Here is a 57,671-nt window from a genome sequence, read left to right as displayed (position 1 = left end):
CACCGATCTGCCGCCGCAGCAGGCGCAGGACGTCGTCCTCGCCGAGCGGACCGAGATCGAGCACGACCCCGTCGCGCGTTTCGACGCCCCGGCGCAGCTGGGTCATCTCCGGGCGCTCCGGCACCGGACGCGTCGCGGCGACCAGCAGCAACGGCAGCTGCCGGGCGGCCGCGGACAACCGGTGCCACACCAGGACACTCGGCTCGTCCGCCCACTGCAGGTCGTCGACCACGAGCAAGAGCGGCGATTCGGCGCACAGTTCGTCGACGAGCGCCAGCAGCCGGTCCACCGAGTCCAGCACCGGGTCGCCGACGCGCCGCACCGGCTCCTCGCTGTTCAGCGCGACGCGAGCCCGGCGCGGATCCGGTGAATGCGGGTCGATCGCCAGGCATTCGTGCATGACCTGCAACGGGAACCGCATGCTCAGCTCGTCCGCGGCGACCCAGGCGACCTGCAGGCCCCCGGCGTCGCCGAACGCGTGCGCCAGCAGCTCCGACTTCCCGATCCCGGCTTCGCCCTCGATCCACACCGCCCGGCCGCGGCCCGCGCGGACCCCGTCGAGCAGCTGGTGCAGCTTGCCGACCTCGGTTTCCCTGCCGAGCAACGGATCCCGCGGCGCACGCACGACCGACGCCGGCACCGCTGGCCGTCGAAGATCCAGCGCCGGGTCCTCGGCGAGCACGCGCTGGTGCAGTTCGCGCAGTCCTGGCCCGGGCTCCACGCCCAGCTCGGCGCGGATCGTGGCCCGGGCGTCGCGGAACACGTCGAGCGCGTCGGAATGCCGGCCGCTGCGGTAGAGCGCGAGCATCAGCGAGGCCCGCAGCGATTCGCGCAGCGGGTATTCGGCGGTCAGTGCGGTCAGCTCGGCGATGATCTCCTGGTGGCCGCCCATTTCCAGCTTGCTGCGGGCAGCCCGGTCCAGCGTGTCCAGCCGCAGCTCGGCCAGATATGCGCGGTGCCGCTCGGCGAAATTGCCGGGAACCCCGGACAGCGCTTCGCCGTGCCAGAGCTTGAGCGCGGCGCTGAATTCGGCCACCGCCCGGTTGTGCGCGCCGGCCTCGGCCTCGCGTTTGCCGTTCTCCCGGTGCTGCTCGAACTTCGCCGCGTCCAGCGCTTCCGGCGCGAGGTCGAGCGTGTAGCCCGCCGGGCCGGACCCGAGCACGGTCGACGCGGACCACCGGGTGCGTTCCGGCTCCAGAGCGCGGCGGAGCCCGGAAATGTAGGTGTGCACGCTGCCTTCGACACTGGCCGGCGGCGAATCGCCCCAGACGCCCGCGATCAGCTCGGCGCGGGGCACCGGCCGTCCGGCGGCGACCGCGAGCATGGCGAAGACCGCCCGCTGCCGCGCGGGTCCGAGCGAGATTTCGGTCGTCCCGCGCCAGGCGCGCAACGGGCCGAGCGCCGTCACCCGCACATCCCCTGGCATGCCGTTCCATTCGCCGTGTTGACCGAGTCTACCGATCGATCATGGACGCGAGTCCACCCCGGTTCACTCTCCTGCCGCACGCGCGCGGACCGGACTGGCCCGCCGGATGCCGTACGGCTGCATCCGCGTCTCGGCCCGCCGGACGTCCCACGCCGCGCCGACCGAGGTGTAGCTGGTGAGCGCCGCGAGGAAAGCCATGCGCGCCTCGTCCAGGCGGCGGTACTCGGCGAGCAGGATCGCGGCGTCCTCGCTGGCCCGAGCGTGCTTCAGCATCCGCCCGGCGGTCTCGTAGTGCGTGGCGGCGCCGAGGATCGCGTCCGGATCGGCGGTGACGAGGCCCCGGCAGTGCGCGGTCGCCGCGGTGTGCGACGGGGGAGTGTCGTAGCCGCTGGTGTCGCCCATCAGCCGCAGCGCCCGGAACGCGTGCGACTGATCGCCGAGTTGCATGGCGAGCCGGGCGAGGTCGGGCAGCCATTGCTGGCGGGCCGCGGGCGGATAGTTCTGTTCCAGCAACGGGAGAAGCGCGGCGAGCGCGGCCTCCGGGTCGCCTTGCAGCTCGGCGAGCTGGGCGCGCGCGGCGAGCAGGTAGTCGCCGCCGTTCGGTTCGAGACCGTGCGGGAACTGGTGCCGGGCCGCGGCGTCGAGATGGGCGCGAGCCTCGTCCGGCTCGTCCCGGTGACTCGCGATCAGCGCGCCGACCCCGTGCACCAGCAACGCTGATCCGGGGCTGCGCAACACATACGACGCGGTTTCCGCGCCGCCGCGGATCACCGTGTCGAGTTCGGCGAGCGCTTCGGCCCAACGGCCGCGCCAGTAGTAGTGCACCGCGCCGGCCAGGTGCATTTCGCCGGGCACCGCCCGGATCGCGGCCAGCCGGCGCGCGGTGCTCAGGTCGGCGTCGTTGTCGAGCCCGTCCAGCACGCCCAGTTCGGACAGATCCGGTGCGGCCGCTCGATGGTCGACCGCGAACCGTTCGATGGTCGAGCGCAGGGTCTCGTGCCGTCCGCGCCACATCTCCGGCACCTTCGGATCGGCCAGCGTGCGGCGGACTTCCGCGGACGCTTCGGCGAATTCGCCGCGGCGGTAATAGATGTAGGCGAGGATCCAGCGCATTTCCGCGGCCTGCCTGCTGTCCTTGGTGCGTGCGACGACCGACCGCGCCTCCGCTTCCGGCTCCCGGCCGAGCCAGAACAGCAGCCGGGCGAGCGTGGCGGTGAGCGGTTCGCGGGCCTCGGCGGGCAGCACGGCCTGCTTGACGACCTGTTTGAGCAGGTCCACCGCGGTCCGCGGCGACTGCGCGGCGACCGTCCCGATGTGCTCGACCAGCCAGTTCGCGACCCACGGGTCCACCTGCGCGGGCGCGGCGGCCAGCTGCTCGGCGACGCGTTCCGCACCCGCGCCCGCTCCGTCGAGCGCCTCGGCCAGCTGCCGGTGCAACGCGACGCGCATCGCGGCCGGGGTCTTTTCGTACAACACGCGGCGCAGCAACGGATGCCGGAACGAGAGCAGATCGCCGGACTCGACCAGTACCCCCGCGGTGAGCGCCTCCTCGACCGCGGCGACGAGCGCGGTCGGCGCGCGTTCGGTGACGATCGCGATGTCGCCGAGCGAGAATTCCTTGCCCAGCAAGGCCGCCCAGCGCAACAGGTCTCGCGCGGAGCTGGAGAGGAAGATCAGGTACAGCGTGATCCGCGAGCCGAGCGGCGACGGGATCGAGCGGCACGAGGTACCGTCGACGATCGCGTGCGCGCCGTCCAGCAGGATCATCGAATTGGCGAGCAGCGTTTCGACGATTTCCGTGGCGTAGCGCGGATTTCCGGCGGCGTGCCCGAGCAGCACCGAGAACATCCGGTTCGGCGGCGCCCCGGTGAGGTCGGCGGCGATCTTCCGGATCTCGTTCTCCGGCATGGGTTCCAGCCGCAGCAGCGAGGTCGCGCCGGACGCCAGCTCCGCGGCCAGCGCTTCGAGCTCGGCCGAGCTGGGGAGCGGACGGCTCGCTCCGACGAGCAGCAACGGCAGCCGCCGGGTCTCGCGGGCGAGGTGCTGCCACACCTGCAGCGTGGTTTCGTCGGCCCACTGCAGATCGTCGACCACGAGCGCGAGCGGCCCGTCCGCGCAGAGCTGCCGGACCAGTCCGAGAATGCCCTCGACCGGGTCCTGGTCCGGGTTCTCGGCGAGCGCCACCGCCAGTTCCGCGCGGCGCAGATCCGAGGCGCGCGGGTGCACGCCGAGCGCGTCCAGCAGCGGACGCAAGGCAAAACCCTGGTCGAGCGAGTCGGCGGCGGCGAACAGTGCGGGATAACCGCTTTCGTGTGCCAGCGCGACGGTTTCGGCCAGCAGCGCCGTCCGGCCGATTCCCGGTTCGCCCTTGACCCACACCGAACGGCCGAGGCCACCGCCGAGACCGGCGATGGCCTCGTTGAGCACTCGCAGCTCTTCTTTCCGCCCGACAAACGTCGCCGGGCGCGGCGGCAGCACCGGCAACGGGAAACGGGGGACTTTCGTGGCCGGCGCGGGGGTGACCGCCTCATCGGCGGAAAGCAGCTTCTCGTAAAGCTCCCGCAGCGCGGGCCCAGGCTCGGTTCCGGACGCTTCGATCAGCCGCTCGCGCAGTTCGGTGTAGACGGTGAGCGCCTCTTGGCGTCGGCCCGCCTGGTCGAGTGCTCGCATGAGCAGACCGTGCAGCGGCTCGCGGAACGGGTGTTCCGCGGCGAGTTCGCCGAGCTGCGTGACGAGCCCGGCCGAGTCGCCCGAGTCCATCGCCAGCTCGGCCCGGCGTTCGACGGTGGCCAGCCGGAGTTCCTCCAGCCGGACCCGCTGCGCGGTCGCGTAATGTCCGGACAGGCATTGCAGCGGCGTGCCGTCCCATTCCGCGAGAGCCTCGTCGAGCACGCTCCGCGCCTCGGCCCGGCGTCCCTCGGCGAGCAGCTGGTTGCCGAGGTCGCGCAGGGCGCTGAAGCGGTGGACGTCGATCTGCTCCGGTTCGACGCAGAGCGAGTAGCCGGATCCGGTGGAGGCGATCAGCCGCGATTCGGCCCCCTTGCGGCGGCCGGGTTCGAGGACGCGGCGCAGCCCGGAGATGTAGGTGTAGATGCTCCCTTGCGCACTGGCCGGTGGCGCGTCGCCCCACACTGCGTCGATGAGCGCTTCGCGGGAGACGGTGCGGTTCGGGGAGAGGGCGAGCACCGCGAAGACTGTGCGCCGATGAGCGGACCCGAGGTCGAGCTGCCGGTCGCCGAGCCAGGCTCGCACCGGTCCGAGCAGCTGGATTTCCGGCGCCGGGACGCCGCCGGATGCCGACATCGGTCTCCCTTCACGCGCTGACGGATCGTCACACGCCGGATGCCTCTGGTGAGCTTACGCCGAAAAGGTGACGTGGAGGGACTGCCCCAGGTTGCTTCCGCCGGTCTTGTCCAGCGAATTGTCCGGTGGACATCGTCGGGCGGGAGGACCGGCGGTGAACGCTGGGCAAACCGGCGGGGCGCTCCGGCAGGCACACCTGCCGCGACAAAGGGGCATCGGGCCCGCGCTCCGGTTTCCGGACGGGAATCCCTGCGGCAGCCTCGATCGCGGACCCGCGCGCCCGATCGCGGCTACGACGTGCGGACGGTGAGGAGGAGGCGTGGACCCGGTTCCGGCCCCGGCGGGCCTGCCAGAGCAGGCCGAGAGGTTCGCGGCGGCGATCGACGCCGCGAACGCCTGTCTCGGCACGGTGAACAGCGAAATGGCGGCGCTGCAGGCGTCGTGGCGCGGCGAGGCCGCGGTGCGGTTCGGCCAGGCGATGAACGATTGGGAGCAGCAGTTCGATCGCATCCTCGGAAGTCTGGCAGACCTCGTCGACGTCGCGCGCGGGGCGGCCGCGCCCGTCGCCGCAAACTGCTCAGATGAGCGCGTGCGGGGCGCCGACCGACCATGAGCGGAGACCCCGGCTTCGAGCAGGCCGCCGAGGTGCTGTCCCGGATCCGCCGGACGACCGGCGACCTCGGCGCGGTGCTCGCCGAACTGGAGTCCGCGGTGGAACCCGAGCTGGCCGGCTGGCCCGCCGCGGCGCGGGCCCGCTATCGCGAGGCCAAACGGGAGTGGGCCACCGCGCTGGACCGGATGCCCGAATGCCTCGACCGGGCCGCGCAAGCGGTCCGCGAGATCGCTGCCGAAGACCCGAAAAGAGCCCGCTGAACAGCGAAAACCTCGGTTTTCTTCACTGGCCTTCACGAGCGCGCCAGAAAACGTGAAGTCTCGCCCGACACACTGCCTCCAGGCAATGCGGAAAGGGGCAGTCGTGAAGCTCGTCAAGGTCGCAGTGCTCGCCTCGGACCCGATCACCCGGGCCGGAGCGGCGAGCCTGCTCGGTTCGCGCCCGGAGATCGCCCTGCTCGGCCAGGACGCGGCGAGCCAGGCGGACGTGGTCCTCGTGATGGAGGAGCACGTGACCGAGCGGGTGCTCTCGCAGGTGCGGGACCTCGGCAGGCAGTCCGAGCAGCTGACCGGACCGCATCTGGTGATCGTCGTCGACCATTTCCGCGAGAGTGACCTGATGACGGCCGTCGAATGCGGCGTCGTCGCGATCCTGCCGCGCCGCGAAACCGGCGGCGGCGAGCTGATCTCGGCCGTGCTGGCCGCCGGGGACGGCACGGCGACGCTGCCGCCGCGGCTGCAGGGCGCGCTGCTCGCGCAGGTGCAGCGGATGCGCCGCGACGTGCTCGAGCCGAACGGCCTCACGCTGTCCGGGCTGGCGTCGCGCGAATGCGACGTGCTGCGGCTGGTCGCCGAGGGCTACGGCACCGAAGAGATCGCGACGAAGCTCTGTTATTCGGAGCGGACGGTCAAGAACGTGCTGTACGGCCTGATGACCCGGTGCGGTCTGAACAACCGGGCGCACGCCGTGGCGTATGCCTTGCGCGCCGGCGCGATCTAATGTTCTGACCATGGCGCAGACGGCGGTAGAGATCGCTCGCGGAGTGCGGGCAGGAGAGCTGGACCCGGTCCAGGTGACCGAGGAAGCCCTCGCCCGGATAGCGGCGGCGGACGGCGTCGTCGGGGCTTTCCGCCGCGTGCGCGCCGCCGAGGCGCGGGCCGAAGCCGCCGAAGTCGCGGCCCGCCCGGATCTGGCTTCGCTGCCGCTGGCGGGTGTCCCCGTCGCCGTCAAAGACGTCACCGAGGTCGCCGGCGAGTACCAGGGCTGGGGCTCGGAAGCCGGCCCTCGCACCCTGGCCGATGCCGACGGTCTGATCGCCGCCCGCCTGCGCGCGGCCGGCGCGGTGATCGTCGGCCTGACCCGCGTGCCGGAGCTGTGCATTTTCCCGACCAGCGACGATCCGGACGGCATCGCCCGCAACCCGCGCAACCCGTCCTTCACCGCGGGCGGTTCCTCCGGCGGAAGCGCAGCCGCGGTAGCCGCGGGCCTGGTCCCGATCGCGCACGGCACCGACGGCTTGGGTTCGATCCGCCTGCCCGCCGGAATGTGCGGGATCGTCGGCCTGAAACCCGGCCGGGACGTGGTCCGCGAAGAAACCCCGGGCTGGTTCGGTCTCTCCACCCACGGCCCGCTGGCCACCACGGTCGCCGACGCCGCCCTCCTGATGTCCGTTCTGGCCGACCGCCCGGAATGGGCGACGCTGGCCCCGTCGGGCCCGCAACGCGTCGCGACCTCTACCCAGGTCCCCTTCACCCGGGCCCCGCTGCCGCGCCCGCTTCGCGCCGCCGTCGACCAAGCCGGAGCTCTCCTGGGCTCAGCTGGCCACTCGGTCGCTTCCGCGACGCCCGCCTACCCACTCCGTGCTCTCGGCGGCCTGCTCGCCCGCTGGTTCGCCGGTCCGGCCGAGCAGATCGAGGGGTCCTTCGATCTGTCCCGTCTCCAGCCGCGCACGCGATTCCACGTCCGCCTGGGCCGCTTGACGGCGCGCCTGGTCAACGACCGAGCCCGCGACGAATGGCAGGCGATCGCGGCGCGGTTCTTCGAGTCGCACGACGTGCTGGTGACCCCGACCTTGGCGACGCTGCCGTTGAAAGCCCGCCGCTGGCACCGGGAATCCTGGCTGGCGAACGCGGTCCCGTCGGTGCGGGTGGCCGCGTTCACCGGCCCGTGGAACCTCGCCGGATACCCGGCGCTGTCGGTTCCCGTGGCCCGCCATCCCGTCCACGACCTGGCGATCTGCGTGCAACTGGTGACGCGCCCCGGCGGGGAACCGGTGCTGCTGGGATTGGCGGGCGAGCTGGAATCGGCGAACCCCTGGCCGCGGACGGTCTAGGACTCGCCTGCCTCAACGCCGTGAAGGGCTCCTTGCGGGAATCAGTTTCCCGCAAGGAGCCCTTCACGGACTTCGTTCCAGAACCGCGGTGAGCCGCTTGGGTCAGCTGCTCGGCTTGCCCGCCGTCTGCGGCTGGGACTTCGCGCCGTTCCCGGTCGAACCGTTCTTCGCGCCGTTTCCGGTCGAGCTTTCCGCCGATCCGCCCTTCGCCGACGAACCGTTCCCGGTCGGCGCCTTGGCCGCGGAACCGTTTTCAGACTTCGGCTTAGGCGACGGTGACGGCGCGGCCTTGGTCTCGACCGGCGCGGGCGAGGGGTCCGGCTTGGCCGGGTCGTCGCCGCCGACGAGCTTCGAGGCGGACGGCAGCACCGATTCCGACGGCAGCGCCGTCAACAGACTTTCGCTCCGGCCGAGGACCTCGTCCGCCAGCGCGAGGTTCTTGCGCGCCTGTTCGCGGATCTCGGCGAGCCGCTCGACCTTCCGCGTCGCCGCGGTGGTGCGCTGAGCCGCCTGCGTGGTCGCCTCGTCGAGACGGCGCTTGGCCTCCGCCGTCGCCTCCTCGACGCGGCGGGTCGCCTCCGCGGTGGCTTCCGCGATCCGGCGCTCGGCCTGGTTTTTGCTGGCCGTGCGCTGGTCGGCGATCATCTTCTCGTGCGCGGTGCGCTCGGCGGTGATCTTCGCGTCGAAATCGCGCTCGATCTTGCGGCGCTTGCGCTCGGCTTCGTTGTCGAGGAGCTCCCGGCGCTGCGCCGCCTCGACCGTCAGCCGCTGCACTTCGGCGCGGGTTTCCTTCAGCGCGGCCTCGTGCTCCGAGTGCAGCGCGTCGGCCTGCTTGTCCAGCTCCTCGACCAAGCGGCGGTACCGCTCGCGCAGCTTCGTGGACGCCTCGGTCGACGACGCCCAGTGCTTCTCGGCCGCCACCTCCGCGCGCTTGGTGATCTCCTCGGCCCGCGCCTGCGCCAGCATGACGGTGCGCTGCATCCGCTCGTCCAGGTCCTCGAGCCGCTCCGGCGGCTTCATCAGTTCCTCTACGCGGGCCTTCAGCTTCGCCGTCTCTCCGCGCGCCGCTTCGAGTTCCCGCGACAGCGTGGCGACCTGAGTCGCCGCCGCGTCGCGGTCGGTGATCAGCCGGTGCAGCTGGGCCTCGAGGTGGTCGAGGTACTGCCGCACCTCGGTGCGGTCGAAGCCGCGCCAGGCTTCGGTGTACTCGCGCCGCAGCGGGAGGAGGCCGTTGTCTCGCTCGGGAACCATGTCCACGACCGTACCCGCGCACCTGGCGTGCGTGCCGCCAGGAGTGGTGAATCACCGCCCCGGGTCGAATCTTGGCGATGATCTCGCCTGAACGGCCTCACCCCCGCGCGAAGCCGTCACTACCAGTGGAACCCGCGCGAAAGCCGGGCCAGCGCCATCGCCGCGCGGGACAGGTGTTTCTCGCCCCGCCCGATCTTCAGTTTCCCGCTGCCGCCCGCCGCCGCGGAGTCCGGGAAGATCCGGAAACCCTGGTAGGCGATCGCGTCGGTCAGCCCGGGCGCGAGCGTGTAGGTCAGCCCGATCGCCTGGCCGGCCGGGGTGCCGATGTGCTTCGGCCGCCGGACCAGCGCTTTCAGCACCATGTCCGCCGCCTGCTCCGGCGATTTCGTCGGGAACGCGTCGTAGATCTTCGTCGGCCGGATCATCGGCGTGCGCACGAGCGGCATGTGGATGGTGGTGAAGGTGATCCCGTCGCCGTGCGTTTCGGTCGCCGCGATCCGGGAGAAGTAGTCCAGCGCGGCCTTCGACGCGGCATAGGCGGAAAACCGCGGCGCGATTCCCTGCACGCCGATCGAGGAAACGTTCACGATGTGCCCGAATTTCCGCTCCGACATGTGCGGGAGGACCGCCAGGATCAGCCGCACCGCGCCGAAGTAGTTGATGGCCATCGCGCGCTCGTAGTCGTGCATCCGGTCGTACGACAGCTTGATCGACCGCCGGATCGACCGGCCGGCGTTGTTCACGAGCATGTCGATCCGGCCGTGTTCGGCGAGCATCGCGTCCACGGCCTTGTGCACCGAATCCTCGTCGGTGAGGTCCGCCGGGTACACCGACGCGGTGCCGCCCGCCGCGATGATCTCGTCGCGCACTTCTTCCAGTTCGTGCTGCCGCCGCGCGACCAGAAGCGGCACCCCGCCCGCAGCGGCGACCTTCAGCGCGGTGGCCCGTCCGATGCCCGACGACGCGCCGGTGATGATCACCCGGCGGCCGTCCAGTTCGCCGCGCGGACCGTGCTTGCGCGCGCGGAACGGGTCGAGGTGTTCGCGCCAGTAGCGCCACAGGGTCGGCGCGTATTCCTCGAGCCGGGGCACCTCGACGCCGCTGCCGGCCAGCGCCTTCCGGGTTTCCGCGGACGCGAACACCGACGGGAACGCCATCGTTTCCAGCAGCACCGGCGGAATGCCGAGCCGCTCCAGCACCGCGTCGCGGGCGATGGTGAATCCGGGAATGTGCTCGCTGAGCTTGACCAGCCCGACGATTCCCTTCGACACCTTGTCGCCGAGCTGCACGGTGATCGTCGGCGCCCCGGCGGCGCGGGCGAACGCGTTGTAGACCGACACCACCGGCTGCGGCTCGGGGTTCACGAGGTGGAAGGCACGGCCGTCGAGGCCCGGCGTGGTGACCAGTTCCAGCAGGGCCTTCGCGACGTAGTCGACCGGAACCACGTTGGTGTCGCCCAGATCCGGGCCCGCGGTCGGGAGGTCGGGCAGCCCGGCGAGCCTGCTGATCGCCGGGAAGAGGTAGTACGGGCCGTCGACCTTGTCCATCTCGCCGGTCTGCGAATCGCCGACGACGACCGCGGGCCGGTACACCCGCCACGGCACCTCGTGCTGCTCCCGGACGAGCTTCTCCGCCTCGAATTTGGTGCGGTGGTACGGCGTGATGAGCCGCTGGCCCACGTCGAACATGTCCTCGGTGAACAGTCCTCCGTGGTCGCCCGCGACGGCGACCGACGAGACGTGGTGCAGACAACCGGCGTTCAGGTCCGCGGCGAGGTCGAGGACGTTCTGCGTACCCTCCACATTGGCCCGGATGCTGGTTTCGTCGTCGGCGGTGAGGTCGTACAGCGCGGCGAGGTGGATGACGTGGTCGACGCCGCGCAGTGCCTCCCGGTCCGCTTCGGACACTCCCATCAGCGGTTCGCCGAGGTCGCCGGTCACCAGCGTCACGCGGTCCGGATGCGGCCATCCGTCGACGAGCACGGACAGCTTCTCCCGCGACGACGCGCGCACCACGAGCGCGACCCGTTCCACGTCCGGCCGGGTGAGCAGCTGCCGGGTGACCTGGCGTCCGATCAACCCGGTCGCGCCCGTCACCAAGAACTTCGCCATCTCCATCACCCTCCGCCGTGCCGCCGCCTGGACCCATGGGCATTCTGCTGCATGGACGCCGCCCTGACCACAACGCGGCAGGGTGATGTTACTCGCAAGTAACTTAGCGTCGGCAAGGATTTTCGCAGGTGACGGCGGATTTCCGCGCGCGACGGGCCCGGCGGATACTGCGCGAATGGACCCCTCGCGCGGTCTCCGCGGGGCATGAGGGGACCCCTCACGCCGGGTCCGCGATCACCACGCGGTTCTCCTCGTACCCGTCGCTCCCGCCGATCCACCGTCCGCCGCAGGTCACCAGGACCACCCGATGCGGCCCGGCCTGCCCGAAGAGGTCGTCGGCGCGGCTCGGCAGATCGTCCTTGTGCACGGTGACCAGCTGCGAAATCCGGTACCGGCTCGTCTTGCCCGCGCGGTCCACGATCGTCACCACGCCGCCGATGCGTTCGCTCCACAGCTCCGAAAACGGGCCGGTCGCGCCGCGCCAGTTCACGTGGCCGGCGAACACGCTCGCGCCGCTGACCGCGTCCAGATCCGCGCCCCACCAGGCCGCCTGGCCGATGTCCGACGGCACCGGAAGCGTGTTGCCGGGTCCGAGGTCCTGGCGCACCATCGCCGCGGTCCCGCCGCCGGGCAGCCGGATCGTGCCCGGCGCCTGCGGTCCCGGTTGCGGAGCTTCCCGGTGCTCCGCGGGCGCGGCGGGCGGTGCGGCCGCCGAACTGCCGGGCGGCGGCGCCGAACTGCTCGACGGCGGAGGCGGCGCGGGAGCCAGCTGCTGCGGGGAAGCGGCCGGAACGGCGGCGGTGGCCGGGGACGCGCTCCCGGCCACCACCGTCGTCGGCGGCGAACTGATCACGACCGTCGCGAGTTCCACTGCCAGCACGCTCGCCGCGCCGAGCACGAACCCGCCGATCAGCCGTCCTTTTCCGCTCATTGCCCTTGCTGCTTTCGATTACCGCCGGGCCGACCGCCGAGCGGCGAACCCGACCAGCGCCGACCCGACGAGCACCAGCGCCGCGAGACCCGCGATGCCGGAGGTGGAGAAGCTCGTCTCGACAGTGCCCTTCGCCATCGTCACCGGCAGGTCGCCGGCGGGAATCGCGTGCGGCACTTCGTTCGGCGTGTTGGCCACAGTCAGCGCAAGTGTGCCGCCCGGCGTCAACGAGCCGCACGCGGCGGGCGGGTTGTTCGGGTCGAACGCGTTGGTGTAGCCCGGCGGCGCGTTCACCTCGACCACGCAGACCTCCTGCGGGGCCAGCAGGTTCTCGACGGTCGCGGTCCCGTTGTCGCCACTGGTGGTGACCACCGCGGGCTGTCCGTCGGGTCCGGTGAGCGGCTTGCCGTTCTGACTGGTGGCCGCGGTCTTGCGGTCCTTGCCGGTGACCCGCAGCGTCGCGCCGCCGATGCCCTTGCCGGTCTTGGCGTCGGTCTTGGTGACCTGCACCTTGCCCGGCTTCGCCACGGCCACGACGCCCTGTGCGGTCAGCTGCTTTTCCCCGCCGGTGCCGACGACGCTCTGGATCCCGTCCTTGGTGTTGACCGGGTTCTGCACGGTCGGCTTGTCCGCGGGCGCCGACAACGACGCGACGAGCTTCGGCTGGTCACCGGTAGGCGTGACCTTCACCGAGACCGTGCCGTTCGCATCGGTCTTCAGTGTCGTGTCTTTCTGCGCTGCCTGGGGCGCGGAATTGCCGGACGAGGAATCCGCCGTCTTCTCCACGTCCGACGGCTTGTCTGCCGTGCCAACGGTCCCGTCAGTGGCGGTCAACTTCACCGGGACGTCCGGGATGCCTTTGCCCTGGGAGTTCTTCACCGCGACTGTCCAGGTCGCGGACTGGCCGACGTGCTGGTCGCCCTTCGGCGCGGTGACCGACGCGGTCCACGGACCGCGGTTCGCCTCCGCCTCGGTCTTCATCTTGGCCACGTCGTTCTTGGCGTCCGGGGTAAGGGCGTTGAAGTATTTCTGCTCGGGATAGGCGGCCTTGTCCGGGGGCGTGCCGAAGTCCGTGTCGCCCGGCGTTCGCGACTTGGCCGTCCACGAGTGCAACAGGTGAGCCAGCGCCGCGGCCTCGTCGTTGTCGGCGGTGTTGCCGTAGCGCAGCAACAGATACGAGATGTTGCCCGCGACGTCGGGCTGCAGCTTTTCGCCCCACTTCGTCAGCAGTTCGTCGCCCGGCTGGTACGCCTCGTCGCTGCCCGGTGCCTTCAGATGGAACCGGACGCAGAACACGTTCTTGCCGCCGACCTTGTACGAGCCGAGCCAGTCTTCGTAATTGGTGCCGCCCTCGTTGTGGACGATCGTCAGGCCAGGGCCCTTCACCGGGTCCGCGGCGGCCGAGGCAACCCCCGGCGTGGTTACGGAGAGTGCGCCGAGCAGTGCGGTCGCGACCAGCCCGGTGGCCGCGCGCCAGCGAGCGCGCGGGCGTGAGATCCACCCCATGGTGTGTTGGCTCCTTCGACGTGCCTGCCGACGCCTCAGCGGCGTCCTCGCAGTTCACCTGATCGAACAACTCCCCGACACGCGTTCGGTCACTTCCCGGACACGCGATGTGAAGGTTCGCGGGTCACCATGGGGGTTGTCTAGAGACCATCGGGTGACCTGCGGTGAACGGTCGTGACCTTCATCGCCTACGGTGGCCGTAACGGGGGTCGCCCCACCCGTGCGGGTGATGAGTAAAATCGGCTTTACCCGAACGGGAACCAGCGAGCCGTCGCGGTCGTTGAACCCGATGCAAGGTGCCAGAAAGTCCAGGAGGACAGGTGCGTTCCAGCAGCAATCCGGCGTTCCGCAATCTCCCGCGCGGCGGGGCCGCGACCGGGCAGTACGGGCCGAACGTCGGCTTCGACCAGCCCTACGGCCAGCCGCCGGGCCAAGGCGGCGTCCCGGGTTACGGCCCTGGGCAGATGGGTACCGCCTCCGCCGACCGTCCGATGACGGTCGACGACGTCGTCATCAAGACCGGCATGTCGCTCGGCGTCGCGCTCGTCATCGGCGTGCTCACGGCGATCTGGGCGCAGACCCAGCTCGTGCGCGATGCGCTCGGCAGGCTCACGCCGACCGGTCCGCTCCTCGGCGCGCTGCTCGGCGGGCTCGTGGTGGGCCTCGTCGTGTCGCTGGTGATCATCTTCAAGCAGAAGCCGAGCGGCCCGCTCACGCTCGTCTACTCCGGCGCCGAGGGCCTGTTCCTCGGTGCGATCAGCGGCCTGCTCGAGGTGTTCCTGCCGGGCATCGCCCTGCAGGCGCTCATCGGCACCGCCGGCGTGTTCGTCGCGATGCTGGTCGTCTACAAGACCGGCGCGGTGAAGGTCACGCCGAAGCTCACCAAGTGGATCGTCGGCGCGGTCGCCGGCGCGGCGATCCTGATGCTGGTCAACCTGATCACCGCGGTGTTCTTCGGGTTCAACCCGCTGCGCGACGGGGGCCCGCTCGCCATCGTCTTCAGCCTGGTGGTCATCGGCATCGCCGCGTTCAGCTTCCTGCTCGACTTCGACCAGGCCGACAAGATGATCCGCGCCGGCATGCCGTCGAAGTGGGCCTGGTACGCCGCGTTCGGTCTGATGACCACGCTGGTGTGGCTGTACCTGGAGATCCTGCGCCTGCTGTCTTACCTGCGCGACTAGCCGTCGTACAGGTTTCCCGGGAAGGGGCGCTCCGCGTTACGCGGAGCGCCTTTTCTGTTTTTCTGCCGAGAACCTCTGCGAGCGCCCTCGGCCGTCGTGTTGGATATGCCCGGTCGGAATCTTTCTTTCGGGTTTGCGAGGTACCACGTGAGCGTCCCCCCGCACGGGCACGGACCGCAGCCGGGCTACGGCCAGAACGGCCCGTCGCCGTTCCAGCAGCACTACGGCCCGGGCGGGATGCCGCCGCAGCCGGGTCCGCGGCGCAAGTTCCCGACCCGGATCGCGGTCCTGATCGCCGTCGCGGTGGCCGTCGTGGTCGCGGGGGTCGCCATCGGTTTCTTCACGTTCGGCAACTCGACCAGCGACACCCACGCGAGCGACTGCATGCACATCGAGAAGTCCGGCTCGACCACCACGACGAAAACCGTCGACTGCACGGACCCCGGCGCGAACGTCAAGGTCGCCGTCACCCGCGCCAACCGGAGCGGGAGCTGCCCGCGCGGGGACTACTACCGCTACACCACCGGCGGCAAGAACCGCCGCGTGCTCTGCCTGATTCCCAACGTCCAGCAGGGGGATTGCCTCTCCGGACTGCGGACGGCCACGACGACCTACCAGAAGGTCGCCTGCACGGACCCGCAGAAGAACGCGGAAATAGTCAAGGTGGTGCCCGGCGCGAAGGACCGTTCGGCGTGCGAGGGCAGCGGTTCGACCGCGGCCCGCTGGTACTCCGACCCCGAGGAAGCCATCTGCATCAAGAGCTGACCGGGGCGGTACAAAGGGGCCGTCCGGACGCCCGGTTTCGGCCGTTCGTCGCACTCCGTGAGACAGGCTGCGTCGGGGCCGCACCGGGACCTAACGTGGATCGCCGCCCGCTGCCGGGCAGGCCCCGTTAATCCCCGACACCCCCAGGAGACGTGGTGGCGACCACTGATTCCCCTGTCGACGAGCGAAAACTCCTCGATTTCCCAACCTCCTGTGCGGCTCCGGCACCTAAACCGGAAGAGCCGGTCAAGGTCGTGCCGCTGGCCGTCGCCGCGGTGCTCGCGGTCGGGCTGACCGCCTACGTCTGGGCGGCGCACGGTGCGAAGTTCGGGGTTCTGCTCGTGCTGGGGCTGCTGCTCGGCCTCGCGCTTTTCCACTCCCGCTTCGGGTTCACGTCCGCGTGGCGGCAGTTCATCGCCGTCGGCAACGGCCAGGGCCTTCGCGCGCACACCCTCCTGCTCGGAACGGCCGCGACGCTCATCGCCCTCATCTGCGGCACCGGCGCGGGTCTCTTCGGCAGCAAACCGCTGCCGGTGTCGAACGTCGGGCCGATCGGGCTCGCGTTGTTCGTCGGGGCCACGCTGTTCGCGATCGGCATGCAGCTCGGCGGCGCGTGCGCGTCCGGGACGCTGTTCGCGGTCGGGGCCGGGCAGTCGACGATCGTGCTGACGCTCGGCGGGTTCATCACCGGCTCGGTCCTCTACACGTGGGGCTACCCGCTTTTCACCGGCTGGCCGCAGGTCTCCGGGTTCCTGCTGTCCGACCACGTCGGCTGGTTCGGTTCGTGGGCGATCACCATCGCGGTGCTGGTCGCGATCGTCCTGGTAACCCGGGTCGTGCAGAAGCGCCGGGTGCCGCCGCCGGTCGACACCGTGCCGACGGCACGCGGGTTCGCCCGGATCTTCCGCGGCTCGTGGCCGATCCTCGTCGGCGCGGTCGTGCTCGGCGTGCTGGCCGGCGCGGTGTACCTGGTTTCCGGCGGCATCTGGGGCGTCACGAGCGCGTTCAGCCTGTGGGGCGCGAAAATCCTCCAGGTGTTCGGGCTGCACCCGGAGCACTGGGAGTTCTGGCGGCTGAAGGCGAACGCGGCGTCGCTGTCCAAGCCGATCTGGCAGGACAAGACGAGCCTCACCGACATCGGCATCATGATCGGCGCGTTCGTCGCCGCCGCGGCCGCGGGCGCGTGGAAGATCCACAGCTCGATCCCGTGGCGCACCGCGGTCGCCGCGATCCTCGGCGGAATCCTGATGGGCATCGGCGCACGACTGGCGAACGGCTGCAACATCGGCGCGTACCTCGGCGGCATTTCCGTCGGCAGCCTGCACGGCTGGCTGTGGGGCGCGTTCGCGCTTTTCGGCACCTGGATCGGGCTGAAACTGCGGCCGTTGTTCGGTTTGGGCAACCCGGTGCGCACGGACAGTATCTGCTGACTCGGGCGGGGACTTTTCGCAGGTCATCGTGGCTGCGCGAAAAGTCCCCACGCAGTTCGTCCGCCAGCGAAAAAGGCTGCGTCGCCGCTTGCCGCTCGGCTAGTCTGGAGCGTGCGCAAGGGGGAACCGCGGTCGTATTGTCGCGTCGCGGGCTTGCGCTTCACCACTCACAGATGGGGTTCCGCATGTCCGCACCAGCGGATCCGGCCGTGCCGGATGCCGGTGACAAACTCGACCGGGGAGTGCTGAAGGTCGCTTCCGTGGTGGTGCTCGGCGCCATCATGGCGATCCTCGACACCACCGTGGTCAACGTCGCTCTCCAGAAGCTCACCATCCAGTTCACCACGTCGTTCGACACCATCCAGTGGGTCGCGACCGGCTACATGCTGGCGCTGGCGACCGTCATCCCGGTCACCGGATGGGCGTCCGACCGGTTCGGCACGAAACGGCTGTACCTGCTCGCGATCGGCACCTTCCTGGTCGGGTCGATGCTGGCCGGGCTCGCCTGGAACGTCGAATCGCTGATCGCGTTCCGCGTCGTGCAGGGCCTCGGCGGCGGCATGCTGATGCCGGCCGGCATGACGATCCTGACCCGGGCGGCCGGTCCGCAGCGGATCGGCCGGGTGATGGCCGTGCTGGGCGTGCCGATGCTGCTCGGCCCGATCTGCGGTCCGATCCTCGGCGGCTGGCTGGTCGACTCGGTGAGCTGGCGCTGGATCTTCTACCTCAACGTCCCGATCGGCGTGATCGCCTTCCTGCTCGCGCTGCGGCTGCTGCCGAAAGACAACCCGGAACCCGGCAACCCGTTCGACTTCCTCGGCATGCTGATGGTGTCGCCGGGGCTGGCCGCGCTGATCTTCGGCGTCTCGCGGATCCCGTCCACCGGCACCGTCGCGGACCTCCAGGTGTGGCTGCCCGCGCTGGCCGGGCTGGTGTTGCTGGTCGCGTTCGTGCTGCGGGCGCGGACCATGGAGCATCCGCTGATCGACCTGAAGCTGTTCCGCAACCGGTCGTTCTCGGTCGCGATGATCACGATGTCGGTGTTCTGCATCGGCTTCTTCGGCGCGATGCTGCTGTTGCCCACGTATTTCGTGCTGGTGCGCGGCGAGACCGCGCTCAACGCGGGTCTGCTGCTGGCCCCGCAGGGCCTGGGCGCGATGCTGGCGATGCCGGTCACCGGACGGCTCGCGGACAAGATCGCCGCGCGCAAGATCGTGCTGCCCGGCCTCGTCTTGATCGCGCTGGGCATGGTGGTGTTCACGCGGGTCAGCGCGACCACGCCGTACTGGGAGCTGTTGTCCGCGCTGTTCGTGATGGGCATCGGCATGGGCTGCACGATGATGCCGATCACCTCGGCCGCGCTGCAGACCTTGCGGCCCAAGGACATGGCGAAGGCGTCGACCGCGACGAACATCCTGCAGCAGACCGCGGGCGCGATCGGGTCCGCGGTGATGTCGATCATCCTGGCGGCACTGCTCGCCGGGAAGTTCGGCGTCCCCACGAGCCAGGGCCAGCTGGTCGCCACCGCGGCGACGACGAACCCGGCGACGCACGACGCCGCGGCCGGCCTCGCGGGCGAGTCGTTCGCGACGACGTTCCTGTGGGGGACGATTCTGCTGGCGCTGTGCCTGGTGCCCGCGTTCTTCCTGCCGAAGAAACGCGTGGTGCCCGAGGCGGCGGAATCCGGCGAGACCGCTCCGCCGGTGCTGATGCACTGACGTTCTATCCGACGAGAAGGGCCGCCCGCGAAACCCCGCGGGCGTCCCTTCTCGTTGCCGGAACTAGGAAAGCCGCTCCAGCACCATCGCCATGCCCTGTCCGCCGCCGACGCACATCGTCTCGAGGCCGAACTGCTTGTCGTGGTGCTGCAGGGAGTTGATCAGCGTCGAGGTGATCCGCGCGCCGGTCATGCCGAACGGGTGGCCGACCGCGATCGCGCCGCCGTTGACGTTCAGCCGGTCCAGGTCGATGCCGAGGTCGCGGTAGGACGGGATGACCTGCGCGGCGAACGCCTCGTTGATCTCGACCAGGTCGATGTCCGAAATGGACAGACCGGCGCGGGACAGCGCCTGCTTCGACGCCTCGACCGGGCCGTAGCCCATGATCTCCGGCGACAGCCCGGTGACGCCGGTGGACACGACGCGCGCCAGCGGCGTCAGGCCCAGTTCGCGCGCCTTCGTGTCGGACATGATCACGACGGCCGCCGCGCCGTCGTTGAGCGGGCAGCAGTTGCCGGCGGTGATCCGGCCGTCGGGGCGGAAGACCGGCTTCAGCCCGGACACGCCCTCGAGCGTGACGCCCGCGCGCGGACCGTCGTCCTTCGACACGACCGTGCCGTCCGGGAGCGTGACCGGCGTGATGTCCTTGGCCCAGAAACCGTCCGCGATGGCCTTCTCGGCGAGGTTCTGCGAGCGCACGCCGAACTCGTCCATCTCCTCGCGGGTGATGCCCTTGAGCCGCGCGAGGTTCTCCGCGGTCTGGCCCATCGCGATGTAGACGTCCGGGAGCTGCCCGTTCTCGCGCGGGTCCTGCCAGCTGTCCGCACCGGACTCGGCGGTGGCCTGCGTGCGCGCCTCGGCCTCGGCGAACAGCGGGTTGTGCGTGTTCGGCCAGGAGTCGGAGCTGCCGTTGGCGAACCGCGACACGGTCTCGACGCCCGCCGAGATGAAGACGTCGCCCTCGCCCGCCTTGATCGCGTGCAGCGCCATCCGGGTGGTCTGCAAGCTGGAGGAGCAGTACCGGGTGATCGTGCAGCCGGGCAGGTGGTCGTAGCCGAGTTCGACGGCCACCGCGCGGCCCATGTTGAAGCCGGACTCGCCGCCGGGCAGGCCGCAGCCGAGCATCAGGTCGTCGATGTCGGCCGGGTCGAGCTGGGGCACCTTGTCCAGCGCCGCGCGCACCATCTGCACGGCCAGGTCGTCGGGACGCATCCCGACCAGAGAGCCCTTCCCGGCGCGTCCGATCGGGGAGCGGGCGGTGGAGACGATGACAGCTTCGGGCATGACAGACACATCCTCGGGTCGGCGGCACTAAGCGGTTGCTCACCATCTTGCCGCGTCCGGCGTCCGATCGAAAGCCGAAGGCGACATGCACCACCTTGCTCCCGTGGGAGGATTTCCGCCGTGACAGAGCGCAACCGGGTGTTGTCCACGCGCACCATCGCGTGGTGGGGGACCGGCATCGTGCTGCTCGCGGCCGTCGCGGCGGCTCTGCTGCTGTGGCTGCTCGGCGGCGGCACCCCGGCGGATTCGTCTCGGCTCGACGCGTTGCGCACGGCCTCGAGCATCGTCGTCGGCACCGGCGGCGCGGCCGCGCTCCTGCTCGCCGCGCGACGCCAGCGGTCCGCGGAACTGGATCTGGAACAGAAGGACCACGACGCGACCGAGCGCCGGATCACCGACATGTACGGCAAGGCCGCCGACCAGCTCGGCAGCGACAAGGCCCCGGTCCGGCTGGCCGGGCTGTACGCGCTCGAACGGCTCGCGCAAAGCCACGCGGACCAGCGGCAGACCATCGTCAACGTCCTCTGCGCGTACCTGCGGATGCCGCTCGACGGCACGGACGAAGAGGTCCAGGTGCGCAAGGCCGCGCAGCGGATCCTGATGCTGCACCTGCGCCCGGGCGCCGGGGAGGAACCGAACGGGTCGTACTGGCCGGACATCGACCTCGACTTCTCCGGAGCCGAGCTCATCGCGCTGACCCTGTCACACTGCCGGATCCGTTCCATTGTTTGCTATCAGACCGAATTTCAGGAAATCGCGACCTTTCGCGGTACGGAATTCGGCACCAAAGCCGATTTTCATGAAGCCACGTTCCACGACCGCGCGGACTTCCGCGGCACCGTCTTCGGCGGCGAGCGCGACGTTTTCCGCGGCACGAAGTTCGAACAGCACGCGGAATTCGGGATGAACTCGGAAGCCCGGCTGGCCGGAGCGCTCGCGAAGCCCGGATACAAACGCTCCTGGCCGCCCGGCTGGACCGAGGAACCCGGCGACGACGGCTGGCTCCGCGTGGTCCCTTCGAGCGTTCCGGAATAACGGCGGAACCACCAAGATTCGTGGAGAGTCAACACGAAGTGGATCCCCGACCAGGAGGTGAACCGGCAATGGGCGCCATCAAGCGTTGGGGTGCGGCACCGCGGGCCGGGACGGATCTCCGGGACGGGATCACGGATCGGCGTGCGGCGGTCCCGAGCTAGCCGGTCCGGCACCCGCCTGTTTAGGCTGGCCGGGTGGAGTACGCAGAACACATCGTGGACCTCGTGGGCAACACCCCGCTGGTCAAGCTGAATTCGCTTACGCGGGGGCTCAAGCCGCTCGTGCTCGCCAAGGTCGAGTACGTCAACCCGGGCGGCAGCGTGAAGGACCGGATCGCGCTGCGGATGATCGAGGCCGCCGAAGCCTCCGGCGAACTGCGCCCTGGCGGCACGATCGTCGAGCCCACCTCGGGCAACACCGGGGTCGGGCTCGCCATGGTCGCCCAGCGCAAGGGCTACCAGTGCGTGTTCGTCTGCCCGGACAAGGTGAGCGAGGACAAACGCAACGTGCTGCGCGCGTACGGCGCCCGCGTCGTCGTGTGCCCCACCGCGGTCGCTCCCGAGCACCCCGACTCCTACTACAACGTGTCCGACCGGCTCGTGCGCGAGATCGAGGGCGCCTGGAAGCCCAACCAGTACGCCAACCCGGAGAACCCGGCCAGCCACTACTACTCCACCGGCCCCGAGCTCTGGCGGCAGACCGACGGCAAGATCACCCACTTCGTCGCGGGCGTCGGCACCGGCGGCACGATCTCCGGCACCGGCAAGTACCTGAAGGAGGTCAGCGACGGCCGCGTCCAGGTCATCGGGGCCGATCCCGAGGGCTCGGTGTACTCCGGCGGCAGCGGCCGGCCGTACCTGGTCGAGGGCGTCGGCGAGGACTTCTGGCCGGAAACCTACGACCGGAACATCGCGGACCAGATCATCCCGATCAGCGACGCGCACTCCTTCGAGACCACGCGCCGGCTCGCGACCGAGGAAGGCCTGCTCGTCGGCGGTTCGTGCGGGATGGCCGTGGCCGCCGCGCTCAAGCTGGCCGAGGGGCTGACCGAGGACGACGTCGTGGTCGTGCTGCTGCCCGACGGCGGCCGCGGCTACCTCACCAAGGTGTTCAACGACGGCTGGATGTCGTCCTACGGCTTCCTCCCGCCGGACTCCTCCGGCGCGACCGTCGGCGACGTGCTGACCCGCAAGTCCGGCGCGCTGCCCAGCCTCGTGCACTCGCATCCGAACGAGACGGTCGCCGAAGCGGTGGCGATCCTGTCGGAATTCGGCGTGAGCCAGATGCCCGTGGTCAGCGCCGAACCGCCGGTGATGGCCGCCGAGGTGGTCGGCGCGGTCAACGAGCGCGACCTGCTCGACGCGCTGTTCACCGGCAAGGCCCAGCTGGCCGACCGGCTGGAGACGCACATGTCGCCGCCGCTGCCCACGATCGGGGCGGGCGAGCAGGTGAGCGCCGCGATGAAGGCGCTCGAGGGGGCCGACGGCGCGCTGGTGCTGATCGACGGCAAGCCGGCGGGCGTCGTCACCAGGCACGATCTGCTCGCGTTCCTCGCGGGCCGCTAGCCCGGACCTCGCGGAAGGCCGGCCGGGGCGTCTGCGAGCGTCCCGGCCGGGCATCCGATAGCGTTACGGCCGAATAGAACTTTTTCGCGTCCTCGTCAAGGGGGTTCAAGACCCACATGAGTGCTCCGCAGCCACCGAACCAGCCCTGGGACGGCGGCCAGCAGCCGCCGCAGGGCCCGTCGAGTGGTCCTACACCGCAGCAGGACAGTCCCTTCGGCGCGTCGGAGCCGACCCAGGTGGTCCAGCCGGGCCAGCCGCAGCAGCCCTCCCATGGCGGCGGCACCTTCGGCGACACCCCGGAACCGACGCAGGTCGTGCAGCCGGGACAGCCGGCTGACTCGAACGCCACCCAGGTGGTCAACCCCGTGAGCGCCGAGGGCAACGCCGAGTCGACGCAGCTGGTCCCGCCGAGCCAGCAGCCGCAGAACATCCCGTACGCCCCGCCGCCGAGCGCGGCGGACAACCCGGCCGCGGTCGCCGGGTTCGGCGCCCCGCAGGGCTTCGGCCAGCCGGGTCAGCCCGGGCAGCCGGGACAGCCGCCGCAGGGCTTCGGCCAGCCGGGCGGCTACGACCAGGGCGGCTTCGGCGGCCCGCCGCAGGGCGCGTTCGGCCAGCCCGGGCAGCCGGGTCAGCAGGGCTTCGGCCAGCCCGCACAGTTCGGCGCGTCCCCCGCGCAGTCCTCGGGCGGCGGCAACGCGCTGTACGGCTACATCGCCGGCGGCATCACCGCGGTGCTCGGCCTGGTCGCGCTGATCGTCTCGTTCGGTTACATGAGCGACACCAGCGACTACTCGAAGATGTACGACAGCTCGAGCCGGTACCAGAAGCTGTTCGACGAGGCCGGTCTCGCGTCGCCGGGCACGCTGTGGTTCTACGTGATCATGATCCTGGTCGGCGCGGTGATCGCGCTGGCAGGCGGCGTCGCGCTGGCGCTCGCCTCGCGCGCCGCCGTGCTGCGCAAGCTCGCCCCGATCGGCGTGCTCGTCGGCGGCGTGCTGCTGCTGCTGTTCTCGATCCTGGCGAAGTCCGGGACCTCGGTCAGCAGCTCCTTCGCCGACAAGTACGGCGGCGCCGGCTCCAGCGCGACGAGCGGCGGCGGCATGCTGACGCTGATCCTCGGCATCATCATCCTGATCATCGGCGTGGTCGCGATCATCCCGGCCACCTCGCAGTACGTCGGCCTCGGTTCGTCCTCGGGCGGCTCCGGCGGTCCGGGCGGCCCCGGTGGGCCGGGTGGCCCTGGTGGCCCGCAGCAGCCGGGCGGCTTCGGCGGACAGCAGGGCTTCGGCCAGCCGCAGTCCGGCGGTTTCCCGCCTCCGGGCGGACCCAACCCGGGCAGCGGCGGCTTCCCGCAGCCGGGCCAGCCGGGCGGTCCGAACCCGGGCAGCGGGGGCTTCCCGCAGCCGGGCTTCGGCCAGCAGCCGCCTCCCGGTTACGGCCACCCGGGCCAGCAGCCGGGCTACGGCCAGCCGCCGCAGCAGCCGGGCGGTTTCGGCCAGCCGGGCCAGTACCCGCCGCCGGGCGGGCAGCAGCCCCCTCCGGGCTACGGCCAGCCGGGCCAGCAGCCGCCGCAGCAGTGGTGACTCGCTGAATCTCCGCGAAGGGCGTCTCCGTCTCGCGACGGCGGCGCCCTTCGTCGTTTCCGGTCCGTCTTTTGCGGGATTCGCGAAAAGGTGGTGGCCTTTTCCCGGCGGTTCCGGCAGCCGGGGGAATTGCGGCGCCCATGCGCTCGCGCCGGTCCCTCATCGCGCATTTCCGGGCTAGGGTGGGCGCCGTCCGAATCGCCTTTCCAAGCCAGGGGGGATCTGCCGTGAGCGGCCTGCACGGACTTCCGGCACGGCAGCGGGAACGGGAATCCTCCGAGGCGGAGCCGGCGCCGTACCGGCCGAACGGGAGCACCGCGATCGCGGCCGGGTTGTTCGGGCTCGTCGCCGCCGCGACGTCCGGGTATCTTCCGGCAAAGCTGTTCCTCGACATTCCGTCCGGGTTCAGCCTCGGCGACCTCCCGCCGTTGACGCTCGCCGATCTCGCCGCGTACCTGGCCGCTTCGCTGGTCTTGCTGCTCGGTGCGATCGCGACCTTTTTCCGCGCCACAGCCGGCGCGGTGCTGCTTATCGCGGGCTCGTTGCTCGCGCTCAGCGCGCTTCTGCTGGAGCCCGCGCAGGGCGGTTCCCCGGCGTATCTCGCGTACTTCCGGACGCTGCTGCGGTTCGAGAATTTCGCCGCGCTCGACCGCGTCGCGCTGGCGGCGGCGGTGCTGCTCGTGCTGGTGCTGGCGGGCCTGCCGCGGACCTTCGGCTACTTGCGCTATCGCGTACCCGTCGTACCCGTTTCGTCACCCTCGCGACAGTGGTAATTCCGCCCCGAAAACGGGGCGGACCTGGCACGATACAAGCACTCCACCCGCCGCCCGGCGGGCCCGATGCACCGAGGACTCCCCGTGACTTACCCCCAGAACCCGCAGGGCCAGCCCCAGCAGCCGCAGAGCGGCCCGTTCCCCGGGCAGCCGTATCCGGCGAGCCAGCCGACGCCGGCCCAGCCGTACCCGGGCGCGCCGCAGCAGCCGTTCGCCCCGCCCGCCGCAGGTCAGCAGTACCCGGCGTACCCGGGCGGGCCTGGCGTGTATCAGCAGAAACCGAACGGCGCGACCGCGATCATCGCGGGGATTCTCGCGATTCTCGGCGGGATCTTCGCGATCATCGGCGTGATCGCCTCGGTCGTGGTGATCGCGAACGTCCACACGACGATGTGGCAGTTCTACCTGACGCTGGTCGTCGACGCGGTCCTCGTCGGCCTGCTGTTCTTCGGCGGCATCGGCCTGTTCCTGCACAAGCCGGCCGCTCGGCTGTGCACGATCATCGGCTGCGGGCTGACGATCGCGCTGGGAATCGTGTCGGTCATCGCCGCGTCGGCCATGACCTCGAGTCTCCACACCAGCAGCAGCGCGCAGATCCTCGGCGCGGGCATCGGCGGTGCGTTGGTCGGGATGATCCCGCCGGTCGCGACGCTGGTGCTGGCGATCGTGAAGCCCACCGCCGACTGGGTCAACTACCGTCCGGGTGCGCCGGCCCAGCAGGGCGGCTACCCGGCGCCGCAGGGCTGGTGAGCGACGGGCTGCCGGTGCGGGTTTTGTACCGGCAGCCCTCCCGCATGGTGAGTTGCCTCCCATCTGATGGGATTGTCGGGGGTGCCCCGTACCCTGGGAACCATGGCCGACGACTACTCCGTCCTGGGTTTTGAAACACGCGCGATCCACGCCGGGCAGCAGCCCGATCCCCGCACGGGTGCGGTCATCGTGCCGATTTACCAAACGTCCACGTACGCGCAGGACGGCGTAGGCGGTACCCGCGAGGGCGGCTACGAGTACTCGCGCACCGCGAACCCCACGCGGACCGCGCTGGAGGATGCCCTCGCGTCGCTCGAAGGAGCCCGGCACACGCTGGCGTTCGCGTCCGGCATGGCCGCGTCCGACGCGGTGCTGCGCACGGTCCTGCGCCCCGGCGATCACCTGGTCCTGGGCAACGACGCGTACGGCGGCACGTTCCGGCTGATCGACAAGGTGCTCAGCCTGTGGGGCGTCGAGCACACGGTCGCCGACCTGAGCCGCATCGACGAGGTCCGGGCCGCGATGCGCCCGGAGACCAAGCTGATCTGGTGCGAGTCGCCGACCAACCCGCTGCTGGGCGTCGCGGACATCGCCGCGCTGGCCGGTGTCGCCCACGACGCGGGCGCGCGGCTGGTCGTGGACAACACCTTCGCCACGCCGTACCTGCAAACCCCGCTGGCCCTCGGCGCGGACATCGTGGTGCACTCGACCACCAAGTACCTGGGCGGCCACTCGGACGTCGTCGGCGGTGCGGTCGTCACCAACGAGGACGAACTGCGCGAGCAGCTCTTCTACCTGCGCAACGCCGCCGGTGCCGTCCCCGGTCCGTTCGATGCGTGGCTGACCCTGCGCGGTCTCAAGACGCTGGCCCTGCGGATGGAGCGGCACAGCGACAACGCGGATCTGGTCGCCCGCACCCTGGCTAAGCACCCGAAGGTCACCAAGGTCTACTACCCCGGCCTGCCGGAGCACCCCGGCCACGAGGTAGCGGCGAAGCAGATGCGCCGCTTCGGCGGAATGGTGTCGTTCCGCGTAGCCGGCGGCGAGAAGGCGGCGCTGGAAGTCGCGTCCCGCACGAAGCTGTTCGTACTGGCGGAGTCGCTCGGCGGCATCGAAAGCCTGATCGAGCATCCAGGCAAAATGACGCACGCCTCGACGGCGGGCTCGACGCTGGAAGTCCCGGAGGACCTGATCCGCCTGTCGGTAGGCATCGAAGACGGCCGCGATTTGGTGGCGGACCTTACCCAGGCGCTGGGCTGACCCCGGCTTGGTGATGGGGCCGTTGGTTTCCGGAGTCCCATCACCGCCGGGAGGAGCCGGCGGGTCGATCTTGCCCTCGCGTTGGTGAGGCGCTGCCTCTCCCTGAGCCGAGTGGGTACGGCCGGGGTGCGCGCTTGCCGGAGCTTCCGAGCTGGACGGGTGGGAATCCGTCCGGCGGTGTCGCCAGGTTTGCTCAGCTGGGGCCGATTTCCGGTGCGGGTTTCGTGCTGGGGTCGATTTGGCGTGGTTGGTGTGCTGGCAGCTTTAGTGGTGAGGCGGCTTGCCGATTGAGGCGGGTCGGCCCGGGCTGTGTGATCGCGTATGGGTGCTTCCGAGCTGGACGGGTGTGAATTTGCCCGGCGGCGTTGGCGGGGTTGCCCGGCTGGGCCGATTCGGGTGTGGGTTTCGTGCTGGGGTCGATTTGGCGTGGTTGGTGTGCTGGCTGCTTCAGTGGTGAGGCGGCTTGCCGATTGAGGCGGGTCGGCCCGGCCGGTGTGATCGCGTGCGGAAGCTAGCGAGCTGGCCGCGTGCAGTCGTTGCTGGGCGGCCTCGGCAGCGGGAATCTGCCGGGCGGCGTCGGCTGGGGCCGATTTTCAGCTCGGGTGGTGCGGACTTCGCGCTGAGGATCGAATTGGTCTGGCTAGCGCTCGCGGCTTTGGACTCGAGCTGAAGCCACGCAGCCGTTCAGCGTTACGAAGTTCCGAGCTTCCCTGGTCAGAGCCGTCCGGCGCATCGGATCCAGTGCTTCAGCCGAAGGCACCCCAGCGGCTCGAATCCAGCATAATCGGCCACCCGGCGAACCGTTTCCCCGACCGAACTCGCCGAAACCCCTTGCCGCCCAACGGCCCAGCGCCGCTCAGGGTTTGCTGTTCTCCGGGAGCGCGTTGGACGATCGGGTCCCGGTCGTCGCCGGGAGTTCGCTGCCGCTGATGCAGCCGCCGATCAGTTCGATGTGGTTGTCGTGCCGGATGTACTGGGCGGGGCCGGTGCAGGCGGCCGCCTCGACGGTCGCGAAGGCGGCTCCGGCGAGGGCCACGGCGGACAGAATTCCCGCGGCGAGCGGCAGCAGACCGGTGCGGGACTTCGCCCGTGCGGTGGTCCCGTGCTGCGCGCGTGCCATGGTCGCACTCCCTGATCATGTGTGGCTGCCGTTATCAGGGTACCGGTCCGGCGGGCGGCGCACCCCGGCCGTCCGTCGGTGGCATCATCGGCGCCATGGAACTGGTCAGCGTCGAGCGCATCCAGGAAGCTCGGAAGCTTCTCGAGGGCATCACCCGCGTCACGCCGATGGAGCACGCCCGCGACCTGCACCGGCTGCACGGCGGCCCGGTGCACCTCAAGTGCGAGAACCTGCAGCGCACCGGTTCCTTCAAGATCCGCGGCGCCTACACCCGCATTCACGGCCTGACCGCCGAGGAGCGCGCCCGCGGGGTCGTCGCGGCCAGTGCCGGCAACCACGCGCAGGGGGTCGCGCTGGCCTCGTCGCTGCTCGGCATTTCCTCGACCGTCTTCATGCCGCTGCGCGCTCCGCTGCCGAAACTCGCCGCGACTCGCGGTTACGGCGCGGAGGTTCACCTCCACGGTGCTGTCGTCGACGAAACCCTCGCCGAGGCCATCGCGTTCTCGGAGCGCACCGGCGCGGTCTTCATCCACCCCTTCGACCACGTTGATGTCATCGCCGGTCAGGGCACCGTCGGCCTGGAGATTCTCGAACAGGTGCCGGGGGTGAAAACAATCCTCGTGCCGACGGGCGGCGGCGGGCTGGTCGGCGGCGTCGCGGCGGCGGTGAAGGCGGCGCATCCGGAGATCCGGGTGATCGGCGTCCAGGCCGAGGACGCCGCCGCGTACCCGCCTTCGCTCGCGGCCGGTGCGCCGGTCCGGCTGCGCGAGGTGCACACGATGGCGGACGGGATCGCCGTCGGCGAGCCGGGCAAGATCAGCTACGCGCACATTCAGTCGTTGGTCGACGACGTCGTGACAGTCACCGAGGAATCCCTCTCGCGCGCCGTATTGCTGTGCCTGGAACGGCGAAAGCTGGTCGTGGAACCGGCCGGTGCCGCGGCAGTGGCCGCGCTCCTGCAACACCCCGGCGCTTTCGAACCGCCGGTGGTGGCGATCCTCTCCGGCGGCAACGTGGATCCCGTGCTGCTGCAGCAGATCATCCAGCACGGCATGACCGCTGGCGGCCGCTACCTGAAGCTGCACCTGCGCGTGCCGGACCGGCCGGGCTCGCTGGTTTCGGTCCTGTCGTGTGTCAAAGACCTGGGCGCGAACGTCCTCGACGTCGAGCACTCCCGCATCTCCGGCAGCCTCGCTCTCGGCGAGGTCGACGTCGCCCTCGCCCTGGAAACCCGCGGCCCGGAACACTGCAAGGAGGTCGAGGCGGCCCTCGCCGACGCCGGGTTCACGATCGTCAGCTGAAGAGTCTACTGTGGACTGTCCGGCAGCCGGGCGCTGAACCACGGCGGGAGGTAGTCCTCGTCGCGCGGGTAGAGTTCCTGGTCCAGCGCGTAATCCTCGGGGCGGGGCGGCGTGTGGAAGGCCGGTTCGTCGTCCTCGTTGAAGCTGGCCTGGTAGTTCGACGGCGGGTCGATGACCAGCGAGAGCGTGTACCAGGTGCCCCGGCCTTGGACGTACTTGCTGCGCCGCAGTTCAGCCAACGGCCTCGACAGTTCCCGCGAAACGGAAACCTGCTGCGTGCTCCCGTCCGCCATCCGCGCGCCGCACGCGAGGTTCGCGTGCCTGCCCAGCGCCATGAAGTCGAAGACGATCCGCTGCCATCCCTGCGGAGCCGCCGCGACGAGTGCCGCCGAGATCTCGCTCAGCAACTGCTCTGGATCCTTCGGGTCCGCCTCGCGGGGACGGCTCTCCTCGGCAGGCGGTCTGGTCATCGCCGCGAGCATCCGCGCCTGCGTCGCCTCGTCGACCTCCGGCACGGCGTACCCGGCCGTCCGGATGTGCTCGACCAGTTCCGGATCCGGCGAAATCCCGTGCTCACGCAGGTAATAGGCGACCGCGCCGGGCCACACCCAGCGGCCGTCGGTCCGGAAGTTCAGCGGGACGGCGTCCGTGCGGGACGGATCGAAAGCGTCGGTGTCTTTGCTGCGGGACGCCAGGATGACCGGCGCGCTGTCAAGATAGGCGAGAACTCGCTCGCGCTCCTCCGGCGACAACGTTTCCCGTTCGACGACCGGTTTCCCCGCCTCGTCGAACCCGTCGTACACGCGCGGAGTACGCGGCTCGACAGCCTCGCTCGCTGAATCCTCTTCGGAGACAACGGTTTCCGGTTCAGGCGCGGCCGGTTGTGCTTCTGCGGGAACCTCTTCCGCCCCGGAACTCTCGGGAGCGATCTCTGCCGCAGCGGCTTCACTGGGCTCTGATTGCGCCTCGTCGCCAGCCGAGGCCGACGCGGCCTGGTCGAGGTCGGGCAGCGGCGGAGGAGTGGTGGGCAGGGGCGGAGGCGACCCCGGCTCGTCGACGGGGAGAGCCGGAACAGCGTCCGAGGCCTGCTCCGGCGATGTGGCAGGCCCAGCCGAGGACGGCGGGTTCTCCGCGCCCGGCAACGGCGGCGGCACCTGCCCCGAGCCCGGCACCGGCGGAGGCGTCGCAGGGCTCGCACCAGGAACCGGCGGAGGTGCCGCGGGGCTCGCACCAGGAACCGGCTGTCCAGGAGCAGCCCCCGGCGGAGGAACCGCGCCAGCCCGCTGCCGCAGCCACGGCGGAATGAACCGGTCCTCGCGCGGGAAGAACCGCAGCTCGTCCTGGAAGCCGATCGGCGGAGGCATCTGCCGCCACCGCGGTTCGACGTCCGGCTGATAGTCCGTGTACGGCGGCCGCTGCGGCGAGAACACCAGCGTCGCGGTCAGCCACGTGCCGCGACCCGGCTGGTACATGCCGGTGCGCAGCACGCCGAACAGCCGCGGCAACTCCGGATGCGGCTGGACCGGGTAGGTCCGGTTGTCCGGGGCGAGCACGGTGACGTCGACTTCGACGTGCCGTCCCGCGGCGCGGCAGACGACCTGCAGCTGCTGCCAGCCCGCGGGCAACGCGGCCGCGGCCGCCTGGCCGATCTGCTGGACGAGCTCCTGCTGCTGAGCAGCGGTGAGCGGCACCGGTGGCCGGGTCATGAGTTCAGTGGCTCCTCGCCGGGCGAACGCGTCATTTCGATCAACCGTTCCGCGGAGTTCCCGCGAGCAGGCCGGTCGGTGGCCAACCGTACTGCGCGTCGAACGTCACCGCGACCGTCCGGACCGGCGGCGCGACACAGGACGTCGGCACAGTCATTCGCCGAGGACGATGTCCTGCGCCCACGGCGGCAGGAAGTCGGACCCGGTCTCGCGCATGATCTCCAGTCGCTCCCGGTAACGCTCGACGTCCGGTGTGATGGCCTTGAACCACGCGCTGACCGAAGTCCAGGCGACGCGCGCGGGCTCGTCCTCGGTGACCAGCCAGACCGGCGGGTCGTCCTGGTCGGCGTTGGCCCCGTCGACCACGTGGTAGGTGTACCCGCCGTGCGCGGCCAGCACCAGTGCGCCGTCCACATCGGACAGTTCGGCGTTCTGCGCGTTCGCGGTGGCGGCGGCGTGGTTCTTGGCCTCGCCGCGCACCGCGTGCACGCCCAGCGAACTGCCGGGCAGCCACAGGCCGTGCGTCGTGCCGATGAGGCGCAGCACTTCCCTGGCGGCGGCGGGCACGGCCCGGGCGCGCTGGTCTTCCGCCATCGCGTCGATCTCGGCATCGGATGCGCCGCGCACCGATTCCGCGCGCAAACCGGCTTCGACCGCACCGGCGAAGATCGCGCGAACCAGTTCCGCGCCGTCGCCCGCAGACGCCGTCATCACATCAACCTTTCACCGGCGAGGTTGACGACCTCGACCCGGACATTCGGGAAAAGCTGCTTGTACTGCAGGATAACATCGGTACAGGAGTCGCAGATCTGGTACTCGTTCGGAATCATGTCCCGCTTGGCGGACGGCAGGTCCACGACCATCCGCAGGTCGCCGCTGATGTCCTCGCGCGTGACCGGCGTATAGGTCTGCCCGGTTTGGTGCGCGCGTTCCGCGCCGCGCCGGTTGATTTCCTCGAGGGCGCCGTCCATTCGGTCCCGGGCTCGCGCTGTGTCGCCGCGAAGTCCTTCGCGGTACATGTTTTCGTTGTTGTTCTTGAGGTACGCGGCTTCCTCGCGCCGGGATTTTTCGATTTCCTTCTTGACGATGTCGTCGATTTCGCCGCGGCCGAGACCGGAACGGGACGCGAAATTGTGCCGCACCATTTCTTCGAGCAGTTTCGGCTCCGAGTCGTGGGTGCGGCCGAACTTGCCCTCAGGGTCGGGCATGCCGAGTTCGGGCCGGTACGGACCGGCGTCCTTGGTGCCGAACAGCCGCTCGGACTTGGGCCACTCGGGGCCGTCCTTCGCCGGCGTCCAGTCGTGGCTCTTCCCACTGAAACTGTAGAGATCGACAGTTTCGCCGTTCGCGTCGCGGAACCTCGCCGTGGTGAGGGCCCGTTCGTGCGGACGGCGCACGTCGTCGGTGAGCGGGTTGCGGTTGCCGTTGAGCTCTCGCACGCCGTCGAGACCCTCGGCCCGGCGGTCGCGGTTCTCCTGCCGGAGGTCGCGCACGTCCTGGTCCCGCTGTTCCTGGTTGAACGGCGGCTGTCCGCGGTCGACGGCGCTGTCCGCGTCGATGTCGTGCGGGTCGTGGTGCTTGCCGTCCGGGGCGAACCCGTCGTCGCCGACGTGGTGCGACGTGCCGTCCGGGCGGTGCACCGACCATTCGCCGTCCGGCGGGATCCGCGGCCGCATCCGTCCGTCGGGGCCGATTTCGTAGTCGGACGAGAAGACGCGGCCGTGCGAATCGGTCCACGCCGGTTTGCTCGGGGCCAGCACCTCGGTGTCGAGCTCGCGCGACAACCGGTGCGCGAAGTCGTTCGACCCCGCGTCGCAGCCGATCAGCCGGATCGGCCTGCCGTCGTAGTTCCCGTTGCGCCGCAGGATGTCCGCGAACTCTTCCGGCGTGTACCGCCGGTCGCCGATGCGGGCGTGGCCGTCCGCCGTGACGTGCACGTCCACCGTGTAGCGCCCGTCCGGGTCCGGCTGGACGCGGTGCGGCAGGTCGCCGAGTTCCGGGTCGCCGCGGTGGTACGAGCTGCCTGCCGGGGTGTCCTCGGCGTGCCGGTGGTTGACCTCGTCCGGCGACAGCGGCTCGTCGTGGTGCGGCGGGGCGCCGTCGTGGCCGGAATTGTCATGGTGGTCCGACCCGTCCGAATCGGGGCGCTTCGGATCCTGGTGCTTCGGGTCGGCGTGGTCCGGTTTGTGGTCGGGCTTGTCGTTGCCCGGCTTGCTTTCCGCGTCGTTGTGCTGCCCCGGCTTCTTCTCCGGGGCGCCGTCCTTCGGCTTGCCCGGCTTGGCACCGTCCTTCGGGTTCCCGGATTCGTCGGCGTTCGGTTTGCCGTTCTGCGCCGGGGATTCCTTTCCGGTCCGTTGTGGACTGTCGCCGGGTTTGGCGGGCGGCGCGTCAGTACGAGCGCCGCCGCGTGCGACGGGCTCGGATGAGCCGTCGGGACGCCCCGCGCCGCGCTGGCCTCCTCCGGGACCGGTCGCGACGGCCGCCGCGGCCGGGGGCGCGTCGCCGGATCCGCGGTTGCCCGACGCGGGCGATCCGCCGCCGGACGCCGGTGCTGGCTCCGTACGGCCGAGACCTGGTTCCGTACCAGGCCGTTTGGGCTGTCCGATGTCACCGCCGTCACCGGGGCGCTGCGGACCGCCGCTGGACGAATCCGCCGGACGCTGCGGCGAAGAACCACCGCCGCCGGGGCGTTGCGGGGCGGAGTCGCCAGTGCGGTTGGGCGTCGAGCCGCCGTCCGAGGGCCGCTGCGGAGCGGGCGCGCCGTCGCCACCGCGCTGAGACGGGGTCGAGGAACCGCCGTCGCTGGGCCGCTGCGGGCCCGGCCCGGATCGATCCGGAGTACGACTCGGCCCACCGCTGTCCGCCGGACTCGGGCTGCTGCTCGGCCGCCGGCCCGAAGGACCGCTGTCCGGAACCCGGTTCGGCGCCGCCTCGGGAGCCCGCGTCCCCGGCGTTCCGGTCCAGCCGCCGCCGCTGGGCCGAGGTGCCGGACCTCCGCCGCCAGCCGGGGCATTCGTCGGACCGCCGCCGCCCCCCTGCTGCGGGAAACCTCCGCCCGCCGGACTCTGGTTCGGTGCCGAACCGCCGCCGTCATTCGAGCGGAGGTGCTGCGGGGGAGCGGATTCCGGAGCGGGAGCGTCCGTGCGAGGCGGCGCGTACCCGCTCGCCGACGTCGAGTCGTTGCTGCTCGCATGAGGCGGACTCGGCTCGTCGCCGCCGGTATGCGTGCCGCCGCCCGGCGACGAGGACCCGCTGGAGTGGGGAGTACTGGGCGGAGCGCTGACAGAGGACGGGGCGTCGCTGTGCGGAGAGCTTTGCGGCAGGTAAGAGCTGTCCGGGGAATCGCTTCCCCCGCCGGACGTCGGGCTCGAATCACCGGCGAGCGTCGACGGGCTGGAGTCGGTGTGGCTCCCGCCCAGACTGTCCGAAACGCGCCGGGGCGACGACGTCGCAGTGTCGATTGTGGACGGTCCAAGGTCGTCCGTCAGCGAGGAAGGCGAGCCGGGCGAAGACGGACTGTCGCTGCTCGGGCTGTCGGATCCGTTGGGGCCGCCGGAATCGCCCGGGTGGTCATCGGGCGAATCGGAACTGTCCGAACCGTCGTGGCTGCCGTTCGGGCCCTCGCCGCTCTCCGGGTCCTCCGATCCGTGGGAGCGGCGCGAACCGGCCGGCGAGCCAGGGTCCACGTCTCCTTCGCCGGATCCGCCGTGCGGGCCGCCGCCGGAACCGCCCGCACCGCCGCCGGAGCCGCCGCGGTGGAAGAAGCCGCCCGCCTTGATGTTCTTCGTGCTGATCACGTCGAGTCCGGTGGCCTTGCCGGCCAGCTTGCCCAGCACCTTGATGATCTTCGTGAAAACCTCGGCGAGCTTGCCGAGCAGCGGCGAGACCCGGCGCATCGTCTCGCACAGCTTCGTCAGCAGCTCGCTGATCTTCTCGCCCCATTTGGAGATCGCCGTGACGGCCTGCGCGACCACCAGCGGCGTCCCGAACCCGAGCGAGAACACCTCCTCCATGACCCAGGAGATCAACTTGCCCACCAGGTCCGCGATGAGCTGGCGCACCAGACCGCGCACGAAGGCGACGACCTGGCCCATGATCATGGTGACGGTGCCGATCGCGCTCGCGACCGTCGCCGCGCCGCCGATCGCCTCGGCCGCCTCCGCCGCGGACTTCCGGTAGGCGTCCGCGCCGTCGCCCTTCCACTCCGCGGTGCCGGTCTTGACCGCGTTCTCGAGGTCTTTCTGCCGTTCCTGCAACGACTTCGCGACGTTGCCCCAGGTGTCGGCATAGGACTGGATCACCGGCGGGTTGCCCGCGACCGAGTCCAGCATGTCCTTCAGCGGCTGCACGTGCTCCATCAGGAAGGACGCCACCGACGACATCAGGTAGCCGAACGGGTCGATCGCCGCGCCCGCGATCTCGCCGGCGAGGCTCGCGACGCCCAGTCCGCCGGAAACCCAGTCGCCGTCCGCGATCCCCTTGAACGCGTCGGTCGCCGATTCGGCGATGTTGATGCCGGTGGCGTAGCCGTAGTCGCCGTTGCCCTCGGTGAACGGCCCGGGCCCGTCACCGTCCTTTTTGGACTCGGCGACCAGCGGATTGGCGTCGGCCATCAGTCGCTCGCCTTCATCGAACCGGCGGCTTCGCCTTCGTAGCTGTCGTACGCCTTCGCCGCGTCGCGCACCTTCTGCGCCTGCGCGTCCATCGCGGTGACGGTGTTCTGCAATGCCTCGATCCCGTAGTTCTCCACCGGATCCAGCATCATCCGGAACGGCTGGCAGAGAATGCCGTACGCGTCGGTGGGCATGCTGACCTGGTGCGCGGCGTCGGCCGCCTGCTTGAGCCCGTCGGCGAGCGCGTCGAGCTGGCGCGCGTGTGCCTCGAGATCGCCGCCGATCTCATAACCCCTGGGTGCCATGGTTTTTCTTCCCCTGGAACGGCTTCCGGTCAGGACAGGATCGATCCGCCGAAGTCGTCGTCCTCGTCCGACGAGTTCCGGCGGCGGCGTTGCTGCTGAGGCGGAGAGGGCGGGCCCGCCGGGGGCGGTGCGGCGGCACCGGTTTCCTCGGCGTCCTCCGGAAGGAACCGGCGCACCCGGTCGGAGGCGGACTCGGCCGGTTCCTCGGGCGGCGGAGCGGGAAACGTCCGCTGCGCGTCGGCCACCAGCGTTTCGGTGGTCTCGTCGCCGCCGACGGTCTCGGCCGCGGCCTGCTGCAACAGTTCGGGGATCCGGGCCTGCGCACGCTGCACGAGCCGCATCACCTCGGCGGAGACGTCGGCCATCTTCTTGCCTGCCGCGGAATCCGCGAGCACCAGGTTCTTCAGCAATCCCTTGGCGTCCACGGTGACCTCGACCGCGCCGTCCTTCGACCGCTCGGTGACGGTTTGGCCCTGCATGCGCTCGGCCATGGCCTGGTAGCGGGCAGCGGTCTGCTGGAGCTGCTTCGTCCAGCCCTCGATCATCTGCTCGCTGGCGTCGATGCTGTCAGGCATCGGGCCCCTTTCTCCGCGGTGACGTCTTCAGAATGACGGACGCGCGACCCCGTCGGTTCCGCGCGGTTCCGAATTGTCCGCACGGCGCGGTTTCCTACCTGATGTCGACTACTGTACGCGAACTTCTGGTAGCGCGCCGTAATATAAACGGCCCGCCCGCGAAGTTCGCGGACGGGCCGGAGAAGGGGAGGAAGCGGATCAGAGGTTGCCGCGGCGCTCCTGCTCGCGCTCGATGGCCTCGAACAGGGCCTTGAAGTTGCCCTTGCCGAAGCCGAGCGAACCGTGCCGCTCGATGAGCTCGTAGAACACGGTGGGCCGGTCGCCGATCGGCTTGGTGAAGATCTGCAGCAGGTAGCCGTCCTCGTCGCGGTCGACCAGGATCCGGTGCTCCTTCAGCGTTTCGATCGGCACGCGCACCTCGCCGATCCGGGCACGCAGCTCCGGGTCGTCGTAGTACGAGTCCGGGGTGTCGAGGAACTCGACGCCCGCCGCGCGCATCGCGGTGATGGTGGCGATGATGTCGTTGGTGGCCAACGCGATGTGCTGGCAGCCCGCGCCCTCGTAGAACTCGAGGTACTCGTCGATCTGCGACTTCTTCTTCGCGATCGCCGGCTCGTTGAGCGGGAACTTGACCCGGTGGTTGCCGTTCGACACCACCTTGCTCATCAGCGCCGAGTAGTCGGTGGCGATGTCGTCGCCGACGAACTCCGCCATGTTCACGAAGCCCATGACGCGGTGGTACCAGTCGACCCAGTAGTCCATCTTGCCGAGTTCGACGTTGCCGACGCAGTGGTCCACCGCCTGGAACAGCCGCTTCGGCGCGCCCTCGGGCCGCTTGACGGTGCCCTCGCGCGGTTCGAAGCCGGGCAGGTAGATGCCGGTGTAGCGGGACCGGTCGATAAGCGTGTGCCGGGTCTCGCCGTAGGTCGCGATGGCCGCGCGGCGGATCGTGCCGTGCTCGTCGGAGACGTCGTGCGGCTCCTCGAGGATCGTCGCGCCCTCCTTGCGGGCGTGCTCGACGCACTTGTCGACGTCGGTGGTCTCCAGGGCGAGGTCGATCACGCCGTCGCCGTGGCGGCGGTGGTGGTCGAGCAGCGGGGAGTCGGGCTTCACGCCGCCGGTGATCACGAAGCGCGCGGAACCGGACTTGAGCACGAAGGCCTTGTGGTCGAGCTGTCCTGTTTCGGGACCGGAGTACGCGACCAGCTGCATGCCGAACGCGACCTGGTAGAACCACGCGGTCTGGGTGGCGTTGCCCGCGATGAACACCACCGCGTCGAGGGCCTTGACCGGGAACGGGTCGGTCGAGGCGTCGTGGTCCACCAGTCCGACGAGCTGGCGGAGCTGGTCATAGCTGACGTCGTCGAGTGCGCCGTGCGGATCCATCGTGGAGGTCATGCATTGAGCATGAGTCGCGCCCGGCAAGCTGCGCAACGGTTTCCGTTTCGGCTGGACAATGTGCTCAGCATATCCTGGATATGCTCGGTCATCTTGGACAACCTGTGCAGGGAGAAACTGGTGCTTGACTCGCTCGACGCGCGGCTGCTGCTGTTGCTCACCGACTCGCCCCGGCTGGGCGTGCTCGAATGCGCGCGCCGGCTCGGCGTCGCGCGCGGCACCGTGCAGGCGCGGCTGGACCGCCTCACTGAACGCGGCATCCTCGGCGGCTTCCCGCCGGAGCTCGATCTGGCCGCGATGGGATACAGCCTCACCGCGTTCGCCGTGCTGGAAATCGCGCAGGGCAAACGCGCCGGCGTCGCGGAGGCACTGGCTGCGATCGACGAAGTGTGCGAAGTACACGCCACCACCGGACAAGGCGACCTCTTCGTGCGCCTTGTCGCGCGGGACAACGACGATCTGCAACGCGTCATCGACGAAGTGGTTGGCGTGCCGGATGTCTTGCGTACGTCGACTTCGATCGCGTTGTCGACACCAGTGCCGCCGCGAGTGCGGCCGTTGCTCGAACGGACGGCTAGGACACGTACGTGAGGTAGCGCTTCGCGGAGCGCTGTACGACGTTGTGGCCGTCTGTACGCACGATGGCGTTCCACCACGCGCCGTAAATGGCTTCGAAGGCGTACGGCTCCAACAGTTCCGCGGCGTGCCGTACGACGCTCGGCCGCTCCGGAATGAAGTTCGGGTAGCTGTACATGAAAGCGACGTGCGTACGGTCCGGGACGACCTGCACGATGTCGCCGGACAGCAGCGCTCCGCGGCCGTCCTCGCCGTCCGGCCAGTGCATTACGGTGCCGCCGGCGAAATGCACGCCGAGGTTGATCAGTTGCAGATCCGGCGACACGTCGAGCGTCGTCCCGGTCCACAGCTGGATCGACGGGTCCGGCCTGCCGATCCACTGCTGATCGTTCTCGTGCAGGTAGACCGGGACGTCGAAGGCGTGCGCCCACTCGACCATCGTCGTGTAGTAGTGCGGGTGGCTGATCGCGATGCCGGTGATGCCGCCGAGCTCGGTGATCTTGCCGATCAGCTCGTCGTCGAGGTAGGCGGCGCAGTCCCAGAGGAAGTTGCCGCTCGCCGCGCGGACCAGCAGCGCGCGCTGGCCGATCGCGAATTTCGGATCCGAACCGACGCCGATGAGGCCCGGCCCCTGCTCCTCGACCCGCGGCTTGAGCTCGCCGTTCGAGCGGAGCGTGGCCAGGTCGGTCCACTGCTGCCCGCCCGGCGGCACGTACTGCCGCTCGTCCTCGCAGATCGGGCAGTCCGCTCGCGTGGCGGCGTACTGCGTCCCGCAGGTCAGGCAGAGCGGTTCCGTGCTCATCGGTGTCCTCCCAGTGGTTTCGCTGGTAGACACGCTAGACCGCCGAACGCGCGCCGGGCCACGGAGAAAACCGGGCGGGCGCGCGTTCGGCGGAGACGAGTCAGGACTCGCTGTAAGGCACCGCCTTGATCAGGGTGACCTTCATGGTCTTGCCGTTCGGCAGCTCGTACTCGCGGGACTCGCCCTCCTTGGCGCCGAGCAGCGCCTTGCCGAGCGGCGACTCGGGGGAGTACACGTCGAGCGCGCCCTCCGCGCCTTCCTCACGGGTGGCGAGCAGGAACTTCTCCTCCTCGTCGTCCCCGTCGTACTTGACGGTGAGCACCTTGCCGGGGCCCGCGGTGCCGTCGTCCTCCGGCGCCTCGCCGACCTTCGCGTTGCGCAGCAGCTCCTGCAGGTGCCGGATGCGGGCCTCGGCCTGGCCCTGCTCCTCGCGAGCTGCGTGGTAGCCGCCGTTCTCCTTGAGGTCGCCCTCTTCGCGGCTGTCGTTGATGCGGGCGGCGATGACCGGACGATTCTCGATCATTTCGTCGAGCTCGTGCTTGAGCCTGTCGTAGGCATCCTGGGTCAGCCAGGTCACCTTGGTGTCGCTCACGGTCACCATCTCCTCGTAGGGCCTGCCAGGCTTGGGTGTACAAGCCGCCACCGCGTACGCACGCGGCTGAGATAAAGGAAAAACACGGCCCGTCGGGGGCCGTGCTGGTAAACGAGCGTATCACGGCAGGACAGGTCGACGCCGGTCCATTTCACGCCGCGCGGACGCTCGCCGCGCATTTCACTCCGTTGGCCGCTACGGGGTTGACAGATAGCGTGGTATGGAATACGAGCAGCCGAACACGTCGGCGGTCACCGGTTCCCCGATGCTCTTCACCACTGTGTTCACCCTGCTGTGGCTGGCCCCGGCGGGAACCAGCACCTCCCGGCGGCCGCTTTCCGCGCCGGACTTGTCGCGCACCCGGACGACGCATACGCCGGGCTTGCTGTCGTCGTCCCGGGTGACGTTGAGGGTGACCTCCATCGCGTCGCCGGGGAGCTCCTGGAAGCCGATGCGCTCCGCGTCGATCGGGGTCTTGCCGAGGTTGAGGTAGTAGACCCAGGCGATCGCGCCGCTCACGACCAGCGCGACGGCCACGAAAAGCCACCTCCGCCAGCGCTTCGGCGCCCTGCCCTTGCCCGCGGCGCCGTACCGGTCCTCGGGCCGCGCCGGCACGGCGCCGCCCTCGGCGGTCACGGTCTCCCCGCTCTGCAAATCCGGGCCTCCGGTCAAACTTGTCGTACCCCTGGGGACAATAGGCAGTGCGGCCGGTCCGGGGCACCACCCTGGTCGAGTATCCGCGACCCGTTCCGGCGGCGCGGAGCCGGGGCGGTTTACCGCGGCGCAACCAGGTGTCACGGAATAACAGGACAGGAAAGGGCCGTTCGGACCATGGTGGGAGCCGACGAGCTGACAACAGAAGACCGCAAGCAGCGACTGCGCCTGATGGCGGTGCACGCCCATCCCGACGACGAGTCGAGCAAGGGCGCCGCCACGATGGCCAAATACGTCGCCGAAGGGCACGAGGTCATGGTCGTGACCTGTACCGGAGGCGAGGCGGGCAGCATTCTGAATCCCGCCATGGACCGGCCGGACGTGCTGGCGAACATGAGCGAGATCCGTCGCGAGGAGATGGCGCGCGCGGCGAAGATCCTCGGCGTGAGCCACCGCTGGCTGGGGTTCATCGACTCCGGGCTGCCCGAGGGCGACCCGCTTCCGCCGGTGCCGGAGGGCTCGTTCGCGGTGGTCCCGCTCGAGGAGTCCACCGAGGCGCTGGTCCGCGTGATCCGCGAGTTCCGCCCGCACGTCATCACGACCTACGACGAGAACGGCGGGTACCCGCACCCGGACCACATCCGCACGCACGAGGTGTCGATGGCGGCCTTCGACGCGGCGGGCGACCCGGAGCGGTTCCCGCAGGCAGGCGAGCCGTGGCAGCCGCTTAAGCTGTACTACACGCACGGGTTCTCCAAGGCCAGGATGGTGGCGTTCGACACCGCACTCAAGGAGGCCGGGCTGGAGTCGCCGTACGAGGAGTGGCTCAAGTCCTGGGACCCGGACCGCGCCGACATCATGGAGCGGGTGACGACCCGGATCGAGTGCGGGGAATACTTCGAGGTGCGCGACGAGGCGCTGAAGGCGCACGCCACGCAGATCGACCCGACCAGCCGCTGGTTCGCCGTTCCGCTGGAGATCCAGCGGGAGGTGTGGCCCACTGAGGAGTACGAGCTGAACCGCTCCCTGGTGGACAGCACGCTGCCGGAGGACGATCTGTTCGCAGGCATCAAGGAGAAGGTGAGCCCATGAGTTTCGGTGTGCCGGCCGTCGCGGTCGTCCCGCTCACCGCGTCGGCGCTGGTCCTGGCCCAGCAGCCGGACAGCGGGGACAACGGCGGCCAGGGCGAGGACTTCGGCAAGTCCTCGCCGGTCGGCCTGCTGGTGCTGATCCTGTTCCTGGTCGCGGTCGTCTTCCTGGTCCGGTCGATGAGCAAGCACCTGAAGAAGGTGCCGCCGACGTTCGACCAGGAAGAGGCCGGAGCCGAGACTGGCGCTGAGGCTGGTTCCGAGCCGACTGCCGAAGCCGGGTCGGAGACCGCGCCGGAGGCGTCGGCCGCGGAGAAGAAACCGGACGCGGCGGCGGCCAAGAAGAGCGACTGACCTCCGGCGACGGTGACCGCGTGGGCTAGCGAGCCAGCCCGTCGCGGAGGGCAGCGAGCTTGTCCGTGAGCAGGCTGTCCTCGCCGGGCAGCACTGTGAGGTACCGGTTTCCCTCGGGCCCGGAAACCTCGAACGCGACGCGGCCGTCGGTGAGGTCGAGATAGCTCAGCGGTCCGGCTTCCGCGCGCCCTGGCCGGGCCCGTTCGCGCACGACGACGGTCATCTCGCCGACGCCGAACCAGGTCTGCTGGAACAGGGCGTCGACCGCGCGGGCGGCCGGGCCGCGGTTGTCGGCGAGGTCCTCCCGGAAGTCCTCCTGAGGCAGGGAGAAGGCGGTCAGCCGGGCTGGCCGGTACCGCGGCAGGCTCGCGACCAGCGCACCGGCCGGGGTACGGGCTCCGTCGAGCACCTTCAGCCGCACCCGGTCGCCGGAACACAGCGCCTTGACGCCGGTCCGGCCCCGGACGGCGACCAGCACGCCGTAGCGGACGTCCTGGTTCTCGACGTGGGCGACGTATTCGGTGTCGGCGCGGCCCAGCGCGTAGAGAATGTCCTCGAATTCGTCGACGAACCGTCCGTGCTCGGTCAGGCCCAGCCAGGCCAGCTCGGCGCGGACATCTTCGTCGAGCCGCCGGTCGTCGGGCGTGAACCGGAGCCGACCCGAGAACACCGGATGCGGCTCGTCGAACCCGGCTTCCCGGAGCGCTCCGAGGAGGGCGTCGAGGGAGAGCTCGGTCGCGCGCACCGCTGATCCGCCCGACGGCCTAGCGGGCCGGCCGGTCCCCGATCACCGGCGGCGTTGGTTTGAGGTCGCTCCCGCCGAACACGTCCGGATCGGTCTCCCGGAGATAAGGCGGAGCGGTTTTCTCCTTGTCGTTTTCCTTGCTCTTGCCGGGAATTCCGCCGCCGAGCATGCTTCCGGGTTTCCCCGCCGCGCCTGGACTGCCGGCGCGGCCGCCGCGTGCTGGCATCTGTTCGCCGGGGCCCCGGGCTCCGAACCGGTTTCCCGCGCCAAGACCGCCGTTGGTGCCGTTGAGCCCGCCTGGTCCCGGCTCGAAAACACTGGTGCCGAGAGGGTTGGTCGGCTGGCCGGACGGACCGAATTGATATCCGGGCGGCAATACGGGTGAGCTGGGGCGGTACGAACTGGTGCCCGTCGAATCCGGTCGCGCGGCCGGTTCGGACAGCACCGTTGAGGGTCTGCTCTCCGTCGCGTCAGGCGCGCGGCTGCCGGGATGCTTCTCTTCGTGGCTGCCTGTCCCTGGCCTTGGCTCCCGTGGTTCGGGAACCGGGCCGACCGGTCTCGCTGCACCAGGAGGCGGCTCGACCACGCCAGGTTGGCGGCCGTCGGGCGGTTTGCCGCTCGCCCCGCCCGGACCCGCGACCGGTTTCCGCGGAGCGCTGGTACTCGCGAGTCGGACCGACGCATCAGTGCCGCTCAGCTCGGCGTAACGCGCCGGAATCCGGTCGGAGTTCGTCCTCGTCGTGGAGTGATAGCAGGTGTAGGCATCGATATTGTGCTGGGCGTCGGCCTGCCACTGGTCAAGTCGGGCGAAGTAGCCAGGCTTTCCGTTGAGCAGGTCGTACACGTCTTGCGCGGTGATTTCCGGTCGGTCGCCGATCGGTTTCACCGTGTGGAAGGCGGACATTTGCGCGTCCGCCGCGGTCTGGGCGAACACGAGGTTCGCGCTGTGATCCGCTGCGGCAGCCATCAGCGGGGAAGCCGAATTCGCGGCCGCCTCAGCGGAGACGCCATGCCAGCCCGCGCGCACCTTCTTCACGAGCCGGGCGATTTCGTCGACCCGGTCAATCAGCCGCGCGCTGAGGTCCTTCGCGCATTTCTGAGTCGCTGCCAGGGATTCCATGCCTTGCCCGCCGGTGACCTGGTGGTAAATCTCCGCGGGGGTCATCGACTGATCGGCCATCAGTGTCCTCCTCGCAGATTGCCGAGTACTTTCTGTGCGACGTCCCGGGCGGAATCGCACGGGTCCTTCTCGCCTTGATGCGCCGGCGACTGCCTGATCGACACGACTACCGTTTCGCGGTCGCTGATTCCCACCGCGATATCGCATTCGCCGCGACTGGCCCGATTGTCGTCTTCGCCGTAGGCCACGGCGGGATACCCGTCGACCGGGGCCAGGGCCAGGAAGAACCGGTAGATCCGGTCCTTGGCGCGATAGAACGACGTCAGGCCGAGGTTGTTGATGTCCGGGAACACGACCGCCACCTGCGCCTGGGCGAACCAGCCGCATCCCGGCCCGCCCGCGCCGTGCGGCTCCGGTTTGACGCGCGGATTGTCGCCGAGGAGGTCGGTGATCTGAGCCGAGGTCAAGGATTCGCAGGGATTCTGCTTCAAGCGGGTGGCATCGAGCGGGCTCGGCACTTTCGGCACGCCAGGGCCGGGCACTTCTTCGGCCGCGGGACTGTTCGGTGCTGAGGAGGCTGGCCGGCCGGCCTGCTCGCTCGGGCTGGCGCGGCCGGTTGTCGTGCTGGAACAGCCGGCGAGCGCGCACAGGCCGAGCGCGGCGAGCGTGAGCGCGCGTCTCACAGACTTCCCCCGGCACGGTGGAGGTCGGCCGAGTGCGTGTCCTCCGCGGCCGAGTATTTTGTGAGCGCGGTGCGGTATTGCGCGGCCTGGTCTCGGCAGTACTGCTCGCATTGCTCCAGCGACTTGAGCAGTGCTCGTCCGGAACCTTGGAACGCGGTCGCGTTGCCGACGCTCGAAAAATCCAGGCCGGGTGACCCGGTTTGCGCGATGATGCGTGCGCGGACTTGGTCCAGGCGAAAATTGTCGGCGAGGCTTTCGTAGGTTTCCGCGATTTCTTTCAGCGTCGCTTTGTCGTACGAGTACCCGTCGCCCAGCAACGGCGCGATCGCGATCGTCTCGATCGACGCGCCGCCGTATCTCCGAACCGGAGGCAGGCTGGACTGCTGATTGTCGGCCACGATGTACGCCTCCCCGTGCGTAGACCGTCCCGGGTCCGCTGGGCCCAGGTGTGGTTCGTCACCCTGTGGAGCCGGGTAGTTACTCTAGTCGCCGCGATTAAGCCTGTCTGCATTTGCTAACTGCAACTCGCAGGGGAGTTCGCGTTTTACCGACTTGAGCAGGGCGACTGTCCTGGTGCCAACGGCAAGTATCACTCGAATGTCTTAAGCCGCTGACAGGGACAGAACGGGTCAGCGCCGTTCAGCAAGTTGCTCGTCGTAAAGGCTTTCCGGCGGCAGATGCTTGCCGGGCGAGACGATCTCGCCGGTCCGATGGCCTGCCGGCGGCTTGCTCTGCGTTCCCGTGCACCCGAGGGCCCAGTTGTGCGCGGTCGGCGGGTTTTCCACGAGATACGAGCCGGTGCCGCAGTTCCACAGCACCGAATTCGCGCCCGCCCAGCCCTGGCCGCTGCCCATCCACTGCCGGTCGGAAAGCTGAAGATGACCGGACGGCGGGCTCACCGTGAGGTCGTCGTACAGAGTGCCGCTGGCCCAGCGCTGGTGCGGGCCGGCGTCGAGGATCCGGGAGCCGGTGTTGGTCGCGGTGCAATGGCTGATGACGTTGGGGCCGGGCACCCTCGCCTGCGTGATCCAGGCGTGCACGTTGCTGCCGGTGACCACGCATTGCCGCACCAGGGTTTCCTGGCCGCTGATGGTGTAGGCGGCCGGCTGGTCGTGGATGTCCTGGGGCACGGATTCGTCGAGGGACGAGGTGTTCAGCAGGCTGATCCGGAGCGCGTTCTCTCCGGTCCCGAAGGCCGAGCCGAAATGGTCCGCGACCACGTCGTTCACCCAGCTGTCCTCGGCGGCGTCCACGGAGACCAGCTGGGATTTGAAGAAACCGTCGTTGTGCCAGGCGGGATCCTGTTCGAACTCGGAGCCGTCCGCGGACAGGTGCGCGAGGCCGGACCCGCTGATCCGGCCGGGATACGAATAGCGCGTGACAGTGGCGTGGGTGTACTGGCTTTCCAGCGCGTTGGTGAGCGGCACGTCGAAGCGCACCGTTTTGCCGTTGACTGCGGTGATCGTCCGGTCGAACTGCAGGCCGGCGTTCGGCGTCCACTGCTTGCTCGGCGTGCCGTCCGGCCGGGGCGGGATCTGGTCCATGCCGATAGCGTGGATCCACGCTTGCTCCTGCGGACGCTGCACGATGACGTGGTCGCCGACGTGCAGGGCCGAGGCATCGCTCACGTCGAGCTGATCCGCGCCGACCGGGACGTACCCGCTGGCGACCGGGACCGGCGAACCGGCCGAGACGCGCGAGCCGGTTCCGGCGATCGTGACCAGAGTGTGCAGTTTCCCCGCCGCGACCAGCCTGGTCCCGTGCGCTCCGCTGCCCGCGCCGCGCAGTTCGACGTTGCTGGCACTGATCCGCAGCGTGCCTTCGAGCCGGTAGTCGCCCGCCGCCAGTTGCACCGCACCGGGTTTGCCGCTGTTCGCCACCTGGTCGATGGCCTGCTGAATACGCGCGGTGTCGTCACCGGACGGCTGCGGCCCGACGGTCGTCGCGACCGGCAGTTCAGGCGGCGGGGCGTCGCCGTTGCGGTAGCCGACGCGGGAGAAGTCGGGGATCCGGTTGCCCTGCGCATCGGTGCCGTAAGCGAGGCGGCCGCCCGCGAAGGTGATCCAGTCCGGTGCCGTGGACGCCGCATGGGCGCTGCAACCAGACAAACCGATACATCCGATGAATACGAGCGCAGGGAGAGTCTTCAAGGAGCCAGCACCACCGGATCGCCTCATGGAAGCGGACTGTAGCGATCTTCCTGCCGCGCAGCCAAGGACAATGGTCGGATTTCTCAGCATTCCTTCAGCGGGTCGGCGCGGGCGAGCCGAGGTCTCGCGCGCTAGGTGTCTGCGGTCGCGTTGCGCGGCGTTACCGGCGGTCGGCCGTCTTCGGTGTCGGCTGCCGGAATGAGGCACACTCGGCACCATGTCGAACCGCCTCGCCGAAGCGACTTCTCCGTACCTCCTGCAGCACGCCGGCAACCCGGTCGATTGGTGGGAATGGGGGCCGGAAGCACTGGCCGAGGCGCGCCGGCGCGGGGTGCCGATCCTGTTGTCCGTCGGGTACGCCGCCTGCCATTGGTGCCACGTCCTGGCGCACGAATCCTTCGAGCACGAAGGCACCGCGGCGCTGATGAACGCTCACTTCGTCAACATCAAGGTCGACCGCGAGGAGCGGCCGGACATCGACGCCGTCTACATGGCCGCCACGCAGGCCATGACCGGCCAGGGCGGCTGGCCGATGACGTGCTTCCTCACGCCCGAGGGGGAGCCATTCCATTGCGGCACTTACTATCCGCCCGCGCCGCGGCCTGGGATTCCGTCGTTCACGCAACTGCTGGTGGCGGTCGCGGAGGCGTGGGAGGAGCGGCCGGACGATCTGCGCGAGGGTGCGAAACAGATCGTGGGGCATCTGGCCGAGCAGAGCGGTCCGCTGAAGGAAGCCGCCGTCGACGCCGGCGCTTTGGCGGAAGCGGTGTCGAAACTCGCGCAGGAGGCAGACTCCGTGCACGGCGGTTTCGGTGGCGCGCCGAAGTTTCCGCCGTCCATGGTGCTGGAGTTCCTGCTGCGCCACCACGAGCGCACGGGATCGGCGCAGGCGCACGCGCTCGCCGAGTCCGCAGCGGACGCGATGGCGCGCGGCGGCATTCACGACCAGTTGGGCGGCGGGTTCGCGCGCTACTCCGTGGACGCGGAGTGGATCGTTCCCCACTTCGAGAAAATGTTGTATGACAACGCGTTGCTGCTTCGAGTGTACGCGCATCTCGCGCGTCGCGGCTCGACGTCGGCACGGCGGGTGGCGGAAGGGATCGTCCGGTTCCTCGAGCAGGATCTTCTTACGTCACAAGGAGGTTTCGCGGCTTCGCTCGACGCGGACACCGAAGGCGTCGAGGGGTTGACATACGTGTGGACTCCCGCGCAGCTCAACGAGGTTCTCGGCGAGGACGGCCCATGGGCGGCTGAGCTGTTCAGCGTCACCGAAGAGGGCACGTTTGAAGAAGGCGCGTCGACTCTCCAAATGCGGACAGATCCAGACGACTTCGACCGCTTCGAGCGCGTCCGGCAGGCGTTGCTCGAAGCGCGGGCCGAGCGTCCGCAGCCGGGACGGGACGACAAGGTGGTCGCGGCGTGGAACGGTCTCGCGATTTCCGCGCTGGCCGAAGCGGGCGTCGCATTGGAGCGTCCACAGTGGATCGAACTCGCCCGTGGCGCGGCTTCTCTGCTGCTGGACCTGCACATCGTGGACGGACGGCTCCGCCGCAGCTCGCGCGACGGCGCGGTGGGCGCTCCGGTCGGCGTGCTGGAGGACTATGCCTGCCTCGCCGACGGTCTTCTCTCCCTCCATCAAGCCACCGGCGAGCCTCGCTGGCTCACCGAAGCGACCCGGCTGCTGGACGTCGCCCTGGCGCATTTCGCGTCGGACACCGCGCCGGGTGCGTATCACGACACCGCCGACGACGCCGAAGTCCTGGTGCAGCGCCCATCCGATCCGACGGACAACGCGAGCCCGTCCGGCGCTTCGGCGCTGGCTGGCGCCTTGCTTACCGCATCCGCGCTGGCCGGACCTGACCAGGCAGCGCGCTACCGGGACGCTGCTGAACTCGCGCTGCGTCGCGTCGGTCTGCTGGCCGCGCGCGTGCCGCGGTTCGCTGGACACTGGCTGTCCGTGGCGGAAGCGGCGCAGTCCGGGCCGGTGCAGGTCGCGGTGGTCGGCGCGGACCGCGCGGAGCTGGTCACCGCCGCTGCACGACACATCCATGGCGGTGGCATCGTGCTCGGCGGCGAGCCGGACGCGCCCGGCGTCCCGCTGCTGGCCGACCGGCCGTTGGTCGACGGCAAGGCGGCGGCGTACGTCTGCCGCGGCTACGTCTGCGAACGCCCGGTGACCGCGGCGGACCAGCTCATCGCCCAGCTCTGACGAATTCCGCCCCTGGTGAACGCGCTACCCGCCTCGATGAAATCGGCGTAGCTTCCGTAGTGACGTAATCATGTAATCACGGACGGTGGACGTCATGGGGCGAGGTTGGAAAGGCCGGGGCTGGCAGCAGGCCGAGGCTCCGTCGGCGGACGACGCCGCGGCGTGGTTCGGCGGACGGCTCCCGGACGGCTGGTTCACCGGCGATCCGGAGATCACCGTGGACCGCGAAGAGATCCTGGTCGTCGGCGAGCTGCCCGCGCTGACCGGCGATTACGCCGACGAAGCGGCCCGCGCGGCCGCCGAAGACGGGCGAATCAGCCGGTTCCGCGAGGAAACCCGCGACGAGCGGATCGAGATCGCCCGGCAGGCCGAGCACCGCTACCAGCGCAAGGTGGCGTGGGGCGCGAAGCTGGGCGGCACGACGGTGCATTTCACGACGCTTTCCGTGCCGGTGATGACCCGGCTGCGGCAGCCCGAACGGCTGGTTCTCGACACGCTCGTTGACGCCGGCGTCGCGCGGTCGCGGTCCGAGGCGCTGGCCTGGGCGGTGCGGCTGGTCGGCGAGCACGCGGACACGTGGCTGACCGAACTGCGCGAGGCGATGACCAAGGTCGACGACCTGCGGTCGAAGGGGCCCGATTTGGGCTGAGCTGCGGGACTTCCTCCGCTGCGGCAGGCTGGTGGCAGCCTGCTGTATCGGAGGAACCGTGGACGTCCCTGCTGTGCCCGACAAAGTGGATCCGGACGCGCTGACCGCAGTCCTCGACGGACGCTGGGCCGGTCTGAAGCGCGACGTGCGCGCGCAGATGAGCGCGGAGACGTTCCGGGACACGATCGGTCTCGACGTCGAGGCGCACCGCGTCCAGGTGTTGGACCAGCTGCGGAAACTCGCCGAGACAGACCGTCCCGCCCTCGGCTTCGACGCCGCGTACGGCGGGATGAGCGACGTCGGCGGGTCGGTGATGTCGTTCGAGATGCTCGGCTACGGCGACCTGTCGCTGATGGTCAAGGCCGGGGTGCAGTGGGGCCTGTTCGGCGGTGCGGTGCAGCTGCTGGGAACTTCGGCGCACCACGAGAAGTACTTGCGCCGCATCATCAATCTGGACCTGCTCGGCTGCTTCGCGATGACCGAGCATGGCCACGGCTCCGACGTCCAACACCTGCGCACCACCGCGACCTACGACCCTTCGACGCGCGAATTTGTCGTGCACAGCCCAGATCCCGGTGCCACCAAGGAATACATCGGCAACGCCGCCCGTGACGGACAACTCGCGGTGGTCTTCGCGCAGCTGATCACCGGCGGCGAATCCCGTGGTGTACACGCGTTCCTGGTCCCGATCCGCGACGATTCGGGAGCTCCGGCCCCCGGCGTCACCATCGCGGACTGCGGCCTCAAGGCTGGTCTGAACGGTGTCGACAACGGACGGTTGACCTTCGACCAGGTCCGCGTGCCGAGGGAAGCGCTGCTGAATCGATTCGGCGACGTAGCCGAGGACGGCACCTACACGAGCCCGATCGAAAGCGACGGCCGCCGGTTCTTCACGATGCTCGGCACGCTCATCCGCGGCCGCGTGAGTGTCGGCGGCAGTGCCGGATCCGCCACCCAGCGAGCCCTGACGCTGGCGGTTCGGTACGGCGACCAGCGGCGGCAGTTCCAGCGTCCGGAAGGCGACGAGGTAGTCATCCTCGATTACCTGGGACACCAGCGGAAACTGCTGCCTGCATTGGCGAACACCTACGCCTTGCACTTCGCGCAGGAGGAACTGGTCGCCGCACTGCACGACATCGCGCCCGACGCACCGGAAGAGGAGCAGCGCGAACTCGAATCCCGCGCCGCGGGCCTGAAGGCGTTGAACACCTGGCACGCGACCTCGACCATCCAAACGGCCCGCGAAGCCTGCGGTGGCAGCGGATATCTGTCGGAGAACCTGCTGGCCGGTTTGAAAGCTGACACGGACGTCTTCACCACCTTCGAAGGCGACAACACGGTGCTGTTGCAGCTGGTCGCGAAGGGCTTGCTGACGCAGTACAAGGAACACTTCGAGGACCTCAGCCCCCTGGCGACCGCCCGCTTCGTCGCCGAACAGCTGGTGGACACCGTCATGGAACGCTCAGCCGCGTGGCGGTTCCTGGAACGCCTCACCGAGTCCGACGACGCTTCGGTGCTCTTCGACCGCGAGTGGCAACAGCGTCTCTTCGAGGACCGCGAAGAGCACGTACTGAGCGGCGTGGCCAACCGACTTCGCCGTGCTGCTTCGGATCCTTTCGGTGTCTTCAACTCCGTACAGGATCATGTGCTGCTCGCTGGCCGCGTACACGTGGACAGGGTGATTCTCGACGCCTTCGCCCGGGCTTTGGATACCTGCAGCGACCCGGACGCGAAGGTGCTGCTGGACCGGGTGTGCGACCTGTACGCCCTGTCGACGATCGAAGCGGACCGCGCATGGTTCCTGGAACACGGTCGGATCTCCGCAACCCGCTCCAAGGCAGTGACCGCGGCGGTCAACGCACTGTGCGGCGCGTTGCGCCCACACGCGCGGACGCTGGTGGACGGGTTCGCGGTACCGGAGCAGTTCCTGGCAGCCCCGATGCTGAACGGCTGAGCCTGCACAAAACGACTCAGGCCGTGCCCAGGCCGCATGACGGCCTGGGCACGGCCTGAGAGGGTAAAACCGGAGCTAGGCGTACATGGCCAACCAGATCGCGATGTAATGCGAAACCGCGGCCAGCACCGTGCACGCGTGGAAGAACTCGTGGTATCCGAACGTCTCCGGCCAGTGGTTCGGCCACTTCACCGCGTAAAAAACCGCCCCGACCGTGTAAAACAGGCCGCCCACGCACAGCAGCACCAAAGCCGCGACTCCGGCGTGGCTCAGCAGTTCCGGCAGGACGAACACCGCGACCCACCCGAGTGCGATGTAGATCGGCACTCCCAGCCAGCGCGGTGCGTGCGGCCACAGCATCTTCATCGCCACGCCGAGGACCGCGCCGCCCCAGACGATGCCCAGGACGATGTATCCGGTCGGCTTCGACATGGCCAGCAGGGTGAACGGCGTGTACGTGCCGGCGATGAAGAGGAAGATCATCGAGTGGTCGGCGCGCTTCATCCACTTGTACGCGCGCGGGCTCCACAGCCTGCGGTGATACAGCGCGCTCACGCCGAACACGCCCAGCACGGTGAGGCCGTACACGGACGTCGCCAGTGCGGCGACCGGCGAAACCGTCGACGCGGCGAGGCTGATCAGCGTGGCGGCCGCGGCCACCGCGCCGAAGAACGACCAGAAGTGGATATGGCCGCGCAGCCGGGGGCGGGTGTCCTCGGGGAGGGCTGGGGGCTCGATCGTCACGCTCACCGTCCCAAGGTTACGGAACCGTAGGTTTTTCGCCAGCCCCCGTGGCGCGTCACACCCCTCATTCGAGGGTGCGTACGCTCGGGCGACGTGAGCCTCCGGTCCTTCATGTCCGACGTCGTCTACAGCATCTACAGCCGCCGGCTGATCCAGCAGTCCGCCGGCCGTCATCCTCGGCATATCGCGATCATGCTAGACGGCAATCGCCGCTGGGCTCGCGAGGCCGGGTTCGCCGACGTGGCCGACGGGCATCGCGCCGGGGCCAAGAAGATCGCCGACTTCCTCAGCTGGTGCCAGGAGGCCGAGGTCGAGGTCGTGACGATGTGGCTGCTCTCCACCGACAACCTCAACCGCGATCCGGACGAGCTCACGCCGCTGCTGAAAATCATCACCGACGTCACCGACGAGCTCGCCGGGGCCGAGGTGCCGTGGCGGTTGCGCATCGTCGGCGCGCTCGACCTGCTGCCGCTCGAGGTGGCGCAGAAGCTCACCGCCGCCGCGGCGCGCACCGAGAACCACTCGGGCATGGAGGTGAACATCGCGGTCGGCTACGGGGGCCGTCAGGAGATCGCCGACGCCGTCCGCAAACTTCTCCTGCAGCACGCCGACGAGGGCACTTCGATTCGCGAACTCGCGAAAATCCTCGATGTCGACCACATCTCGGAACATCTGTACACGTCAGGTCAACCGGATCCGGATCTGATTATCCGAACGTCCGGTGAACAGCGGCTTTCCGGATTTCTGCTCTGGCAGTCCGCGCATTCGGAATTCTGGTTCACCGAGGCTTACTGGCCGGCATTCCGGCGCGTCGACTTTCTCCGCGCGCTGCGCGACTACGCCTGGCGGCACCGCCGGTTCGGGGCCTGACGCGGCGAACCGGCCCGGCGGACCCACCCAGCCGGGCCGGAAGACACCGCGAAGGCCCCGGAGCCGCGCTCCGGGGCCTTCGCGTCAAGACGGCTCAGCCGTGGTGGTGCTCCATCGAGTGGGCGATCAGCGCCGGCGTCGTGGCGATGCCGGTGTAGGCACCGGCGACCAGCGAAGCGGCACCGTAGCCCAGCGCGCCGCCGCCCTCGATGAAGGTGGCGTAGGCGTCGCCGAACGTCGGGTCCGGAGCGCCCTGCGTCGCGGCCGGGGAGGCGAACGCCGTCCCGCCGATCATCATCAGGCCCGCGGCCGCACCGGCGACAATTCCAGCCTTCTTCAGCACTTCGCACACTCCTAGGTAGAGATACTGGGATTCGGGGCACCGGAGTGTTCCGGTGGTGTGTCCCGCAGTAAGGAAATTACCCCCGAATGGCCTCTAGCGAATGGTGCGTACGCCCATTGTGTGAGCGCTGGAAGGCCCAGTTCACTCGGTCCGGTTCAGTGTCCAGGACGCGAAATGCTTTCCGGTCTGCGTCGTGGTACAAGGCCCTTTACCTGGGAATTGCCTGCACTCGGTGATTAATTTTCCAAGATCATTCGTCCGCGTGACCCCCCGATCGCCGGACCTGGTGACGCTGAGTGAGCACTGTGGACACTCTGTTTCGGGCGACCGACGGTGGGATGACGAATCGGCGAATCACCTGTGTGGCTGCCTGCACGACCGGGCCGACGTAGGTACCTTCCGGAATAGAGGGCTCGCGTTCCGTGCGGGTTCTCGCGGGAGGCCCTGGTCGTGGCGTTGATCGAGGGGGCGGCTCAGCCGCCCACGAGATGCACGAGGGGGCCGGCACCCGGCCCTCGTGGCCGTGCCGCCTGACGCAGCCAGCGTCAGGGAGTGCGGACCCAGCCAGGGAGGTGCCCGGCCCAGCGAGTGCGGGCGTGGGGTGCACACGCCCTCGAGGGAGATGCCGTCGTGACTGCGCAGCGTTCACCCCGCAAGGCCTCAGGCCGTTCTTCGACCGGTGCTTCAGCGCCGGAGAAAGCCTCGATCTCGCCCGAATCCCCACGCATCACTTATGTGCTCGACACGTCGGTGCTGCTCTCCGACCCGTGGGCGGTCACCCGGTTCGCCGAACACGCGGTGGTTCTCCCGCTGGTCGTCATCAGCGAACTGGAGGCCAAGCGCCACCACTCCGAACTGGGCTGGTTCGCCAGGGAATCCCTCCGGCTGCTGGACGACCTCCGGCTCAAGCACGGCAGGCTCGACGCCCCGATCCCGATCGGCGACCAGGGCGGCACCCTGCAGGTGGAACTGAACCACACCGATCCGTCCGTCCTCCCGGTGGGCTTCCGCACCGACTCGAACGACCATCGCATCCTCGCGTGCGCGCTCAACCTCGCGACGGAGCGTCCGGCGGTCACCCTGGTGACGAAGGACATCCCGCTGCGGGTCAAGGCGGGTGCGGTCGGGCTCACCGCGGACGAGTACCGGGCGCAGGAGGTGACGCCGTCGGGCTGGACGGGCATGGCGGACGTGGACGCCCCGCAGGAACTGATCGACACGCTCTTCTCGGGCGGTTCGGCGGATCCGGCGGAGTTCGGCCTCGGCGAGGTGGGCGAACTGCCGTGCCACACCGGGCTGCGGCTGCTCGCGGGCAGCTCGAGCGCGCTCGGCCGGGTCACGGCGGACAAGCGGGTGCGGCTGGTGCGCGGCGACCGCGAGGCGTTCGGCCTGCACGGCCGCTCGGCTGAGCAGCGCGTGGCGCTCGACCTGCTGCTGGACTCCGACGTCGGCATCGTGTCGCTCGGCGGACGCGCGGGCACCGGCAAATCGGCGCTCGCGTTGTGCGCGGGCCTGGAGGCGGTGATGGAACGCCAGCAGCACCGCAAGGTCGTGGTGTTCCGCCCGGTCTACGCGGTCGGCGGCCAGGACCTCGGCTATCTGCCCGGGTCCGAGAGCGAGAAAATGCAGCCCTGGGCGCAGGCGGTGTTCGACACGCTCGGCGCGCTGGTCAGCCAGGATGTCCTGGACGAGGTCTTCGACCGCGGGATGCTCGAGGTGCTGCCGCTGACGCACATCCGGGGCCGCTCGCTGCACGACACGTTCGTGATCGTGGACGAGGCGCAGTCGCTGGAGCGCAACGTGCTGCTGACCGTGCTGTCACGGCTGGGTTCGGCGTCGCGGGTGGTGCTCACGCACGACGTGGCCCAGCGGGACAACCTGCGGGTCGGCAGGCACGACGGCGTCTCGGCGGTGATCGAGAAGCTGAAGGGACACCCGCTGTTCGCGCACGTGACCCTGACCCGCTCGGAGCGCTCGCCGATCGCGGCGCTGGTGACCGAAATGCTGGAGGACCACGGCTGACCTAGTCGTGAGTGGCAATCACGGTTCTAACCGTGATTGCCACTCACGAGGCTCTCTACCAGCCAGCAGGCAGCGGACGTCCCTCCGCGAAACCGGCTGCCGACTGCACGCCCAGGACCGCGCGCTCGTGGAACTCCTCGAGCGTGCGCGCGCCCGCGTACGTGCAGGACGAGCGGACGCCCGAGCAGATCGAGTCGATCAGGTCCTCGACGCCGGGGCGGGCCGGGTCCAGCGCCATCCGCGACGTGGAGATGCCCTCCTCGAACAGCGCCTTGCGCGCGCGGTCGAAGACGTTGTCCGTGCGCGTGCGGGCTCCGACGGCGCGCTTCGACGCCATCCCGAACGACTCCTTGTACGGGCGGCCCTGCTCGTCGTACCGCAGGTCGCCGGGGGATTCGTGGGTGCCGGCGAACCACGAGCCGACCATCGCCGCCGACGCGCCCGCGGCCAGTGCCAGCGCGACGTCCCGCGGATGCCGGACGCCACCGTCCGCCCACACGTGTTTGCCCAGTTCACGGGCGGCGGCAGCGCATTCCGCGACCGCGGAGAACTGCGGGCGGCCGACGCCGGTCATCATCCGCGTGGTGCACATCGCGCCAGGCCCGACGCCGACCTTGATGACGTCCGCGCCCGCGTGGATGAGGTCGCGGGTGCCTTCGGCGGTCACGACGTTGCCCGCGACGACCGGCACCTTCGGCGACACCGAACGGACTGCCTTGAGCGCGGCGATCATCTTTTCCTGGTGCCCGTGCGCGGTGTCGACGACGAGCGTGTCGACACCCGCGGCCAGCACCGCTTCGGCCTTCGCCGCGACGTCGCCGTTCACGCCGATCGCGGCGGCGACACGCAGCTTGCCCTGCGCGTCGGCGGCCGGGGTGTAGATCTCCGAGCGCAACGCGCCCACCGCGGTCAGGACGCCGGCGAGGCGACCGTCGGCGTCGAGACCGAGAGCGAGCCGTCCGCCGTGGCTGTGCAGGAGCTCGAAAACCTCGCGCGGCGGCGTGTCCAGCGGCACGGCGACGACGGCGGGTTCGGCGACGTCGGCCAGCCGCGCGAAACGGTCGACGCCGGCGCAGGCGGCCTCGTCCACGACGCCGACCGGCTTGCCGTCACCGTCGACGATGACGACCGCGCCGTGTGCTCGCTTGTGCACGAGGTTGAGGGCATCGGCCACCGCGTCGCCGCCGGTGAGGACCAGCGGCGTGTCCCAGACGACGTGGCGGGACTTCACCCAGGAGACGATTTCGGCCACCGCGGCCGTGTCGACGTCCTGCGGAAGCACGACGAGCCCGCCGCGGCGAGCCACGGTCTCGGCCATCCGCCGCCCGGCGACGGCCGTCATGTTGGCCACCACCAACGGGATCGTCGCGCCGGTTCCGTCCACAGTGGACAAGTCGACGCCGAAGCGGGATTCCACGTCCGAACGGTTCGGCAGCAGGAACACGTCGTCGTAGGTCAGGTCGTGAGCGGGCACGTGCCCATCCAGAAAGCGCACGAGTCACCAGGCTACGTGGCTTGCGCGCGGGACGCTAACCCGGCGTGGCCCGTGGAACAATGGCCAGGTGGACAGCCGTGATCGCGACGACCAGGGGCGGGCCCGCAACGCCCGCCCGCGTGACGGTCTGGGCCGCCCGCTGCCCTATGGCGCCGACGGCGTCCCGCGCCAGCCCGAAGGCGTGCAGCGGACCCCGGAGGAGACCCTGGCGGAGGCGCAGGACCTGCTGGACGCTGGCCGCCCGTTCCACGCCCACGAGGTCTTCGAGGACGCGTGGAAGGCGACCGACGGGCCCGAACGGGAACTGTGGCGCGGCCTGGCCCAGCTGGCGGTCGGGCTGACGCACGCGTTGCGCGGGAACGGCAACGGAGCGGTCGCGCTGCTGGAGCGGGGCGCGGAGAACATCGCGCCGTTCCGGGAGAAGCCGCCACACGGGGTGGACGTGGCCGGGTTGGAACGGTGGGCGCAAGCGCTTGCGGCGGAGGCCCGGGAGCGGGCTCGGGTGGTGCCGGAGGTTCCTCGGCTGGCCCGGTAGGGGTTTCTGGGCTGCGGGGTCCCTGATCTTGCTGAGTTCTTGCCTGTGCGCCGAATGGCTTCGGTGCCTTGCCAGGAGCGCTCGGCTTATGCGGGTGCGGATGGTCGCGAAGTCTCGGCGGCGCGGGTCGGGCATCGAGCGGCGAACTAGCTGGTCTAGCCACCCGCAAGCGCTTGCGGACCGGCCTGGCAACCCGAATCCGGACCTCGCCGGGCGGGCCGGCCACGGTGCCGACCCGCCCTGGCGAGGTT

The 57,671-nt window shown here is 69.8% G+C and carries 49 protein-coding genes (1 of these 49 only partly in view); 24 read left to right on the top strand and 25 right to left on the bottom strand.

The features are described from left to right. On the bottom strand, positions 1-1,426 hold the 5' end (the start) of the coding sequence (locus tag H5411_RS13440) for a BTAD domain-containing putative transcriptional regulator (RefSeq protein ID WP_183123936.1). The gene continues 2,195 nt to the left of window position 1, outside the view; only the first 1,426 of its 3,621 coding nucleotides appear in the window; its start codon is at positions 1,424-1,426; its stop codon lies off the left edge, out of view. A 63-nt stretch (positions 1,427-1,489) separates the two neighbouring features. Next, positions 1,490-4,729, bottom strand: a complete 3,240-nt coding sequence (locus tag H5411_RS13435) for a BTAD domain-containing putative transcriptional regulator (RefSeq protein WP_183123935.1) — start codon at positions 4,727-4,729, stop codon at positions 1,490-1,492. A 319-nt stretch (positions 4,730-5,048) separates the two neighbouring features. On the opposite strand from H5411_RS13435, the gene H5411_RS13430 reads away from it, so the two are divergent. The 4 genes from H5411_RS13430 to H5411_RS13415 all read left to right on the top strand — a co-directional run bounded on the left by H5411_RS13430 (position 5,049) and on the right by H5411_RS13415 (position 7,674). Then, positions 5,049-5,342: a WXG100 family type VII secretion target gene (locus tag H5411_RS13430; RefSeq protein WP_183123934.1), complete on the top strand. Its 294-nt coding sequence runs from the start codon at positions 5,049-5,051 to the stop codon at positions 5,340-5,342. Continuing rightward, the gene (locus H5411_RS13425; protein WP_101437730.1) at positions 5,339-5,602 is read left to right on the top strand and encodes a WXG100 family type VII secretion target; all 264 of its coding nucleotides are present in this window, start codon (positions 5,339-5,341) and stop codon (positions 5,600-5,602) included. The genes H5411_RS13430 and H5411_RS13425 overlap by 4 nt, the downstream gene beginning before the upstream one ends. Before the next feature lie 103 nt (positions 5,603-5,705). Then, positions 5,706-6,341 (top strand): response regulator transcription factor, encoded by a 636-nt coding sequence (locus tag H5411_RS13420; protein WP_183123933.1) that lies wholly within the window; start codon positions 5,706-5,708, stop codon positions 6,339-6,341. Between the two features lie 10 nt (positions 6,342-6,351). After that, on the top strand, positions 6,352-7,674 hold the full coding sequence (locus H5411_RS13415) for an amidase (protein WP_183123932.1): 1,323 nt from the start codon (positions 6,352-6,354) through the stop codon (positions 7,672-7,674). A gap of 102 nt (positions 7,675-7,776) precedes the next feature. Here the strand turns inward: H5411_RS13415 and H5411_RS13410 are convergent, their stop codons facing one another. The 4 genes from H5411_RS13410 to H5411_RS13395 all read right to left on the bottom strand — a co-directional run bounded on the left by H5411_RS13410 (position 7,777) and on the right by H5411_RS13395 (position 13,473). Further along, positions 7,777-8,925: a cell division protein DivIVA gene (locus H5411_RS13410; RefSeq protein WP_183123931.1), complete on the bottom strand. Its 1,149-nt coding sequence runs from the start codon at positions 8,923-8,925 to the stop codon at positions 7,777-7,779. A 119-nt stretch (positions 8,926-9,044) separates the two neighbouring features. Next, on the bottom strand, positions 9,045-11,036 hold the full coding sequence (locus tag H5411_RS13405) for an SDR family oxidoreductase (RefSeq protein WP_183123930.1): 1,992 nt from the start codon (positions 11,034-11,036) through the stop codon (positions 9,045-9,047). A 217-nt stretch (positions 11,037-11,253) separates the two neighbouring features. After that, positions 11,254-11,967, bottom strand: coding sequence for a class F sortase (locus H5411_RS13400; protein WP_183123929.1), 714 nt, complete (start codon positions 11,965-11,967; stop codon positions 11,254-11,256). Between the two features lie 18 nt (positions 11,968-11,985). Further along, on the bottom strand, positions 11,986-13,473 hold the full coding sequence (locus H5411_RS13395) for an MSCRAMM family protein (protein WP_183123928.1): 1,488 nt from the start codon (positions 13,471-13,473) through the stop codon (positions 11,986-11,988). 320 nt (positions 13,474-13,793) lie between these two features. Between H5411_RS13395 and H5411_RS13390 the strand changes: the two genes are divergently transcribed. The 4 genes from H5411_RS13390 (at position 13,794) to H5411_RS13375 (ending at position 18,567) form a co-directional block, all read left to right on the top strand. Further along, on the top strand, positions 13,794-14,654 hold the full coding sequence (locus H5411_RS13390) for a Bax inhibitor-1/YccA family protein (RefSeq protein ID WP_183123927.1): 861 nt from the start codon (positions 13,794-13,796) through the stop codon (positions 14,652-14,654). A gap of 147 nt (positions 14,655-14,801) precedes the next feature. Beyond that, the gene (locus H5411_RS13385; protein WP_220816872.1) at positions 14,802-15,419 is read left to right on the top strand and encodes an LppU/SCO3897 family protein; all 618 of its coding nucleotides are present in this window, start codon (positions 14,802-14,804) and stop codon (positions 15,417-15,419) included. Positions 15,420-15,571: 152 nt separating this feature from the next. Further along, entirely contained in the window at positions 15,572-16,849 is a 1,278-nt protein-coding gene (locus H5411_RS13380) for a YeeE/YedE family protein (protein ID WP_376772139.1), read from the top strand. A gap of 185 nt (positions 16,850-17,034) precedes the next feature. Beyond that, positions 17,035-18,567: a DHA2 family efflux MFS transporter permease subunit gene (locus tag H5411_RS13375; RefSeq protein WP_183123924.1), complete on the top strand. Its 1,533-nt coding sequence runs from the start codon at positions 17,035-17,037 to the stop codon at positions 18,565-18,567. 63 nt (positions 18,568-18,630) lie between these two features. Here the strand turns inward: H5411_RS13375 and H5411_RS13370 are convergent, their stop codons facing one another. Beyond that, positions 18,631-19,851, bottom strand: coding sequence for an acetyl-CoA C-acetyltransferase (locus tag H5411_RS13370; protein ID WP_101437739.1), 1,221 nt, complete (start codon positions 19,849-19,851; stop codon positions 18,631-18,633). Positions 19,852-19,971: 120 nt separating this feature from the next. Here H5411_RS13370 and H5411_RS13365 point away from each other — a divergent pair, with 120 nt between their 5' ends. The 6 genes from H5411_RS13365 to H5411_RS13340 all read left to right on the top strand — a co-directional run bounded on the left by H5411_RS13365 (position 19,972) and on the right by H5411_RS13340 (position 26,817). Continuing rightward, the gene (locus H5411_RS13365) at positions 19,972-20,886 is read left to right on the top strand and encodes a pentapeptide repeat-containing protein (RefSeq protein ID WP_183123923.1); all 915 of its coding nucleotides are present in this window, start codon (positions 19,972-19,974) and stop codon (positions 20,884-20,886) included. Positions 20,887-21,080: 194 nt separating this feature from the next. Continuing rightward, the gene (locus H5411_RS13360; RefSeq protein ID WP_101437741.1) at positions 21,081-22,451 is read left to right on the top strand and encodes a cystathionine beta-synthase; all 1,371 of its coding nucleotides are present in this window, start codon (positions 21,081-21,083) and stop codon (positions 22,449-22,451) included. Positions 22,452-22,567: 116 nt separating this feature from the next. Next, positions 22,568-24,034 (top strand): hypothetical protein, encoded by a 1,467-nt coding sequence (locus tag H5411_RS13355; RefSeq protein ID WP_183123922.1) that lies wholly within the window; start codon positions 22,568-22,570, stop codon positions 24,032-24,034. Between the two features lie 227 nt (positions 24,035-24,261). After that, complete coding sequence (locus H5411_RS13350; RefSeq protein ID WP_312878198.1) at positions 24,262-24,807, top strand: hypothetical protein; 546 nt, start codon at positions 24,262-24,264, stop codon at positions 24,805-24,807. Positions 24,808-24,891: 84 nt separating this feature from the next. Next, the gene (locus H5411_RS13345) at positions 24,892-25,557 is read left to right on the top strand and encodes a hypothetical protein (protein ID WP_183123921.1); all 666 of its coding nucleotides are present in this window, start codon (positions 24,892-24,894) and stop codon (positions 25,555-25,557) included. A gap of 102 nt (positions 25,558-25,659) precedes the next feature. After that, positions 25,660-26,817: a cystathionine gamma-synthase gene (locus tag H5411_RS13340; RefSeq protein ID WP_183123920.1), complete on the top strand. Its 1,158-nt coding sequence runs from the start codon at positions 25,660-25,662 to the stop codon at positions 26,815-26,817. Between the two features lie 856 nt (positions 26,818-27,673). On the opposite strand, the gene H5411_RS13335 is transcribed toward H5411_RS13340, so the two are convergent. Next, on the bottom strand, positions 27,674-27,937 hold the full coding sequence (locus H5411_RS13335) for a hypothetical protein (protein ID WP_183123919.1): 264 nt from the start codon (positions 27,935-27,937) through the stop codon (positions 27,674-27,676). Between the two features lie 95 nt (positions 27,938-28,032). Here H5411_RS13335 and ilvA point away from each other — a divergent pair, with 95 nt between their 5' ends. After that, positions 28,033-29,238 carry a threonine ammonia-lyase gene (gene ilvA, locus H5411_RS13330; protein WP_183123918.1) on the top strand — a complete coding sequence of 402 codons (1,206 nt, stop codon included), beginning with the start codon at positions 28,033-28,035 and terminating at the stop codon, positions 29,236-29,238. A gap of 5 nt (positions 29,239-29,243) precedes the next feature. Here ilvA and H5411_RS49290 read toward each other — a convergent pair whose 3' ends face one another. The 6 genes from H5411_RS49290 to hppD form a co-directional block, all read right to left on the bottom strand. Then, positions 29,244-30,944, bottom strand: coding sequence for a hypothetical protein (locus tag H5411_RS49290; RefSeq protein WP_376772138.1), 1,701 nt, complete (start codon positions 30,942-30,944; stop codon positions 29,244-29,246). A gap of 153 nt (positions 30,945-31,097) precedes the next feature. Then, the gene (locus tag H5411_RS13320) at positions 31,098-31,655 is read right to left on the bottom strand and encodes a hypothetical protein (RefSeq protein WP_183123917.1); all 558 of its coding nucleotides are present in this window, start codon (positions 31,653-31,655) and stop codon (positions 31,098-31,100) included. Next, positions 31,655-35,557: a hypothetical protein gene (locus H5411_RS13315; protein ID WP_183123916.1), complete on the bottom strand. Its 3,903-nt coding sequence runs from the start codon at positions 35,555-35,557 to the stop codon at positions 31,655-31,657. Before H5411_RS13315 ends, H5411_RS13320 begins: the two co-directional genes overlap by 1 nt. Further along, positions 35,557-35,862: a type VII secretion target gene (locus H5411_RS13310; RefSeq protein ID WP_101437751.1), complete on the bottom strand. Its 306-nt coding sequence runs from the start codon at positions 35,860-35,862 to the stop codon at positions 35,557-35,559. Before H5411_RS13310 ends, H5411_RS13315 begins: the two co-directional genes overlap by 1 nt. A gap of 29 nt (positions 35,863-35,891) precedes the next feature. Then, on the bottom strand, positions 35,892-36,437 hold the full coding sequence (locus H5411_RS13305) for a YbaB/EbfC family nucleoid-associated protein (RefSeq protein ID WP_183123915.1): 546 nt from the start codon (positions 36,435-36,437) through the stop codon (positions 35,892-35,894). Positions 36,438-36,635: 198 nt separating this feature from the next. Further along, complete coding sequence (gene hppD, locus H5411_RS13300) at positions 36,636-37,835, bottom strand: 4-hydroxyphenylpyruvate dioxygenase (protein ID WP_183123914.1); 1,200 nt, start codon at positions 37,833-37,835, stop codon at positions 36,636-36,638. 117 nt (positions 37,836-37,952) lie between these two features. Here hppD and H5411_RS13295 point away from each other — a divergent pair, with 117 nt between their 5' ends. Then, on the top strand, positions 37,953-38,426 hold the full coding sequence (locus H5411_RS13295; RefSeq protein WP_183123950.1) for an Lrp/AsnC family transcriptional regulator: 474 nt from the start codon (positions 37,953-37,955) through the stop codon (positions 38,424-38,426). Here the strand turns inward: H5411_RS13295 and H5411_RS13290 are convergent. The 3 genes from H5411_RS13290 to H5411_RS13280 all read right to left on the bottom strand — a co-directional run bounded on the left by H5411_RS13290 (position 38,410) and on the right by H5411_RS13280 (position 40,441). Further along, positions 38,410-39,213, bottom strand: coding sequence for an MBL fold metallo-hydrolase (locus H5411_RS13290; RefSeq protein ID WP_183123913.1), 804 nt, complete (start codon positions 39,211-39,213; stop codon positions 38,410-38,412). The two genes, H5411_RS13295 and H5411_RS13290, sit on opposite strands and share 17 nt — an antisense overlap. A 100-nt stretch (positions 39,214-39,313) precedes the next feature. Beyond that, positions 39,314-39,814 carry a transcription elongation factor GreA gene (greA, locus tag H5411_RS13285; RefSeq protein WP_101437755.1) on the bottom strand — a complete coding sequence of 167 codons (501 nt, stop codon included), beginning with the start codon at positions 39,812-39,814 and terminating at the stop codon, positions 39,314-39,316. 186 nt (positions 39,815-40,000) lie between these two features. Then, complete coding sequence (locus tag H5411_RS13280; protein ID WP_312878195.1) at positions 40,001-40,441, bottom strand: DUF4307 domain-containing protein; 441 nt, start codon at positions 40,439-40,441, stop codon at positions 40,001-40,003. Between the two features lie 195 nt (positions 40,442-40,636). On the opposite strand from H5411_RS13280, the gene mca reads away from it, so the two are divergent. Then, the gene (gene mca / locus H5411_RS13275) at positions 40,637-41,551 is read left to right on the top strand and encodes a mycothiol conjugate amidase Mca (RefSeq protein WP_183123912.1); all 915 of its coding nucleotides are present in this window, start codon (positions 40,637-40,639) and stop codon (positions 41,549-41,551) included. Further along, positions 41,548-41,901, top strand: coding sequence for a hypothetical protein (locus H5411_RS13270; protein ID WP_101437757.1), 354 nt, complete (start codon positions 41,548-41,550; stop codon positions 41,899-41,901). Before mca ends, H5411_RS13270 begins: the two co-directional genes overlap by 4 nt. A 25-nt stretch (positions 41,902-41,926) precedes the next feature. Here H5411_RS13270 and H5411_RS13265 read toward each other — a convergent pair whose 3' ends face one another. The 5 genes from H5411_RS13265 to H5411_RS13245 all read right to left on the bottom strand — a co-directional run bounded on the left by H5411_RS13265 (position 41,927) and on the right by H5411_RS13245 (position 46,599). After that, positions 41,927-42,646 carry an ESX secretion-associated protein EspG gene (locus H5411_RS13265; protein ID WP_101437758.1) on the bottom strand — a complete coding sequence of 240 codons (720 nt, stop codon included), beginning with the start codon at positions 42,644-42,646 and terminating at the stop codon, positions 41,927-41,929. Positions 42,647-42,665: 19 nt separating this feature from the next. Next, positions 42,666-43,826, bottom strand: a complete 1,161-nt coding sequence (locus H5411_RS13260; protein WP_183123911.1) for a PPE domain-containing protein — start codon at positions 43,824-43,826, stop codon at positions 42,666-42,668. After that, positions 43,826-44,449: a DUF3558 domain-containing protein gene (locus H5411_RS13255; RefSeq protein ID WP_244194722.1), complete on the bottom strand. Its 624-nt coding sequence runs from the start codon at positions 44,447-44,449 to the stop codon at positions 43,826-43,828. The genes H5411_RS13260 and H5411_RS13255 overlap by 1 nt, the downstream gene beginning before the upstream one ends. Next, positions 44,446-44,847, bottom strand: coding sequence for a hypothetical protein (locus tag H5411_RS13250; RefSeq protein WP_158242500.1), 402 nt, complete (start codon positions 44,845-44,847; stop codon positions 44,446-44,448). The genes H5411_RS13255 and H5411_RS13250 overlap by 4 nt, the downstream gene beginning before the upstream one ends. A 231-nt stretch (positions 44,848-45,078) precedes the next feature. Continuing rightward, complete coding sequence (locus H5411_RS13245; protein ID WP_246368945.1) at positions 45,079-46,599, bottom strand: glycoside hydrolase family 55 protein; 1,521 nt, start codon at positions 46,597-46,599, stop codon at positions 45,079-45,081. 217 nt (positions 46,600-46,816) lie between these two features. Between H5411_RS13245 and H5411_RS13240 the strand changes: the two genes are divergently transcribed. From H5411_RS13240 to H5411_RS13230, 3 genes are all read left to right on the top strand, one after another. Continuing rightward, positions 46,817-48,808: a thioredoxin domain-containing protein gene (locus H5411_RS13240; RefSeq protein WP_183123909.1), complete on the top strand. Its 1,992-nt coding sequence runs from the start codon at positions 46,817-46,819 to the stop codon at positions 48,806-48,808. A gap of 94 nt (positions 48,809-48,902) precedes the next feature. Next, complete coding sequence (locus H5411_RS13235) at positions 48,903-49,457, top strand: hypothetical protein (protein WP_101437763.1); 555 nt, start codon at positions 48,903-48,905, stop codon at positions 49,455-49,457. A 58-nt stretch (positions 49,458-49,515) separates the two neighbouring features. Then, positions 49,516-51,411 carry an acyl-CoA dehydrogenase family protein gene (locus H5411_RS13230; protein ID WP_183123908.1) on the top strand — a complete coding sequence of 632 codons (1,896 nt, stop codon included), beginning with the start codon at positions 49,516-49,518 and terminating at the stop codon, positions 51,409-51,411. A gap of 75 nt (positions 51,412-51,486) precedes the next feature. Here H5411_RS13230 and trhA read toward each other — a convergent pair whose 3' ends face one another. Further along, positions 51,487-52,161 (bottom strand): PAQR family membrane homeostasis protein TrhA, encoded by a 675-nt coding sequence (gene trhA / locus H5411_RS13225; RefSeq protein ID WP_183123907.1) that lies wholly within the window; start codon positions 52,159-52,161, stop codon positions 51,487-51,489. Positions 52,162-52,266: 105 nt separating this feature from the next. On the opposite strand from trhA, the gene H5411_RS13220 reads away from it, so the two are divergent. After that, the gene (locus tag H5411_RS13220) at positions 52,267-53,025 is read left to right on the top strand and encodes an isoprenyl transferase (protein ID WP_101441070.1); all 759 of its coding nucleotides are present in this window, start codon (positions 52,267-52,269) and stop codon (positions 53,023-53,025) included. Between the two features lie 94 nt (positions 53,026-53,119). Here H5411_RS13220 and H5411_RS13215 read toward each other — a convergent pair whose 3' ends face one another. After that, positions 53,120-53,368: a hypothetical protein gene (locus H5411_RS13215; RefSeq protein WP_101441071.1), complete on the bottom strand. Its 249-nt coding sequence runs from the start codon at positions 53,366-53,368 to the stop codon at positions 53,120-53,122. A gap of 735 nt (positions 53,369-54,103) precedes the next feature. Between H5411_RS13215 and H5411_RS13210 the strand changes: the two genes are divergently transcribed. Next, positions 54,104-55,390 carry a PhoH family protein gene (locus tag H5411_RS13210; RefSeq protein ID WP_101437765.1) on the top strand — a complete coding sequence of 429 codons (1,287 nt, stop codon included), beginning with the start codon at positions 54,104-54,106 and terminating at the stop codon, positions 55,388-55,390. Positions 55,391-55,445: 55 nt separating this feature from the next. Here H5411_RS13210 and guaB1 read toward each other — a convergent pair whose 3' ends face one another. Continuing rightward, positions 55,446-56,885 carry a GMP reductase gene (guaB1, locus tag H5411_RS13205; RefSeq protein ID WP_101437766.1) on the bottom strand — a complete coding sequence of 480 codons (1,440 nt, stop codon included), beginning with the start codon at positions 56,883-56,885 and terminating at the stop codon, positions 55,446-55,448. A 67-nt stretch (positions 56,886-56,952) separates the two neighbouring features. Between guaB1 and H5411_RS13200 the strand changes: the two genes are divergently transcribed. Then, a complete protein-coding gene (locus H5411_RS13200) occupies positions 56,953-57,420 on the top strand; it encodes a DUF309 domain-containing protein (protein WP_183123906.1) in 468 nt (155 codons plus the stop codon). Positions 57,421-57,671 lie beyond the last annotated feature (251 nt).

This window comes from Amycolatopsis echigonensis (assembly GCF_014174495.1).
Taxonomy (GTDB): domain Bacteria; phylum Actinomycetota; class Actinomycetes; order Mycobacteriales; family Pseudonocardiaceae; genus Amycolatopsis; species Amycolatopsis echigonensis.
The sequence above is the reverse complement of the archived record's forward strand: the minus strand, read 5'-3'. Positions and strand labels throughout refer to the sequence as shown.

Excerpts from the sequence above, each read along its gene's own strand:
- H5411_RS13405 (WP_183123930.1), bottom strand. The coding sequence starts at position 11,036 with ATGGCGAAGTTCTTGGTGACGGGCGCGACCGGGTTGATCGGACGCCAG.
- H5411_RS13415 (WP_183123932.1), top strand. The coding sequence starts at position 6,352 with ATGGCGCAGACGGCGGTAGAGATCGCTCGCGGAGTGCGGGCAGGAGAG.
- H5411_RS13270 (WP_101437757.1), top strand. The coding sequence starts at position 41,548 with ATGAGTTTCGGTGTGCCGGCCGTCGCGGTCGTCCCGCTCACCGCGTCG.
- H5411_RS13240 (WP_183123909.1), top strand. The coding sequence starts at position 46,817 with ATGTCGAACCGCCTCGCCGAAGCGACTTCTCCGTACCTCCTGCAGCAC.
- mca (WP_183123912.1), top strand. The coding sequence starts at position 40,637 with ATGGTGGGAGCCGACGAGCTGACAACAGAAGACCGCAAGCAGCGACTG.
- H5411_RS13395 (WP_183123928.1), bottom strand. The coding sequence starts at position 13,473 with ATGGGGTGGATCTCACGCCCGCGCGCTCGCTGGCGCGCGGCCACCGGG.
- H5411_RS13355 (WP_183123922.1), top strand. The coding sequence starts at position 22,568 with ATGAGTGCTCCGCAGCCACCGAACCAGCCCTGGGACGGCGGCCAGCAG.
- H5411_RS13320 (WP_183123917.1), bottom strand. The coding sequence starts at position 31,655 with ATGACGGCGTCTGCGGGCGACGGCGCGGAACTGGTTCGCGCGATCTTC.
- H5411_RS13305 (WP_183123915.1), bottom strand. The coding sequence starts at position 36,437 with ATGCCTGACAGCATCGACGCCAGCGAGCAGATGATCGAGGGCTGGACG.
- H5411_RS13290 (WP_183123913.1), bottom strand. The coding sequence starts at position 39,213 with ATGAGCACGGAACCGCTCTGCCTGACCTGCGGGACGCAGTACGCCGCC.
- greA (WP_101437755.1), bottom strand. The coding sequence starts at position 39,814 with ATGGTGACCGTGAGCGACACCAAGGTGACCTGGCTGACCCAGGATGCC.
- hppD (WP_183123914.1), bottom strand. The coding sequence starts at position 37,835 with ATGACCTCCACGATGGATCCGCACGGCGCACTCGACGACGTCAGCTAT.
- H5411_RS13315 (WP_183123916.1), bottom strand. The coding sequence starts at position 35,557 with ATGGCCGACGCCAATCCGCTGGTCGCCGAGTCCAAAAAGGACGGTGAC.
- H5411_RS13435 (WP_183123935.1), bottom strand. The coding sequence starts at position 4,729 with ATGTCGGCATCCGGCGGCGTCCCGGCGCCGGAAATCCAGCTGCTCGGA.
- H5411_RS13370 (WP_101437739.1), bottom strand. The coding sequence starts at position 19,851 with ATGCCCGAAGCTGTCATCGTCTCCACCGCCCGCTCCCCGATCGGACGC.
- H5411_RS13260 (WP_183123911.1), bottom strand. The coding sequence starts at position 43,826 with ATGGCCGATCAGTCGATGACCCCCGCGGAGATTTACCACCAGGTCACC.
- H5411_RS13425 (WP_101437730.1), top strand. The coding sequence starts at position 5,339 with ATGAGCGGAGACCCCGGCTTCGAGCAGGCCGCCGAGGTGCTGTCCCGG.
- H5411_RS13220 (WP_101441070.1), top strand. The coding sequence starts at position 52,267 with ATGTCCGACGTCGTCTACAGCATCTACAGCCGCCGGCTGATCCAGCAG.
- H5411_RS13375 (WP_183123924.1), top strand. The coding sequence starts at position 17,035 with ATGTCCGCACCAGCGGATCCGGCCGTGCCGGATGCCGGTGACAAACTC.
- ilvA (WP_183123918.1), top strand. The coding sequence starts at position 28,033 with ATGGAACTGGTCAGCGTCGAGCGCATCCAGGAAGCTCGGAAGCTTCTC.
- H5411_RS13310 (WP_101437751.1), bottom strand. The coding sequence starts at position 35,862 with ATGGCACCCAGGGGTTATGAGATCGGCGGCGATCTCGAGGCACACGCG.
- H5411_RS13340 (WP_183123920.1), top strand. The coding sequence starts at position 25,660 with ATGGCCGACGACTACTCCGTCCTGGGTTTTGAAACACGCGCGATCCAC.
- H5411_RS13335 (WP_183123919.1), bottom strand. The coding sequence starts at position 27,937 with ATGGCACGCGCGCAGCACGGGACCACCGCACGGGCGAAGTCCCGCACC.
- H5411_RS13400 (WP_183123929.1), bottom strand. The coding sequence starts at position 11,967 with ATGAGCGGAAAAGGACGGCTGATCGGCGGGTTCGTGCTCGGCGCGGCG.
- H5411_RS13410 (WP_183123931.1), bottom strand. The coding sequence starts at position 8,925 with ATGGTTCCCGAGCGAGACAACGGCCTCCTCCCGCTGCGGCGCGAGTAC.
- H5411_RS13235 (WP_101437763.1), top strand. The coding sequence starts at position 48,903 with ATGGGGCGAGGTTGGAAAGGCCGGGGCTGGCAGCAGGCCGAGGCTCCG.
- H5411_RS49290 (WP_376772138.1), bottom strand. The coding sequence starts at position 30,944 with ATGACCCGGCCACCGGTGCCGCTCACCGCTGCTCAGCAGCAGGAGCTC.